The organism is Aquirufa sp. ROCK-SH2 (assembly GCF_054558315.1).
In genome coordinates, this window is the sequence record NZ_JBPXKB010000001.1 from 1 (window position 1) to 57,671 (window position 57,671).

At 35.9% G+C, this 57,671-nt stretch carries 52 protein-coding genes and 1 tRNA gene (1 of these 53 running past the window's edge); 28 read left to right on the forward strand and 25 right to left on the reverse strand.

Annotated elements, in window-relative coordinates; all coding sequences use genetic code 11:
* From V7S79_RS00005 to V7S79_RS00040, 8 genes are all read left to right on the forward strand, one after another.
* Positions 1-2,485, forward strand: a 2,485-nt coding sequence (locus tag V7S79_RS00005; protein ID WP_459488262.1) for a beta strand repeat-containing protein, incomplete at its 5' end; no start/stop codon positions are given.
* 11 nt (positions 2,486-2,496) lie between these two features.
* Complete coding sequence (locus tag V7S79_RS00010; RefSeq protein WP_459488263.1) at positions 2,497-3,513, forward strand: hypothetical protein; 1,017 nt, start codon at positions 2,497-2,499, stop codon at positions 3,511-3,513.
* Between the two features lie 195 nt (positions 3,514-3,708).
* Positions 3,709-4,689: a DUF6089 family protein gene (locus tag V7S79_RS00015; protein WP_459488265.1), complete on the forward strand. Its 981-nt coding sequence runs from the start codon at positions 3,709-3,711 to the stop codon at positions 4,687-4,689.
* Between the two features lie 9 nt (positions 4,690-4,698).
* Positions 4,699-5,406, forward strand: a complete 708-nt coding sequence (locus tag V7S79_RS00020) for a DUF6089 family protein (protein WP_459488268.1) — start codon at positions 4,699-4,701, stop codon at positions 5,404-5,406.
* 70 nt (positions 5,407-5,476) lie between these two features.
* Complete coding sequence (locus tag V7S79_RS00025) at positions 5,477-6,226, forward strand: isoprenyl transferase (RefSeq protein WP_459488269.1); 750 nt, start codon at positions 5,477-5,479, stop codon at positions 6,224-6,226.
* Positions 6,227-6,253: 27 nt separating this feature from the next.
* The gene (gene bamA / locus V7S79_RS00030; protein WP_459488271.1) at positions 6,254-8,911 is read left to right on the forward strand and encodes an outer membrane protein assembly factor BamA; all 2,658 of its coding nucleotides are present in this window, start codon (positions 6,254-6,256) and stop codon (positions 8,909-8,911) included.
* Between the two features lie 18 nt (positions 8,912-8,929).
* The gene (locus V7S79_RS00035) at positions 8,930-9,511 is read left to right on the forward strand and encodes an OmpH/Skp family outer membrane protein (protein ID WP_459488273.1); all 582 of its coding nucleotides are present in this window, start codon (positions 8,930-8,932) and stop codon (positions 9,509-9,511) included.
* Positions 9,512-9,524: 13 nt separating this feature from the next.
* Positions 9,525-10,121, forward strand: coding sequence for an OmpH/Skp family outer membrane protein (locus tag V7S79_RS00040; RefSeq protein WP_459488275.1), 597 nt, complete (start codon positions 9,525-9,527; stop codon positions 10,119-10,121).
* Positions 10,122-10,268: 147 nt separating this feature from the next.
* On the opposite strand, the gene V7S79_RS00045 is transcribed toward V7S79_RS00040, so the two are convergent.
* The 4 genes from V7S79_RS00045 to V7S79_RS00060 form a co-directional block, all read right to left on the reverse strand.
* Complete coding sequence (locus tag V7S79_RS00045; protein WP_459488276.1) at positions 10,269-11,573, reverse strand: DEAD/DEAH box helicase; 1,305 nt, start codon at positions 11,571-11,573, stop codon at positions 10,269-10,271.
* Between the two features lie 168 nt (positions 11,574-11,741).
* Positions 11,742-12,434 carry a zinc metallopeptidase gene (locus V7S79_RS00050; protein WP_459488278.1) on the reverse strand — a complete coding sequence of 231 codons (693 nt, stop codon included), beginning with the start codon at positions 12,432-12,434 and terminating at the stop codon, positions 11,742-11,744.
* Between the two features lie 4 nt (positions 12,435-12,438).
* Positions 12,439-12,927: a D-glycero-beta-D-manno-heptose 1-phosphate adenylyltransferase gene (rfaE2, locus tag V7S79_RS00055; protein ID WP_459488280.1), complete on the reverse strand. Its 489-nt coding sequence runs from the start codon at positions 12,925-12,927 to the stop codon at positions 12,439-12,441.
* The gene (locus V7S79_RS00060; protein ID WP_459488281.1) at positions 12,905-13,900 is read right to left on the reverse strand and encodes a lysylphosphatidylglycerol synthase transmembrane domain-containing protein; all 996 of its coding nucleotides are present in this window, start codon (positions 13,898-13,900) and stop codon (positions 12,905-12,907) included. The genes rfaE2 and V7S79_RS00060 overlap by 23 nt, the downstream gene beginning before the upstream one ends.
* 133 nt (positions 13,901-14,033) lie before the next feature.
* Here V7S79_RS00060 and V7S79_RS00065 point away from each other — a divergent pair, with 133 nt between their 5' ends.
* Genes V7S79_RS00065 through V7S79_RS00075 form a run of 3 tightly spaced genes read left to right on the forward strand, consistent with a single transcriptional unit; the run spans position 14,034 to position 16,944 of the window.
* Positions 14,034-14,843 carry a glycogen/starch synthase gene (locus tag V7S79_RS00065; RefSeq protein WP_459488283.1) on the forward strand — a complete coding sequence of 270 codons (810 nt, stop codon included), beginning with the start codon at positions 14,034-14,036 and terminating at the stop codon, positions 14,841-14,843.
* A gap of 4 nt (positions 14,844-14,847) precedes the next feature.
* The gene (locus tag V7S79_RS00070; RefSeq protein ID WP_459488285.1) at positions 14,848-16,164 is read left to right on the forward strand and encodes a DUF4270 family protein; all 1,317 of its coding nucleotides are present in this window, start codon (positions 14,848-14,850) and stop codon (positions 16,162-16,164) included.
* A gap of 9 nt (positions 16,165-16,173) precedes the next feature.
* A complete protein-coding gene (locus V7S79_RS00075; RefSeq protein WP_459488287.1) occupies positions 16,174-16,944 on the forward strand; it encodes an amidohydrolase in 771 nt (256 codons plus the stop codon).
* Here the strand turns inward: V7S79_RS00075 and mutS are convergent.
* A complete protein-coding gene (gene mutS / locus V7S79_RS00080) occupies positions 16,926-19,574 on the reverse strand; it encodes a DNA mismatch repair protein MutS (protein WP_459488288.1) in 2,649 nt (882 codons plus the stop codon). The two genes, V7S79_RS00075 and mutS, sit on opposite strands and share 19 nt — an antisense overlap.
* A 227-nt stretch (positions 19,575-19,801) precedes the next feature.
* Between mutS and V7S79_RS00085 the strand changes: the two genes are divergently transcribed.
* Complete coding sequence (locus V7S79_RS00085) at positions 19,802-20,011, forward strand: helix-turn-helix domain-containing protein (protein WP_459488289.1); 210 nt, start codon at positions 19,802-19,804, stop codon at positions 20,009-20,011.
* A 76-nt stretch (positions 20,012-20,087) separates the two neighbouring features.
* Here the strand turns inward: V7S79_RS00085 and V7S79_RS00090 are convergent, their stop codons facing one another.
* The 11 genes from V7S79_RS00090 to V7S79_RS00140 form a co-directional block, all read right to left on the reverse strand.
* Positions 20,088-22,058, reverse strand: a complete 1,971-nt coding sequence (locus V7S79_RS00090; RefSeq protein WP_459488291.1) for a ComEA family DNA-binding protein — start codon at positions 22,056-22,058, stop codon at positions 20,088-20,090.
* Positions 22,059-22,126: 68 nt separating this feature from the next.
* Positions 22,127-22,972 (reverse strand): hypothetical protein, encoded by an 846-nt coding sequence (locus tag V7S79_RS00095; RefSeq protein WP_459488293.1) that lies wholly within the window; start codon positions 22,970-22,972, stop codon positions 22,127-22,129.
* A 6-nt stretch (positions 22,973-22,978) separates the two neighbouring features.
* Positions 22,979-23,719, reverse strand: a complete 741-nt coding sequence (rnc, locus tag V7S79_RS00100; RefSeq protein WP_459488295.1) for a ribonuclease III — start codon at positions 23,717-23,719, stop codon at positions 22,979-22,981.
* A 3-nt stretch (positions 23,720-23,722) separates the two neighbouring features.
* Positions 23,723-24,970: a beta-ketoacyl-ACP synthase II gene (fabF, locus tag V7S79_RS00105; RefSeq protein ID WP_459488297.1), complete on the reverse strand. Its 1,248-nt coding sequence runs from the start codon at positions 24,968-24,970 to the stop codon at positions 23,723-23,725.
* Positions 24,971-25,091: 121 nt separating this feature from the next.
* A complete protein-coding gene (locus V7S79_RS00110; RefSeq protein ID WP_092019417.1) occupies positions 25,092-25,328 on the reverse strand; it encodes an acyl carrier protein in 237 nt (78 codons plus the stop codon).
* A gap of 165 nt (positions 25,329-25,493) precedes the next feature.
* Complete coding sequence (locus tag V7S79_RS00115) at positions 25,494-26,414, reverse strand: ROK family protein (RefSeq protein WP_459488299.1); 921 nt, start codon at positions 26,412-26,414, stop codon at positions 25,494-25,496.
* A gap of 201 nt (positions 26,415-26,615) precedes the next feature.
* On the reverse strand, positions 26,616-27,068 hold the full coding sequence (locus V7S79_RS00120; RefSeq protein ID WP_459488302.1) for a YkgJ family cysteine cluster protein: 453 nt from the start codon (positions 27,066-27,068) through the stop codon (positions 26,616-26,618).
* On the reverse strand, positions 27,068-27,655 hold the full coding sequence (locus tag V7S79_RS00125) for a thymidine kinase (protein WP_459488303.1): 588 nt from the start codon (positions 27,653-27,655) through the stop codon (positions 27,068-27,070). The genes V7S79_RS00120 and V7S79_RS00125 overlap by 1 nt, the downstream gene beginning before the upstream one ends.
* A gap of 42 nt (positions 27,656-27,697) precedes the next feature.
* Positions 27,698-28,456, reverse strand: coding sequence for a succinate dehydrogenase/fumarate reductase iron-sulfur subunit (locus tag V7S79_RS00130; RefSeq protein ID WP_459488304.1), 759 nt, complete (start codon positions 28,454-28,456; stop codon positions 27,698-27,700).
* A 9-nt stretch (positions 28,457-28,465) separates the two neighbouring features.
* Positions 28,466-30,445, reverse strand: coding sequence for a fumarate reductase/succinate dehydrogenase flavoprotein subunit (locus V7S79_RS00135; protein WP_459488305.1), 1,980 nt, complete (start codon positions 30,443-30,445; stop codon positions 28,466-28,468).
* A 22-nt stretch (positions 30,446-30,467) separates the two neighbouring features.
* Complete coding sequence (locus V7S79_RS00140) at positions 30,468-31,133, reverse strand: succinate dehydrogenase cytochrome b subunit (RefSeq protein WP_459488306.1); 666 nt, start codon at positions 31,131-31,133, stop codon at positions 30,468-30,470.
* Positions 31,134-31,304: 171 nt separating this feature from the next.
* Between V7S79_RS00140 and V7S79_RS00145 the strand changes: the two genes are divergently transcribed.
* The 10 genes from V7S79_RS00145 (at position 31,305) to V7S79_RS00190 (ending at position 42,379) form a co-directional block, all read left to right on the forward strand.
* The gene (locus V7S79_RS00145; RefSeq protein ID WP_459488307.1) at positions 31,305-34,253 is read left to right on the forward strand and encodes a T9SS type B sorting domain-containing protein; all 2,949 of its coding nucleotides are present in this window, start codon (positions 31,305-31,307) and stop codon (positions 34,251-34,253) included.
* Positions 34,250-34,606 carry a thiol-disulfide oxidoreductase DCC family protein gene (locus tag V7S79_RS00150; protein ID WP_459488309.1) on the forward strand — a complete coding sequence of 119 codons (357 nt, stop codon included), beginning with the start codon at positions 34,250-34,252 and terminating at the stop codon, positions 34,604-34,606. The genes V7S79_RS00145 and V7S79_RS00150 overlap by 4 nt, the downstream gene beginning before the upstream one ends.
* A gap of 57 nt (positions 34,607-34,663) precedes the next feature.
* The gene (fabD, locus tag V7S79_RS00155; protein ID WP_459488311.1) at positions 34,664-35,545 is read left to right on the forward strand and encodes an ACP S-malonyltransferase; all 882 of its coding nucleotides are present in this window, start codon (positions 34,664-34,666) and stop codon (positions 35,543-35,545) included.
* Between the two features lie 134 nt (positions 35,546-35,679).
* A tRNA-Gln gene (locus tag V7S79_RS00160) sits at positions 35,680-35,750 on the forward strand.
* Positions 35,751-36,208: 458 nt separating this feature from the next.
* On the forward strand, positions 36,209-36,532 hold the full coding sequence (locus tag V7S79_RS00165) for a hypothetical protein (protein WP_459488313.1): 324 nt from the start codon (positions 36,209-36,211) through the stop codon (positions 36,530-36,532).
* A gap of 3 nt (positions 36,533-36,535) precedes the next feature.
* Positions 36,536-37,288, forward strand: coding sequence for an amidohydrolase family protein (locus V7S79_RS00170; protein WP_459488314.1), 753 nt, complete (start codon positions 36,536-36,538; stop codon positions 37,286-37,288).
* Positions 37,278-37,535: a hypothetical protein gene (locus V7S79_RS00175; RefSeq protein ID WP_459488316.1), complete on the forward strand. Its 258-nt coding sequence runs from the start codon at positions 37,278-37,280 to the stop codon at positions 37,533-37,535. Before V7S79_RS00170 ends, V7S79_RS00175 begins: the two co-directional genes overlap by 11 nt.
* An 86-nt stretch (positions 37,536-37,621) precedes the next feature.
* Positions 37,622-38,407, forward strand: coding sequence for a hypothetical protein (locus V7S79_RS00180; protein ID WP_459488319.1), 786 nt, complete (start codon positions 37,622-37,624; stop codon positions 38,405-38,407).
* A gap of 226 nt (positions 38,408-38,633) precedes the next feature.
* Positions 38,634-41,312, forward strand: coding sequence for a polysaccharide biosynthesis/export family protein (locus V7S79_RS00185; RefSeq protein WP_459488321.1), 2,679 nt, complete (start codon positions 38,634-38,636; stop codon positions 41,310-41,312).
* 14 nt (positions 41,313-41,326) lie between these two features.
* Entirely contained in the window at positions 41,327-42,379 is a 1,053-nt protein-coding gene (locus V7S79_RS00190; RefSeq protein WP_459488324.1) for a Wzz/FepE/Etk N-terminal domain-containing protein, read from the forward strand.
* Between the two features lie 90 nt (positions 42,380-42,469).
* On the opposite strand, the gene V7S79_RS00195 is transcribed toward V7S79_RS00190, so the two are convergent.
* From V7S79_RS00195 to V7S79_RS00210, 4 genes are read right to left on the reverse strand one after another with little or no spacing between them, the layout of a single operon-like run.
* Positions 42,470-43,342 (reverse strand): TonB-dependent receptor plug domain-containing protein, encoded by an 873-nt coding sequence (locus V7S79_RS00195; protein WP_459488325.1) that lies wholly within the window; start codon positions 43,340-43,342, stop codon positions 42,470-42,472.
* Positions 43,343-43,394: 52 nt separating this feature from the next.
* Positions 43,395-44,666, reverse strand: coding sequence for an AGE family epimerase/isomerase (locus tag V7S79_RS00200; protein WP_459488327.1), 1,272 nt, complete (start codon positions 44,664-44,666; stop codon positions 43,395-43,397).
* On the reverse strand, positions 44,659-45,657 hold the full coding sequence (locus V7S79_RS00205; protein ID WP_459488329.1) for a bifunctional heptose 7-phosphate kinase/heptose 1-phosphate adenyltransferase: 999 nt from the start codon (positions 45,655-45,657) through the stop codon (positions 44,659-44,661). Before V7S79_RS00205 ends, V7S79_RS00200 begins: the two co-directional genes overlap by 8 nt.
* Before the next feature lie 2 nt (positions 45,658-45,659).
* Positions 45,660-46,283 (reverse strand): MgtC/SapB family protein, encoded by a 624-nt coding sequence (locus tag V7S79_RS00210; RefSeq protein WP_459488331.1) that lies wholly within the window; start codon positions 46,281-46,283, stop codon positions 45,660-45,662.
* 116 nt (positions 46,284-46,399) lie between these two features.
* Between V7S79_RS00210 and glmM the strand changes: the two genes are divergently transcribed.
* Together glmM and V7S79_RS00220 are read left to right on the forward strand one after the other, a co-directional pair.
* Positions 46,400-47,788: a phosphoglucosamine mutase gene (gene glmM / locus V7S79_RS00215; protein WP_459488334.1), complete on the forward strand. Its 1,389-nt coding sequence runs from the start codon at positions 46,400-46,402 to the stop codon at positions 47,786-47,788.
* A 4-nt stretch (positions 47,789-47,792) separates the two neighbouring features.
* On the forward strand, positions 47,793-48,950 hold the full coding sequence (locus V7S79_RS00220; RefSeq protein ID WP_459488336.1) for a cysteine desulfurase family protein: 1,158 nt from the start codon (positions 47,793-47,795) through the stop codon (positions 48,948-48,950).
* 94 nt (positions 48,951-49,044) lie between these two features.
* Here the strand turns inward: V7S79_RS00220 and proS are convergent, their stop codons facing one another.
* Positions 49,045-50,517, reverse strand: coding sequence for a proline--tRNA ligase (gene proS, locus V7S79_RS00225; protein ID WP_459488338.1), 1,473 nt, complete (start codon positions 50,515-50,517; stop codon positions 49,045-49,047).
* 134 nt (positions 50,518-50,651) lie between these two features.
* Between proS and V7S79_RS00230 the strand changes: the two genes are divergently transcribed.
* The gene (locus V7S79_RS00230) at positions 50,652-51,731 is read left to right on the forward strand and encodes a hypothetical protein (protein WP_459488339.1); all 1,080 of its coding nucleotides are present in this window, start codon (positions 50,652-50,654) and stop codon (positions 51,729-51,731) included.
* Positions 51,658-53,298 (forward strand): OmpP1/FadL family transporter, encoded by a 1,641-nt coding sequence (locus V7S79_RS00235; RefSeq protein ID WP_459488340.1) that lies wholly within the window; start codon positions 51,658-51,660, stop codon positions 53,296-53,298. Before V7S79_RS00230 ends, V7S79_RS00235 begins: the two co-directional genes overlap by 74 nt.
* 147 nt (positions 53,299-53,445) lie before the next feature.
* On the opposite strand, the gene V7S79_RS00240 is transcribed toward V7S79_RS00235, so the two are convergent.
* The 3 genes from V7S79_RS00240 to V7S79_RS00250 are packed head-to-tail and all read right to left on the reverse strand — an operon-like array spanning position 53,446 to position 55,656.
* Positions 53,446-53,958 carry a shikimate kinase gene (locus V7S79_RS00240; protein WP_459488343.1) on the reverse strand — a complete coding sequence of 171 codons (513 nt, stop codon included), beginning with the start codon at positions 53,956-53,958 and terminating at the stop codon, positions 53,446-53,448.
* The gene (locus V7S79_RS00245) at positions 53,955-55,067 is read right to left on the reverse strand and encodes a BT_3928 family protein (protein ID WP_459488345.1); all 1,113 of its coding nucleotides are present in this window, start codon (positions 55,065-55,067) and stop codon (positions 53,955-53,957) included. Before V7S79_RS00245 ends, V7S79_RS00240 begins: the two co-directional genes overlap by 4 nt.
* A gap of 10 nt (positions 55,068-55,077) precedes the next feature.
* Positions 55,078-55,656: a DUF1599 domain-containing protein gene (locus V7S79_RS00250; RefSeq protein ID WP_459488348.1), complete on the reverse strand. Its 579-nt coding sequence runs from the start codon at positions 55,654-55,656 to the stop codon at positions 55,078-55,080.
* 84 nt (positions 55,657-55,740) lie between these two features.
* Here V7S79_RS00250 and folP point away from each other — a divergent pair, with 84 nt between their 5' ends.
* Positions 55,741-56,607, forward strand: coding sequence for a dihydropteroate synthase (folP, locus tag V7S79_RS00255; RefSeq protein ID WP_459488350.1), 867 nt, complete (start codon positions 55,741-55,743; stop codon positions 56,605-56,607).
* Entirely contained in the window at positions 56,588-57,406 is an 819-nt protein-coding gene (locus V7S79_RS00260; RefSeq protein ID WP_459488352.1) for an aminotransferase class IV, read from the forward strand. Before folP ends, V7S79_RS00260 begins: the two co-directional genes overlap by 20 nt.
* 186 nt (positions 57,407-57,592) lie before the next feature.
* On the opposite strand, the gene V7S79_RS00265 is transcribed toward V7S79_RS00260, so the two are convergent.
* Positions 57,593-57,671 carry the 3' portion of a DUF975 family protein gene (locus V7S79_RS00265; protein WP_459488354.1) on the reverse strand. It continues 599 nt past the right edge of the window, so the window shows 79 of its 678 coding nt (coding positions 600-678); the start codon falls outside the window, past its right edge; the stop codon is at positions 57,593-57,595.

Here is a 57,671-nt window from a genome sequence, read left to right on the forward strand (position 1 = left end):
ATACAACTACTATTTTAAACAAATGAATAAATTAACCAACGCATTACTCATTTTATTTTTGATTTTCGCATGCGTCATACGCTCTTTTTCACAGTCAAAAGTAGTTAATCGTTTTGGTCAAGAAATTACGACGAATTCTGACGCTTCTACGAGTTCAAAGGGTATTATTCAGTTATCAGGTGATATTGGCGGAACAGCAGTTTCACCAACCGTTGTTGGAATACAAGGTAAACCTGTTGATTCAACTCTTCCTAGTTCAGGACAAGCCCTTTTGTATGATTCTGTTTTGGGGAAGTGGGTTCCATCTAATATATCAACAGGTAGTCCATTTTACTTGGTTGGAACAACAACAGATGCAGGTTCTAGTAAAACAGGTAACATTTATCGTTCTGGAATTATAGGTGCAACAAGTGCAGGATTTGGATCATATTCGAATTCTACCGTGTTACCTACTCAAGGATTAGCTGTTAGTGGAAAATTGGGTGTAGGAACAAATGGCCCGAACTCCAAACTTGATGTATTTTCAGATATATCAGATGTGGCTAGGTTTGCTAGTTCAACTACCTCGACTAGTTTGGCATCCATCGGTCTAGGTAATTCTACTGGTGCTTGGGCAAAATTACTTGCAGGTGATGATAAGTTTCAGTTACGAAATTTTTCCAATAATTTGCTTTCTTTTCATGTTAATTTAGTTAACGGATTCATGGGTATCGCCAATACTGCCCCTGAAGCACCTTTGCATGTAACAGGTTCCATTATTCAAGATTTCATAGGTCAAGATGCAAATTCTTCAGGATTATTTATTCGGAAAAAAGGTAATGCTTCTAGTTCTACGGGAGCAGTTACATCTGGTTCAGAAATTGGTTACCATTCATTTTTAGGATGGAATGGTTCAGCATATAATCGAGGGGCATATTTATATGTGGATGCCGCTGAGAATTTTACTTCAACAGCCGGGGGGATGAATTTTGCGATTCGACTTGCACCGACTGGCAGTACATTTCCTGTGGATCGTTTGAAAATATTATCATCAGGAAAAATTGGTATCGGAACATCCACACCTGCACAGCGTCTACACATTGCAGGTCAGGTAGAAGTTGACACTTTGGTCAGTGGAGCAGCCACAGACAGTTTGGTTACAGCTAATTCAGAAGGCTTGCTTCGTCGTCTGTCTTTTTCAAATGCTACAAAGAATTTTTCAGCAGTAAGTTCCACAGTTTCAGGAATTGTCAATAATACCGCAGGCCAAGAATTAGGAGGAGTAGACAAAAAAATCAACGGTGTAGATATAGGAAAAGGAGGAGGTTCGTTAAACTCAAATACAAGGGTCGGAAATGGAGCATTAAGTAATAATACTACGGGCTTTAATTCTGTGGGCTTGGGATTTCAATCCTTATTTAGTCAAACAACAGGTTCCAATAATGTGGGTTTAGGAACTCAAGCCCTCGCATTGAGTACGTCAGGTTATAACAACGTGGCCGTAGGTACCTTTGCTCTTAAGAATTTATCTAACTCTTCAGCAAATACAGCAGTTGGGCATAATAGTGGCTTAAACATTACAACAGGTAGTCAAAATGTGGCAATTGGAATGGAGTCTTTATCAGATAATACAACAGCTGGGAATAATGTGGCTGTGGGAGCCTATTCATTGGATTTTAACACAGGAGGAAATAATACAGCAATTGGCTTTAATTCTGGGAAAAATAATACAACAGGTGCGGGAAATACGATATTGGGTTATCGTGCAGGGGAAAATGTATCAACTGGTTCGAACAATGTGTTGATAGGTTCATCAGGTGGATTCAATATCACAACAGGTAGTGGTAATATCTCCTTGGGAAATTCCAATCTAATTTCAGGTAGCAACAACACGATTATCGGAGGTACAACAACTTCACTAAATATTGGAGCGGCATTTCGTAGCCAAATTATCGCTTTGGCCAATGGTATTGGAAGAGTTCGTGTTTTTGCCGATAGTCTTGGTTTGGTTGGAATTAATACCATCACGCCTGCCGCTGCTTTGGATATTCCAAGTACCACCAGTGGAATATTAGTTCCCAGGATGACTACTGCACAAAAAAATGCCATATCTGTCTCCTCAGGAGTAGAATCGCTGTTGGTTTATGATACGGATGTGGATATGTTTTATTTCTATAATTTAGCCACAAACTCTTGGACACCCATTAATGTTGGTACGATTAATACACAAAGTGGTACGTCCTACACTTTAACCGCTGCAGATAATGGAAGGGTATTAGACTTTACATCATCAACTGCTATAACTTTGACAGTTCCAAGTACTTTGCCTGTAGGGTTTCAAGTTAGTATTACACAGGCTGGTGCGGGTCAAGTTACTTTTATTGCAGGTGCAGGTATGACGATCAATAATCGATATTTAGCCACTAAAACATCAGGCCAATGGGCGAAGGCAGGATTGGAAGTAAGGGCTACTGGTTCAGCCGTATTAAGTGGAGATGTACTATAGTTGAAATAGCGATGAAAAAGGGGCTAAATTATTTTATTTTTATATTTTTACTGATTAATTCTACCATTGAAATATTGGCGCAATCATTGCCTATGCATAGATATAGCATTAATAAGCATCTGATTGATTTAATAGCTTTAAAGCCATCTTTTGCATTTAGTTCAAGAAAATTACGTCGTGATTATGTTGGTTCTGCACTACGAGTAAGAAGATCAATTGACAATGCTGAAGCTGATATTGCTTTTGATGCAAATAATGTGGTAACAGATAATAGTATAGTTACCATTGCTGTTTCTGGAACTTCAGGTTTAGCATTGAATTCTACGATGAATTTAGCTACATTTCGAAGCGGTAAATCTTTATTTGTATCTATTTGGTATGATCAAAGTGTTAACGGTTTCCATGGAGTTCAGACAAATACAGCTAGACAAGTTCCTTACTCTATGGGCGTAGCTGGTAGCAGTAATCAGTATCCATCCTTGGTATTTACTGGAACATCAAAGCATAATGTGACAGTGAATCAAACTATTCCAACTTTATTAGGAAGTGGATTGAGAGGTAGCGTAATAATGGTTGGAAAATTATTAACATCTTCAGGCAGCAATAATTCTTTTGGACATTCGGATGTCGCCGACAATACCAAGCGTTGGTCTGCTCATATGAATTGGCCAGACAATAATTTATATACAGACTTTGGATATGCTACAGACGTTTCACGAAGTTTTTATAATGTTAGTAATTTAGGTGTCTTCAAACAATATACCTTGTACCGCAATGCGACAAATAAAACAGTTCGAGTCAGTGGTGTTGTTATGCTCAATAATGTCGCATTAAATACATTATCTCTTACATGGTCCGCTGGTTCTACTTTTGGAGTTGGATTAACTACAGGTTCTTTGGATACTCAATTTGGGCAAAATGGCTTTACGGGTAATATTCCAGAATTTATCTTGTACCCAGAAGCTCTTACAAATGCTGAAGTTAATTTATTAGAAGAGAATCAAATCAAATTTTGGGGAGCGTTTTAGAGAAAAGAGAAAAGAGGAAAGAGGAAAGAGAAAAAACTCTTACCTCTTACCTTTTACCTTTTACCTTTTACCTTTTACCTTTTACCTTTTACCTTTTCCTCTCAAATTATTCTTAATTTCTTCCTATCTTCGTTTCTTGTTTTAAACAACATTTTTTGAATGTTAACGTTGAATAGTGCAAATCGATTTTATTTCATGAAAAAAATAAGTTCATATAGCTTTTTATTGTTATTAATCATTTCTTTTTCTGCTCATTCTCAATTTTGGTTTTTAGGACAGAAAGGGAAAAAAGCACAGGTTCTTTCCAAATTTAAAGCCTATTCTTCTGTCACTTTTGGAGCTGGATCAGCGAATTACATCGGAGAATTGGTACCTTTGGCTGCTTTTACAACGCTGGCAGTTCCGACAACTCGTTGGAATGCTGGATTTCAGTACACTAGACATTTTTCCAGGAAATTTTCTGCCAAAGGCTCGATTTCCTATATCCGAATTGCTGGTGATGATAATTACTATAATTATACTGCTCCTGGTGGATTATTTGACGCCAATTTTGCTCGAAATTTGCATTTTAGTAATGATATCAAAGAAATTTCTCTATCAGGTATATGGGAAATTTTAGGAAACGTAGAAAATCCAGAAAAAAGAGTCAGTTGGGCTCCTTATTTCACGCTGGGTGTGGCTGGAATATTGCATAATCCATTAGCTAGAGAGGCAGCCAATATTACCAATCCAGCTTCTCCTGTACAGAAAGATTGGGTAAGTTTGAGGGATCAAAATACAGAAAATTCTAATTATGGCGCTCTAGCCGTTTCTATTCCCTTTGGATTTGGTCTGAGAAAAAAAATTACTAATAACATCGATTTAGGTTTTGAGGTGACATATCGAGTTGCTTTGACTGATTATTTAGATGATGTATCTGATAAAAGGGCAGCATTGATAGGGGTTTCCTCACCCTATTTTAACAGAAGTATAAATGAAATAAAGTCAACAGTTAGTGGTATTAATTACAACGAACAATACGCAGCTAATACCATGAGAGCTCTGCCTCCTTATAACACATTTGTCCCCCAAAATAATTTATCGGAAACTCCCGGCGTCGATCAATATTTCACGACACAAATTCAGTTTATTTATCACATAAAGAATAAAATGGAATGCCCTCCATTGCCTCGTTAATTTCATACCGTGACTAAAAAGCTATTGTTACTTTTATGGATAGGTATTTCAGCGCAAAGCTCTTTTGCTCAGCGCTGGCAATGGTCATTAGGAACTGGAGCAACTTTATTCAAAGGTGATATGCAAGATTGGGCGATGTACCCAAGTTTACCACAGGTCAAGCAATTATTGCCTAGTTTGAATGTTGAAGTAGCGTATCAAGAAACCCAAGCTTTCAACTACCGAGCCCAACTATTGTTGACTGGTATTCAAGCAAATTCCATCAATAATAATTGGTCAAATGCAGGTTTAGGGGGTCAAAATGGTGCATTCCGGTCTAGCTTGGTCGAATTAGGCTTATTGGTCGATTATCATTTCATTGATTATCAAAAAAATAAAAAAGTAAGAAATTGGACTCCATATTTATATGGGGGTTTTGCTACTTTTTTTGCCAACCCTTCTAATTCAATCGCTAGCTCAAATGTCATGAATGGCTCCTTTATTTCTTTTGCGATTCCATTCGGTGTTGGTATAAAATACCAAATGAGTCCTTTGTGGGGAATCAAATGGGAAGCTGGTACTCGTAAAACTTTGACAGATCGATTGGATGGTTGGATTACGCAAGGGGCGGATCGTTCCAATTTTACTACCAGTTTGACAGATCAATATTTAAATACTTCTGTGTCGATTACTTTTAGTTTACAGAGTATTTATTGCCCGAGTGAATATCAAAATTAATTTCCTTTGAATAGGAAAGGGAAATAGTTACCTTTGCCAATTAATAGTTGAATTAAATTTTATTGCCCAAGTGAAAGAATCTATTGACCTAAACAATCTTCCTGCACACATCGCCGTTATTATGGACGGGAATGGTCGTTGGGCTAAACAAAAAGGTTTTACAGATCGAATTTTTGGTCATCGAAATGCTATCAAAGCTGTTCGTGAGACCATCGAAGGTTGTGGGGAATTAGGGGTGAAATATTTAACACTGTATGCATTTTCAACGGAAAATTGGAACAGACCCAAAGCAGAAGTAAGTGCTTTAATGGCCTTGTTGGTAAGTACCATTCAAGATGAATTGCCCACAATGATGAAAAATCAAGTTCGCTTGAATGCCATCGGAGATTTAAGTACTTTACCAGGTAAATCTGCAAGTGAATTACAGGCAGCCATCGATAAAACAGCTAATAATACGGGTCTGACGCTTGTTTTAGCCTTGTCTTATTCAGGGAAATGGGACTTAGTGAATGCAACGAAAGCAATTTCCGAAAAAGTTAAAAGTGGAATTTTGAGTGCGAATGATATTACAGATCAGCTCTTAGCCAATCATTTATCAACTGCTGGCATGCCAGATCCTGATTTAATGATACGTACCGGAGGAGATCACCGAATAAGCAATTTTATGCTTTGGCAATTAGCTTATTCAGAATTATATATTTTTGAAGAATTATTTTGGCCAGATTTTAGAAAAGAACATTTACATCAGGCAATTCTTGATTTTCAGATGCGTGAAAGACGATTTGGAAGAACAAGTGAGCAAGTAAAGAGTGAGGGCTAAGGCTAGCAAATGATAAAAAACGATTTCATGTATCAAATTAGTAAGTTAAAGAGTAAATTGACATTTCTAGTAATGCTAGTAGGTTTTTTGTTGATTCAAAAAAATCAAGTCGATGCACAAAATTTAGGTGGCCGTCTGTTTTCTACCACACCTAGTTCCTCCACTTCTGAATTTTCCTATGCCTTGCCACAAGAATATGAAATTGCAGGAATAAGTGTTTCAGGCTCTCAGTATTATGATGGAAATTCCATGATCAGTATTTCTGGTCTACAAATTGGAGATAAAATTAAAGTTCCTGGAGACGCTATTGCATCTGCCATTCGCAAAATCATGGATCAAGGGATTTTGGATGATGTGAGTGTTTTTGCGACAAAAACAGAAGGGACTAAAATTTGGTTGGAAATCGCTTTGAGAGAAAGACCTCGTTTGTTTGCTATTTCTTATGTTGGAATTAGAAAGGGAGAGCAAGAAACCATCAATGAGAAAATTAAAACCTACAAAGGTAAAATTATCACTGAAACACTTCGTAAAAACCTAGAATTAGCCATTAGGAAGTATTATCAAGAAAAGGGTCGTTTGAATGTTACGACAAAATCTGTTGTTAAAACAGATTCCATCAGAGGGAATAATGCCGTTTTACAAGTTACTGTCGTAAAAGGAGAAAAGGTTAAAGTGAAAAAAATTGTCCTAGAAGGGATAGATGAAAACCAACGCGCTTTAATTCTAAGAAAAATTAAAAATACCAAGCAACAACGTTTTGGTCGAATTTTTAAGCCTTCCAAATTTGTTCCAAAAAAATGGGATGAAGATAAAGAAAAGTTGCTAGCGGCCATGAATAAATTGGGTTACCGCGATTTTCAAATTCAAAAAGATTCCGTGAGTAAATACAATAATGAGTCGGTTAATTTATACATTAAATTGACTCAAGGTAAAAAATACTATTACCGTTCTGTCAATTTTGAAGGCAATTATATTTATCCAGATTCTGTTTTAGCTGAGGTATTAGGCGTCAAAAAAGGAGATGTTTATAATACAGAGGAATTAGAGAAAAAAATGGGGGGGAATCCGGGTGAGGATTTAAGCTCTGTTTACATGGATAATGGTTATTTATATTACAATGCTGAACCTGTTGAAACGGCCATTGTTGGAGATTCCATCGACTTAACCATTCGTATCAGTGAAGGTAAGCAAGCTACAATTAATAAGATTGTCCTAAATGGTAATACCAAAACGTCGGACCACGTTGTAATGCGTGAAATTCGAACTTTACCTGGACAAAAATTTAGTAAATCAGCCATCATTCGTACTGTTCGTGAGTTATCTCAAATCGGTTATTTTAATCCAGAAAAAATCGAACCCAAACCCAATCCTCGTCCGGATGGAACGGTGGATATTGAATACAATGTGGAAGAAAAACCTTCTGATCAAATTGAATTGTCTGGAGGTTGGGGAGGTTATATTGGTTTTGTAGGAACTTTGGGAGTTGTATTTAATAATTTCTCTGCCAAAAATTTAACGAATTTATCTGCTTGGAGACCATTGCCAGCAGGTGACGGTCAAAAATTAGCTGTTCGTTTTCAAGCGAATGGTGCAGCTTACCAAAATTATAGTTTGACTTTTACTGAGCCATGGTTAGGGGGTAAAAAACCAAATTCATTTTCAATTTCATTGAATAGAAGTATTTCATACCCATATCAATTCCAAAATAGTGGATATAGTAATTACGGAAGTGGTTATGGAGGAGGCTATGGTGGTGGATATGGAGGCTATGGAGGTTACGGCGGATACGGCGGATACGGTGGTTATGGTGGCTATGGTGGAGGCTATGGAGCATATTCAGTTCCGGATTCTTTAAAAAGCGCTCACTTTAATGTGAACAGTATTACATTTAGTTTGGGTAAAAGATTAAAATGGCCAGATGACTATTTTTCTTTGAGTAACTCGTTATCTTTTTCTTCCTATGATGTAGATAGATATTATACTTGGGCTTATCCTCAAGGTATTTCTACCTCTGTTACTTTTATGACCAATTTCTCTAGAAATAGTATTGATAATCCTACTTTTGCAAGATCAGGGTCAAGTTTTTCTTTGACAGCCTCTTTAACTCCTCCTTATTCATTATTGGGTGGAAATAAAACAGGAACATTAATTGAATACCATAAATGGATGTTTGACGCAAGTTGGTTTAGTCCATTGGTAGGTAAATTTGTCTTGCATACAAGGGCCCATTTAGGATTTTTGGGATCTTATGGAGGTAAAGAAACAACCCGTTTTGAGCGTTTTGATTTAGGGGGTTCAGGTATGGTTCAAGGATTCTCCTTTAATAGAGACATTGTTGGTTTAAGAGGTTATAAAGATCGTGTAATTGGACCATCAGGAAGTTATGGAAATGGGGGGGTAGCCTATAATAAATTTGTCATGGAATTAAGATACCCTGTGTCATTGAATCCATCAGCCACTATTTTTGTCCTTGGTTTTGCGGAAGGCGGAAATAACTTTTCAAATTTAACCGATTATAATCCATTTAATTTATACAAATCAGCTGGTTTTGGAGCTAGAATTTTCATGCCAGCCTTTGGTATGATTGGTATCGATTATGGATTTGGATTTGATAAACCTAGACCTGGAGATACGGATTTTGGACGTCAAGCCTTCACTTTTTCTATTGGTCAACAAATTCGATAATGAAAATTGCATAATAGCATGAAAAAGTCGTTTTTTTTCTTAATTTTGATGCTTATGTTCATAGGACAAAGGTCTTATGCGCAAAAATTTGGATACATTGATACCGAGTTTATTACATCTAAAATGCCTGACTATCAAAAGGTTCAGCAAAAATTAGATGGGATGACCAAGCAATGGATTGCTGAAATAGCAAGCAAAAATGATGAAGTATCCAAATTAGAAAAAGATTTGAAGCTTGAAGAAGTATTATTGACAGAAGATTTGCGTCAACAAAGGTTATTGCAAATCAAAGTCAAAGATCAGGATGCAAAAGCTTTTCAAAATAAAATCTTTGGTGTAGACGGAGAATTGTTTAAAGCAAAACAAGCAGCAATGAAACCGATTTTGGATGAAATATCCAAAGCAGTTGAAAAAGTTGTTCGTCAAAAACGCTTAGATTTCCTTTTTGACAAAGGAAGCGACGGATTAGCCATGATTTATACCAATCCAGTGCATGATTACTCGGATTATATATTAGAAGAATTAGGGATTGAATTGGATCCAAATTTGATTGATAAATCAAGTGAAAATAGTAAACCAGAAAAGAAAACAAATAATTAATTTTAACAATCGTATGAAAAACAAATTTTTATTGGCTATGAGCCTTGTATTTGGGTTGGCTGCTATGCCATTAAAGGCTCAAGTTAAAATCGGATTTATTAATGCTGATTACATTTTAAGTCAAATGCCTGAGGCAAAGCAAGTAGAGGAAGATCTTAAGAATACTCAAAAACAATATGAAACTCTTTATCAAAGTAAGGTGAAGGATTTTCAAGATAAATTAGCTGTATTTGAGAAATTGCCTGCAACAACTTCAGATGTAATCAAACAAGATAAAGAGAAGGAGTTACAAAATTTACAAACTTCGATTCAAGAGTTTCAACAAAATTCTCAATCTTCTTTGCAAAAGAAACAAGCTCAATTGTTACAACCATTGTTGAAGAAAATTGAAGAAAATATGCACTCAGTAGCTAATGAAAATGCATATACTTATGTATTTAACTACGATGCAGGTATGGGAACTGCTCCAATTTTGTTACACTATCCAACAGATGCTAATATGTCTGATTTAGTGTTGAAGAAAATGGGAATCACTCCTAAGCCAGCAGCTGCTGCTACACCAGCTACTACTGCTCCAGCTGCTCCTGCCGCTGCTCCTAAGAAGAAATAATGTCTATTTTTAGGTAATAGGTAAGAGGTAAAAGGTAAGAGGTAAAAAAAATAGTGCTGGAACAAACCGACACTATTTTTTTATGCTTTATTAAACCCTCTTACCTCTTACCTATTACCTATTACCTTTTACCTCTTACCTTTTACCTCAATAAGAATTCTTCTTCCAACTATATCTTTTAGGTTTTCCGCTATCTGATGCAGTATTTGCATTGCGTGGATTAGAATCTCTACTGCTAGCATCTCTACCACCATTCGCTCCTTGGTTTCTTGGAGGTCTCTGTGGTTTAGCGGCTTTTTTGACAACCGTATGATTCATTAATGGGTATGGATGATTGTCGATGACAGGAACCAATTTGCCAATCAATTTTTGTATATCTCTCAAATATTCTTTTTCCTCCGCATCGCAAAAGGCGATGGCAATTCCACTTGCACCTGCTCTACCTGTTCTTCCTATTCGGTGAACATAAGATTCGGGAATATTGGGTAATTCGTAATTAATAACGTGACTTAATTCATCAATATCGATTCCACGGGCTGCAATATCTGTAGCAACCAACACACGAGTTATCTTATTTTTGAAGTTATTCAAAGCTGTTTGTCTAGCATTTTGCGACTTGTTTCCATGAATCGCAAGTGCACTAATGCCCGCTTTGCTTAAATCCTTTACTACTTTGTCAGCACCGTGTTTCGTTCGCGTAAAAACTAAAACACGTTCGATGGCTGTATCTTTTAAGATATCCAATAACAATGCTTTTTTGTTCTCCTTGTCCACATAATAAACAACTTGCTTAATAGTATTGGCCGTGCTTGAAACGGGAGTAACTTCTACCTTTAAGGGATTTCTTAAAATGGTATTGGATAACTCAACAATCGCAGGTGGCATGGTGGCTGAGAAAAATAGCGACTGCCTAACAGGAGGTAATTTCATGATGACTTTTTTGACATCATGTACAAATCCCATATCTAACATTCGATCCGCTTCATCCAACACAAAATATTCGATGTGCTTTAAGCTGATAATGTTTTGCCCCATTAAATCCAATAAACGACCCGGTGTGGCAATCAATACATCTACACCATGGCGCAAAGCTTCAACTTGGCCAAATTGACTCACACCTCCAAAAATAACCTTGTATTTTAAGGGTGTAAACTTTCCGTAATTTTCAAAACTTTCAGCGATTTGAATGGCTAATTCCCGAGTAGGAGTAAGTATCAGTGCTCTGATTACCCTTTTACCTGGAATGTTATTTTTGTTTTGGCAAAGTAACTGTATAATCGGAATGGCAAAAGCCGCTGTTTTACCTGTTCCTGTTTGTGCACAACCTAATAAATCTCTTCTATCTAAAACAATCGGTATTGATTTTGCTTGAATGGGAGTTGGGGTAGTGTAACCTTCTGAATCTAGAGCCTTAAGAATAGGATCTATTAATTTTAAATTTTCAAATGACATGCAATAGCATTAAATGTAATCGGTCAAAACGACTCGACTTACAAAGGTACGTTTTATTTTAGTTATTAGTGTTTAGTTATTAGTGTTTAGTTATTAGGTATCAGTTATTAGTTATTAGGGCTTATATTTATTATGAACCTTGTCTAATAACTAATAACTAATAACGTCCTAGTCATTACTCCTTCTACCATTTAATAAATTCAAATAGTACAAAAGTTGCGCCAACATGCCCAAAGCGGCTACTACATAGGTCATAGCTGCCCACCATAAAGCGTCTTTTGACATCGCATATTCTTTACTGGTTACAATGCCATTCTCTTTGATCCAAGCCAATGCACGATTCGAAGCATCAAACTCAACAGGTAAGGTAACGAAGCTAAATAAAGTTGCCATCGCAAATAAGGCAACGCCAATCGTTAAGACAAGTGTATTTCCTGTTGAATAAAGTATCATCATACCAACCATCAATAAGATGGGCATAAATCCGTTGGCTACATTTAACATCGGAACCATCGAGCTTCTGAATTGTAAAAAAGCATAAGCCTTTGCGTGTTGTACCGCATGCCCACATTCGTGTGCAGCTACTGCTGCAGATGCAGCGTTTCTGCCGTGAAAAACATCCGCACTTAAATTAACAGTTCGGTCGGTTGGATTGTAGTGATCCGTCAATTGACCTTCCACCGAAATAACATGAACATCATAAATTCCATTGTCGCGCAGCATTTTCTCGGCAATTTCTTTACCTGAAAGATTGCTTTCCAAAGGTGTTTGTGAATACTCTTGAAATTTTGATTTTAATCGCCAAGAAATGGCCATTCCAATTACGCCAAATAGAATTGTTAATAAATAAATACCACTCATTTTGTTAATTTTTTAGTTTTTGAATAATTCCTGTTGTTGAAAAATTGGGTACAAGTTCAACGGTTTCTACTTTTCCTCCATTTTCTATGACTTCTTTAGAACCAACAATCGTAGAAATAGAATAATCATTTCCTTTAACTAATACATCTGGCATTAGGTTTTTGATTAATTCCAAAGGTGTATCCTCGTCAAAAATAATGACCATTGAGACAAATCCCAAAGCTGCTAATAACCTGGCTCTGGCATATTCTTGATTGATTGGTCTTTCAGGACCTTTCAAGGCAGAAACAGACCTGTCTGTATTGACTCCAACAATAAGATGGTCGCCTTTTCGACTCGATTTTTCTAAATAATCGATGTGTCCCAAATGAAGTATATCAAAACATCCATTGGTGAAAACCACCGATTCGCCTTTGTCTTTCCAGTTTTTACGAATGCTAAGCGCTTCTTTCAGGTCAACAATTTTATTCTCAGTTAAGGTTGCTTTTTGCATTTATTTTGGGAAGAAATAAAGTAAAAATAAAACTAATACCACCGAAAAACAAAATACTAATCATTTGAGTTCCGTGAAAAAAAGTAGCTAATGCAGCCCCATCTTTTAGGGGTATTTGATAGAACAATAAAGCTGATGCAACCAATGTATGGTAAGCACCAATTCCTCCTTGAGTCGGTGTGGCCATTCCAAAAGTTCCCATGACCAAAACAGTCAATCCTGCAGCTAATCCAATATTTTCAGTCATTGGGAATGCCAATAAAAGGGTGTAAGTGTTTGCAAAATAGGCGATCCAAATAATGATTGAAACCAATAAAAACTGCCAAGGATTTTTCACATAACGGATACTTGCAATGCCAGCTACCCAGCCTGCTAGTAATTTCCCAATGGTATTTTGAGTGGAGAATTTCTCCCAAATAGCTAAAACTCGTTTTTTGTTTTTCCAAAGAATAAAAATCACTAAAATTCCTATCAAAGCTAAACCAATCAGCAAGGTTTGGTTAGGCAATTTCCAATTCGGGAAAATAAGTTTTTTCAATGGTTCCCATTCAATCAAAAAATTCAAACCCACAATGGCAACAAGTCCAAGTAAGTCGACAATTCTTTCGGTAATAACGGTTCCAAATGATTTTTCGAAGGGGATATCAGCCGTTTTTTGAAGAGAACCACAGCGGGAAACTTCCCCCATTCTAGGAACGATAAAATTGGCGAAATATCCAATCATGACCGCAGAAAAAGTACGAATCGTTTTAGGTTGATAATTAATAGCATCGAGTAATTGTTCCCAACGAATTGCTCTTAAATAGTGAGAGAATAGGGAAATGATGATTGATAAAGCAACCCAATTGTAATTGGCCGTTTGAAAAGTGTGGTAAATGTCTTCCCATTTTAAATCACTTTTGGAAAATGCCCAATAAAGTAAGCCAACTGCAAGTAAAGAAGAGATGAGGTACTTTATGATGGATTTTAGCATGGTTCAGTAAATTTTCAAATAATCAATCAGTAAAATAAAGAGTAATATGCGAGATTTATTGCTGAAATTCCATTATTTTTTTATATTTTTGCAAAGTTTTTTTGGGATAATATTTCCCCTAAATAAATTTAGAATGTCCAAATTACGTATTCTTTACGTTTCAAGCGAGGTTGATCCCTTTCTTAACACATCCAAAATCGCAGACTTTGTTCGTAACCTGCCTACAGCCATGCAGGAGCGTGGTATGGAAATTCGTATCTTAGTTCCTCGTTTTGGTTCTATCAATGAGCGTAAAAACCGCTTGCACGAAGTCGTTCGTCTTTCAGGAATTACCATTCCAATGGGAGAAGAAGAAAAGCCTTTAACCATCAAAGTAGCAAGTATTCCTGCAGCAAAATTGCAAGTATACTTCATTGATAATGAAGATTATTTCCAAAGAAAATATATCTTGAATGATAAAGAAGGAGCTTTTTATCCTGATAATCATGATCGTGCGATATTTTTCTGTAAAGGAGCTTTAGAAACGGTTATTAAATTAGGCTGGTCTCCAGATATCATCCATTGCAATGATTGGATGTCTAGTTTAGTGCCATTGTACATTTCTACTTATTATAGAAATCACCCAATTTACAAGGATTCAAAAACTATTTTCTCTCCACACAATTCTGAGTTCGATTTTTCGTTTGATAAAGACGAATTAGTTGAAAAAGTTAAAATTGGTGAGATAGAAGACAATCAACTAGGTAGTTTAGATTCCGCCGATTATTTTGCTTTCATTAAAATTGGAGCGGAATATGCAGATAAAGTAGTATCATTACAAAATGCGGAAAATGTCCGTATCCAACCCATTATTGATGAATTTCAAAATAAAACCTTCCAAAATATTGCCGAAAATGATCTCGATTTCTTCGAAAAAGCTTACATTGAATTGGCCGGTAATTAAATGGGTGGGAATATTTTCCCTATTTTTAGTTTCTTGTGACGCTCCCAAAGAAATCGGTTCCGATTTGTTTGCTGTGGAAGTTGGATTGAATTACACTGATACGCTGACTATCAAGTCATCTACGGTGCAAATTGATTCCATTTACACAAGTGGTACAAATACCTTTACTTTAGGCTCTATCAATCATCCTGATTTCGGACAAGTACAGTCTAGTTTCTATACCCAAATAGCGAATGCGGATACTTTGTTTGCTAAAGAAACCTCTGTATTTGATTCTATTCGCATGGAATTGGTGTACAAAACCTTTCAAGGTGATTTGTCCAAAAAACATACCATATCGGTTCATCGTTTGACGGATAGTTTGAGATTATCTTCCACGTATTTCAATAACTCTTCCATCAGTTATGATCCTGTGGCAATTACCACACATACTTTTATTCCAAAACCGATCAAAGCTAAATCAGTTAATGGCGATTCGTTGAAGTATGATACTTTGACTTTCAAGATGAGTCCAGCTTTTGGTAAAGAATTATTGTCCAAATACGCCGATAAAACCATTGCAGGTGGTGGAGATGGATTTAGAAAATATTTGAAAGGTTTCTATATCAAATCAAGTACGGATGATGCTTCTTCTTTATTGGGATTTTCAACAGCCTATTCAAGAATGTCCATGTATTTCCATAATCCAGGTGATACCATCAAATATAAGACCTACTATTATTTCAGTTTGTCCAATTCATTAGTACCTGAACTACAAGCTAGATTTAACCGATTTGATGTCAACAGAACTGGGACTTTAGCTGCATTGAAAAAAGTGGGTGATGCTGTTCCAGCTTCTAGCTCAAACTTTATTACCTATGTTCAATCTGGAACGGGTATTGCAACTAAAATTGAGTTTCCGTATTTGAATAAATTAAAAGGAAACAAGAATGTTGCGATTAACAAAGCTGAATTGATTCTTGAGCCAGCGGATAATATCGATTATTCGGAGACTTTAGGTCAACTTTCTTTGATAGAAACCAATGCGACGAATAGAACTTTGAGAAATTCTTATGGACTATTGTATTATACAGCTGAAGGAGGTTCTGGCGCACAAACTGCTACTTTTGATGCGAATACAAAGAAGTTTACATTCAATGTCACGACTGTTTTACAAAATATTCTTTCTGGTAGAATTGCCAACAATGGAATGTTGATTACTCCCCAAATTTCTAGTATTAGTTCTACGGGATCAGCAGTTGTGAGTGAAAATGCTCGATTTGTTCCATTGAAAGCTTTGAAAACAAAATTGAAGATTTATTATTCATACATCGCTCAATAACATTTGAATATGAATACCCTCAATGCTCATTTGCGGGTTAGTTTAGTACAAAGCGATTTGCTGTGGGAATCTCCCGCGGCAAATTGTGCTTATTTGGAAGAGCAATTGCAAAATTGGAAGGGGAAAACAGACCTCATTATTCTTCCTGAAATGTTCACTACCGGTTTTAGTATGAATGCCAATGGTGCCGAAATCATGAACGGCCCAAGTCTTGCTTGGATGAAATTAATGGCTAATCGCCTAAACGTTTTGTTGGTTGGAAGCATTAAAATCAAAGAAAATACGAATTTTTTCAATCGAATGTTTGCGGTTTACCCAGATGGTCAATTTGTCTATTATGACAAAAAACATCTGTTTAGAATGGGAAATGAGCACGAATTCTATACCGCAGGCGATAAGCATTGTATCTTATCTTATTTAGGCTGGAAAATATCCTTGTTCGTCTGTTATGATCTACGATTTCCTATTTGGTCAAGAAATAGCCAATTACAATATGATTTAGCCATCTATTCGGCTAATTGGCCTGCTCCTAGGGCAAATGCTTGGTCCACTTTGTTGAAAGCACGTGCCATCGAAAATTTAGCTTATGTAGCAGGTGTCAATCGAATAGGAACAGATGGAAATCAATTGAATTACCAAGGTGATTCAGCATTGATATCTTACAAAGGTGAGGCCTTGCTGGACCTCGGAGATTTGGCTAGCATTCAAACTTTTACCCTTTCTAAACAAGATTTAGTCGATTTTCGTGAAAAATTCCCTGCTTATTTGGATGCGGATTGAATCTTCTTTTTCAATTCATTTAATTTTAGCAATGCTTCAATAGGAGATAGCGTGTTGACATCCAATTTTTCCAACATGTCACTTACCTCTTGTAATTCAGCGGGTATTTCTACACCAAATAAATTCAATTGATAATTGGCCTTTGTCATTTCTTTTAATTTATCAACATTGTCCTCCAACACATGGTCTTTTTCTAAGTTTTGAAGGATTTCATGGGCTCTTAAAACCAAAGAAGTTGGCATTCCTGCCATTTGTGCCACATGTATACCAAAGCTATGCGCCGAACCTCCAGGGACTAATTTTCTTAAAAAGATGATTTTATTACCCATTTCTTTCACAGAAACGTGGAAGTTTTTAATTCTAGGAAAATCTTCTGTTAATTCATTTAATTCGTGGTAGTGCGTGGCAAACAAGGTTTTTGCCTTGAACTTTGGATGATTATGTATGTGCTCCGCAATAGCCCAAGCCATAGAAACGCCATCATAAGTAGAGGTTCCTCTCCCGATTTCATCTAGCAACACCAAGGATTTATTGGACAAATTATTTAAAATAGCCGCCGTTTCGGTCATTTCCACCATGAAGGTTGACTCACCTTTGGATAGATTGTCTGAGGCGCCGACACGAGTAAATACTTTATCTACCAAACCAATTTCAGCGGATGATGCCGGGACAAATGAACCCATTTGGGCCATCAATACGATGAGGGCAGTTTGTCTCAAAAGTGCTGATTTACCGGCCATATTGGGACCCGTAATCATCATAATTTGCTGACTAACATTATCTAGGAAAACATCATTGGGTATATATTCTTCTCCGCTAGCTAATTGTTTTTCGATAACAGGATGCCTTCCAGCGATGATATTGATACTATCTTCCTCATGCAACAAAGGCTGTACATAGTTGTTTTTTTGGGCAACAAGAGCAAAACTTGCCAGTACATCCAAGGTCGCAATGCCAATGGCATTTAGTTGAATGTGTTCCACATATTCCAAAGCTTCTCGAACGAGATCTTGAAAAATTCCAAACTCAATGTTGGAAATTTTGTCTTCTGCATTCAGGATTTTTTCTTCGTAAATTTTTAGTTCTTCCGTAATGTATCTTTCTGCATTCACCAAGGTTTGTTTGCGTATCCATTCGGGGGGTACTCGGTCTTTGTGCGAATTGGTTACTTCTAAATAATAGCCAAACACTTTATTGAAAGCAACTTTTAAAGATGTGATTCCAGTACGCTCAATTTCTCTTTTTTGCAAAGCAGCCAAATAGTCTTTACCATTGGAAGAAAGTAAATGCAATTCATCCAATTCAGCTAAATAGCCTGTTTTGATAATTCCACCTTGATGCGAAAGAATAGGAGGGTCTTCTCTTAAAGCTTGATCTATTTTGTTGACCAAAACGGCACAAGGATTAAGTTGGTCGGCCCATTTTTTCAAACTAGAGGCAGTTTGAGCCAGTAATAATTCTTTGATGGCCGGGATTTGTTGCAATGCCCTTTTTAATTGAGATAATTCTCTTGGATTAATTCGGCCTGCAGCTACTTTTGAGATCAATCTTTCTAAGTCGCCAATTGGTTTTAAATGTGATATCAAAAGCTCCAAGACATCTTTGTTTTCCATGAGGCTAGCCACACCTTGTTGGCGCTCTTGAATGGTTTTTAGTTCTTTCAAAGGAAGAACCATCCATTTGCGTAATAATCGAGCCCCCATTGGAGTGATGGTATGGTCCATCAAAGAAATTAAAGGAACTCCACCATCTTGGGCCGAGTGTACCAATTCTAAATTTCGGATAGTGAATCGATCTAACCAAACGTATTTATCTTCTTCAATGCGTTGAATGGAAGAGATATGGCCCACTTGTTTATGTTCTGTTTCTGCCAAATAATGTAAAATTACGCCAGCAGTAATAATTCCTTGGGGCATTTCCTCAATTCCGAAACCCTTTAAATTTTGGGTTTTGAAGTGTTGCGTTAGAAGAGGGTAGGTGAAATCCATGGTGAATATCCATTCTTCCATGGAAAATGAATGGTATTGATCCCCAAAATATTCCAGATATTGATTCCTGAATTTTTTAGGGTATAATATTTCTGCAGGTAAAAAACTTTGGATGAGTTTTTGAATATAGGCCAATGGGCCTTGCGAGCACATGAATTCTCCCGTGGAGATATCTAAAAATGCAATTCCAAAAATATTGGATTTACTTTCCTCAAATGAAATAGCCGCTACATAATTATTTCGATTGTGGTCGAGTACTTGATCATTGAAAGAAACTCCTGGAGTAACTAATTCGGTGACTCCTCTTTTTACAATGCCTTTGGCCGCGGCAGGGTCTTCTAGTTGATCGCAGATGGCAACTCTTTGCCCCGCGCGAACTAATTTGGGTAAATAATTATCCAAAGAATGATGCGGAAAACCGGCCAATTGGTCATCTGCATTACCATTGTTTCTTCTGGTTAAAACAATACCCAAAATTTTAGAAGCTTTGACTGCATCTTCGCCAAAAGTTTCATAGAAATCGCCAACACGAAAAAGCAAAATAGCACCAGGGTATTTTGCTTTGATTTGATTGAATTGTCGTGAAAGTGGGGTTTCTCCTTTTTTCAAAGGTTCTTGCCCATCAGGTAATTTTTTGGCCAAAACAGGTATGATTAAGATGTAAAAATACGGATTTTGACAGAAAAACACTTCGCTTTTTAAAACAAAAAATAAATCTATTTATGAGAAAAATAATAATTTTTGCTTGTATCATTTGAGAATTTAGATTGAAAAAGATAGATTTGCTTTTTATTCATTTAAAAATGAAATAAAATGAACCTAACCTTTTAATAAATAAACCATACGATGAATACCTTTCTACTAAAACAATGTCTATCAAATTACCTCCAACGATTACCAATCAACAACTTAGAGTTCTAGAGCTTTCCGCCAAAGGATTAACTAACAAGCAAATCGCTGATAATTTATTCATTTCTGTATCTACGGTTAAGCGCCATCGACAGGATATTATGTCGCAAGTAGGGATCAAAGGCAAATTAGAAATGCGTATTTTTTTGAGGAGTTTTTTGCAAGAGTAATACGAATGTAAAATTAAGAATGTAGAATTAAGAATGTAGAATTTTACATCTTACATCTTACATCATACATCTTAAATCAAAGTTTAAACACCAACTGCCCTATAACATCCGTTTTATGATTGGCATTGATTAAATCATATCCTGAACCTATTTCTTCCCTGTCTAAGTACTGTGATCTGCCTAGTTTAATGGCTATGTTAATGTGTTGATTGATTTTATTTTCAATGACCAAAACGTTCCGAAATCCGATACCATTGTAAGCGGGCAAGGAAAAGGCATAGGGCACACTCATTTCATAAGCATATAATCTTGTATCATAACTTGGAGTATGGTAGTAGGCCAATCGCGTAGAAAATTCCCACTTTTTAATTTGGTACTTCACATCTTCTAACAGAAGTATTCCCAATTCGGATTGAATATTGGAATAGATATAATGGAGCATAACTCGAGTGTGTAAACTAAAATTCTTTTGAAAATAGTGGATCAAATCCCAACTACCTTGAAATTGATGCATTCGGGTAATAGGATAGAGGGGAGCAGGTCCATCTCCTTCTTTGGAAGTCCATTTTAATTGAACAAAAAATTTCTTTTTATTTCGTTTTTCCCATTGATAACGGCTCAATAATTCCCAGCCTGAGCTTTGTTCCTTACTTACTTGGTATTTGAGATTTGGGAATAGGAAAAAATCGAAGTAGGAGGAGATTTTACTTCTTCTATTTAGTTGGATTTGATTTCCCAAAAATAGTCCATATTCATTGGTGGTATTGCTGGCCTCACCAAATCCTTGTGATTTGGGACTAAAATAGGAGGGAGAATACATTCGAGTCGAATAAGAAAAGTCTACTTTTTTCGAAAGAGAAAAGGCTCCTCCTTGCAAAATTGCCAATGATTTGGGCCATGTCATAGCGAGTTCACCCATGAGTTGAATATTGTTCCAAGGGAACTGAAAACTAAAGGATGAATTGTATAATTGTTGACCACTCCATTCAGATTGTTTATAGGCCAGATTAGAGGCTATTTTAGGAAGTGAATAGGTCGTAGCGACTATATTGAATTGCATCATCAACGGCCATTTTGCCATATATTGCCAACTGCCTCCAGAACTAAATTCATCTACATTTTCTTTTTTACTTAATTCAGATTCAGTTCGATGAAAACCATCTATGTCCCAAGATTTTATGACTGATTTCGAACTGGAATCTTTTCCTAAGGTGGCATCTAATTTTCTAATGGAATAAAATGCTTGAAATTGTAGGCTTTTTGAGATTCGAAAAGTGGCATGAATACCCCGATAAAAACCATTTTCTCCCACTGAGCTATACGCTAATACTCCAATATGAAATCGCTGTGTCGCTTTGATGCTTTCATAACTTTTACCTAAAGAAAAACCACCAGATTGCATTAATCCTTGTCCCCATTGATTAAGGAAATCACCAAGAATGATTTTTTCTACAAAATGATTGAATTTAATTTCGACAAATGCACTTGTAAAATCGGTCCAACTTGTTTCTCCAGCATCTTTTTGGCTCAAAATTCCCCATCTTAAATTGGGATTGATTTTAGCCCTGTAACGGATCGTTTGGTTGAAAGGATTGCCTAAATACCTCACTTTACTTCGACTATCTGGCGGAGAAAATCCTTTTTTTTCTTCTAAGGTAAAATCTGTTTTTAGAAGTATTTGATGATTGGCTTGATTTGCCTCAAAAAGCTTTGATTGTAAAGAATTACATTGAATAAATGGGCTTAACTTTCTTAAAGTGATTAAATCGAATTGTGGAATTACTTGTAATTCATAAATGGATAAAAACTCCTTTATGCGATCTCGATGTTGCATAAAATGGTCAATCTGAGACTTTGTTAAAATCGATAAACTATTCCATTCAGCTTCCGTGACGGTATTTATATTCAGTGGATTTTGAAAATAGTAATTATAGATGGATTGTCTTTCTTCTTCCTCCTCGTAATTAGTTCGATCCTTATTTGAATCTTGAGCGAAGATGGAAGGAAGGAATAAAAGTCCTATAAAAATAAATATCAGCGATTTCAAGGTATTTTTTCTTGAAATTACTGATATCTATGGGTGTTCTTGAAAAGTTAATTGATAAAGAAAATCAACTAATTGAATTTTCGTTGGACAAGTAGATAGAGGTCTTTCCAAGCCTCTAAATTATCTTGATTTTGGTAAGAAATATAGCGTTGATTCAACTCATTTTGCCAATTAGATGCATTGGATTCTTGATCAATAAATTCAATTAATTCATTGAATTTATCAGAATCACCTGCAAATAGTTGTAAGATAAATTGGATTTTTTGATTGATGCTGATTGTTTCTGACAGTTGCTCTGTCATTTTACTTTCTACCAAATTTTTTAACGAGCTATTAGAAACTGCAATGGTCTCAAAAAACTTTTCTTCTGGAGCAGCTTGCAATTGCTCTAATATATTTTTTGGCTCATTGTTCACATTCTCTTCATTTCTTACTTCACTAATATCTTCTTTTCTCTCTTCTCTTTCCTCTCTTCTCTCTTCCATCTCTTCCATCTCTTCCAATTCATCCAATTTTTGGAAATAAACTTCTGCAGAAAGGAAAGGGTCAATATTCTCATTTTGTGTAAAATGGGCAAATTGAGGATCTTCAAATGGATTGAAGGCAATTTCATTCATGGAAATGGGCTCTTCATTTAGAAGATCATTGATCCAATTTTCCCATATTTCTTGAGGTAATTGAACTTGTAGAACCAATGTTTTTGAAAGCGCTTCCCAACGTTCAACAAAACGCTCATTTTCCCAATCGAAACAAGGAAAAATTTCAGGAAGTTTATTTGAATTTAATTGGCGTTGAATCTCTACTTGAATTTTGTCTAAAATTTCAGTTTGGATTTCTTGCCCTAAAATATCTTGGAAGGTCATTACTGAGTCTTTATTTGCCCAATAATGAAGAAAAATATTCGGAGATTTCATGTGAAATTATTTTAGATTAAGTGCTTCGCAGGCTTTCATGGCTGCGGTTTGTTCTGCTTTCTTTTTGGAATATCCTTTTCCTTCCGCAATTTTTTCATCATCTAAAGTAATAATAGCGGTAAACTCTTTATTGTGGTGAACTCCTTCCTCCTCCAAATTGAAAATCACTTTTTTGCCTTCTTTCTGCGACCATTCTATAAGAATAGACTTGAAATTAGGGTTGTTTTGAACAACGGTTTCTAAATCGAAATATTGAGTGAGAATTTTTTTAATGATGAATTTTTGGGTAAAGGCAAAACCTTTATCAAGATAAACAGCCCCAACAAAGGCTTCCAATGCATCCCCGTACATACTTGATCTAGATAAGGATGTTTTTCTTTGGTTTTCGTGTTCAATGATGGTGTCTAAGCCAATTTTTCGGCCCAATACATTCAGTGAATCTCTTGAAACCATTCTTGATCTTATTTCAGTCAAAAAACCTTCGTCTTTAAAAGGGAATTTTTTGAACAAATATGTCGCAGTAATGACTCCTAGGACAGAATCTCCTAAAAATTCTAATCGTTCATTCGATTCTTTGTATGATTTAGCAATGCTATCTTTTGATGCAGATGAATGAAGAAAGGCTAATCGATATAATTGTAGATTAGAAGGATTTTCTCCTATCAAATGCTTGACAGATTTTTTAAGAAACTTCTCTCTTGCATCTAAGCGCACAAGGCCCAATCCCTGTAAAAGAGAAGATATCATAAGCTATATTTTTCTGAAGATTACAGTTGCATTGTGTCCACCAAAACCAAATCCATTGCTCAATGCGATATCAATTTTACGAGATTTACCAACATTTAATGTTAAGTCCAATTTTGGATCAATTTCAGGGTCAAGGTTTTGACAATTGATGGTTGGAGGAACAAATTGGTGTTGAATAGCAAGGATAGAAGCGATAGCCTCTACAGCTCCTGCACCACCTAATAAATGTCCTGTCATCGATTTAGTGGAAGAAATACTTACTTGGTAAGAATGATCTCCGAAACAATCTAAGATTGCTTTTAATTCTTGAGGATCTCCAATAGGAGTAGAAGTTCCATGAGTATTGATGTAATCAACCTCTTCTGGTTTGATTTGAGCATCTTCCAATGCATCAATCATGGATAATAATGCTCCATATCCATCTGGATGTGGTGCTGTAATGTGGTGGGCATCTGATGAGAAACCACCTCCAATTAATTCTGCGTAAATTTTTGCTCCACGAGCTTTTGCATGCTCATATTCTTCTAGGACAATTGCTCCTGCACCTTCTCCTACTACAAATCCATCACGATCTGCATCGTAAGGGCGAGAAGCGGTTGCGGGATCATCGTTTCTTGTTGACATTGCGTGCATGGCAGTAAATCCACCTACGGAAGCAATTGTTACAGGTGCTTCTGAGCCTCCTGTTATACATACATTGATTCTACCTGTACGAATATAGTTAAAGGCATCAATGATGGCGTTGTTCGCAGAGGAACAAGCGGATACGGTAACGTAGTTAGGTCCTCTGAATCCATTTCTAATTGAAATTTGTCCAGAACTAGAATCGGCAATCATTTTAGGGATAAAAAATGGATTGATTTTGGGAGTACCATCTCCTTTGCCAAAATAAATCATTTCATCTTCGAAAGTCTTTAAACCTCCGATACCTGATCCCCAAATAACACCAACTTTATTTTTGTTGATTTTTTCCATGTCAAAACCAGCATCAGCAATGGCTTCATCAGATGCAACAACTGCATACTGAGTGAAAGGGTCCATTTTGCGGGCTTCTTTTGGATTGATGAAGTCTTCAACCTTGAAATTTTTAATTTCACAGGCGAATCGAGTTCTGAATTTTTCAGCATCAAATTTGGTGATAGGTCCACAACCACTTTGGCCGGTTGATAATCCATTCCAAAATTCTGACACTGTATTTCCGATGGGTGTAAGGGCTCCAAGACCCGTCACTACAACTCGTTTTAACTCCATTTTTTAAATTTTAATTTAAGCTTGATTCAATAAAAAATGTCAATTCGTAAGGTTAACATGATGAAGAATGTTCTTCCAGTTCTACCATTTACCAATTGACATTATTATTATCGTGTTTTGATTACTTTGCGTTCTCTTCCAAGTAGGTGATGGCTTGGCCTACAGTTTGGATGTTTTCAGCTTGGTCGTCAGGGATAGATACGTTGAATTCTTTTTCAAATTCCATGATCAACTCAACCGTGTCTAATGAGTCAGCTCCTAAATCGTTAGTGAAAGATGCCTCTGGAGTAACTTCAGATGCCTCTACTCCTAATTTTTCAACGATGATGCTTTTTACTTTTTCTGCAATATCTGCCATTTTATAAAAATTTTGGGGTTCAAAAACGATGCAAAGATTAGAATTAAAACTTAAATTGTCAAACAAATTTTAAATCTAATTGCACTTAAAAATTATTTTTTTGTAAAATACTTATTTATTCTTCTAAAAATTATAAATTAATCCAGTTTTTTGGATTTTTTTCTTTTAAAAACACAAAGAAGCAGCTCCTAACAAACCTGCATCATTTCCCAATAATGCTTTTTTGATGCTTAATTTTTCTAAATAAGCGGGAGTCAACCAATAGTTTAGTCTTTCAGTAATGCTTGGTAAAATAAAATCAAAGGAAGCTGATAATCCGCCACCAATAAAAATATTCTTAATATCTAGAACGCGAATTAGACTTACCAACATATCACCCAACATCTCACCAACTTCTTTCCAAACAGCTAAAGCTAATTCATCACCTTCTTCTGCCGCAACGACTAAAGCAGTAGTTGAGATGGTGCCATCAGCTGCTAAAACCGTAGATCCTTTGTATTCGGCACGCATTTTGGTAGCTAATTGAAGAAGTTCTTTTTTTCCCACATTTCTTTCTAATACTTTACCATTTCTGGAAGGAACGTGACCGGGTTCCATGGCATTGCCATCACCTCCCAAAAAGATTTTACGATCGATCACCGCAGCGCCTCCAACTCCTGTTCCCAATGTAATAAAAATAAAATCTTCAGGCATGGTCGATTTTTCTGGTGAGAAATAGAATTCTCCCAATGCTGCTGCATTAGCATCATTTTCCATGAAAAATTGATGTTCTGGAAATCTTTTTTCCAACATGTCAATCATGTTTGCACCGTCAATTTCAGGGATAGCAGTGATTTCGATTAATGTTCTACGGTTTTTGGTAAGAATGCCTGGAAGGCCGATTCCTACTTTTTTTACCGACTTATGCTGATACAGTTGTAAGGCAATTGCATCTGCTAAACGATCTAAAAAATGATGTGATTCACGCCAAGTGGCAGTATCATAACTTTGAAAATTATTTATTTGTCCTGTATCTGGATGAACAATTCCCATTTTAACTCCCGTTCCACCTACATCAATACCTAAATATTCTTCTGTTACTGCCATTTTCTTCAATTAATTTGGAATGCGAATTTCATTAAATTTAGCCTTAAATTCAAATTTTGCGATTGATTTTTATTCTAGGAAGAGAAGAGAGAAGAGAGGAGAGAGAAAAGAGAAAAGAGAAAAGAGAAAAGAGAAAACTCTTACTTCATACCTCATACCTCTTACCTCATACCTCTTACCTCTTACCTCTTACCTCTTACCTCAATACTTCCTCTCCAGCTTTTCCATGATTTTTGCTACGCCCGGGCAAATCAGCACATTTTTTGCAGTTAAGCCCATAATGCCCATCATATTTTTTCGATTCGTATGAGGATATTCTCTACATGCCTTGGGGCGATGCTCGTAAATTTGGCAAGTATTGTCGTCTGATAAAAAGGGGCAAGGACTGTTGGGATAAACCCAGTCGCCATCAGAATCTTTGATTAAATATTGATCTAGAAAGTCGGAAACCTTCATTTTTAACAACTTAGCTACCCGTTGAATATCTGTTTCATTCCACATGGGACTCGTTGTTTTACAACAATTCGCACAAGTAAGGCAATCCAAATTTTCAAAAACCTCTTCATGGGCTTGGTGAAATTGTTGATCTAAATCTTTTGGTTTTTTGGCTTTTATCCGTTGAAAAACCTTTTTATAGCTGAGATCTTTTGGCATTAAACAGCTGATTTGTTAAAACATGTTCTACATCTTGCTTCGTAGGAATCCATTTCCCCCAATAAAACAGTTTGATTTTGATTTACAGTACGATAGGAATAATTGGCAACGCCTCCGCATTGAACGCAGACAGCATGAACTTTCGTTACATATTCAGCAATTGCCATCAATGAAGGCATGGATCCAAATGGAAGTCCCTTGAAATCCATATCAAGCCCTGCAACGATGACTCTTTTTCCTTGATTGGCCAGGGTATTACAAACTTCAACTATTTGATCATCAAAAAATTGTGCTTCATCTAATCCGACCACATCACAATCGCCGGCTAAAAGTAGAATTTCACTGGCACTTAATACAGGAGTTGAGCGAATGGAATTTTGATTATGAGAGACAATGTCTTCTTCATGATAGCGAATATCAGAGGCTGGTTTGAAAATTTCTACTTGCAATTGAGCAATTTTAGCTCTTTTAAGCCTTCTGATTAATTCTTCGGTTTTTCCAGAGAACATAGATCCACAAACCACTTCTATCCAACCTTGAGAGTTGGGATGTTGAGCAGATTTGGAATGGGTGGGTTCTTGAAACAAAATGATAAGAAGGCCCCTGCGTGAGACAGGGGCCTGTTTGAATTATTTGGAAGTAAGTGTCGCAGAAAAATATTCGCGATTCATACGTGCAATGTTCTCAATAGAGATTCCTTTTGGACATTCAGCCTCGCAAGCGCCTGTGTTAGAACAAGCCCCAAAACCTTCTTCATCCATTTGAGCAACCATCGCTAATGCTCTTTTGCTTCGCTCTGCTTGACCTTGAGGAAGTAAAGCTAATTGCGATACTTTTGCGGATGTAAACAACATCGCAGAAGCGTTTTTACAAGCAGCTACACAAGCTCCACAGCCAATACATGCAGCTGCAGCAAATGCTTCGTCTGCATCATCTTTAGGTATCGGTAAATTATTGGCATCTTGTGCATTTCCTGTATTGACAGAGATAAATCCACCTGCCGCAATGATACGGTCAAAAGCAGAGCGATTCACCGTCAAATCTTTGATGACCGGGAATGCACCCGCTCTCCATGGTTCAATGGTAATCGTTTCTCCATTTGAGAAACTACGCATGTGTAATTGACAAGTTGTTACACCTTTGTTAGGTCCATGTGGGCGTCCGTTGATGTACATAGAGCACATACCACAAATTCCCTCTCTACAATCGTGATCAAAAGCTACTGGATCATCTCCTTCTTCGATTAAACGATTATTTAATACGTCAATCATTTCTAAAAATGACATATCTTCGGAAATGCCACTAACTTGGTAAGTTTCAAACTTCCCAGCTGTATTGGCATTTTTTTGTCTCCAAATTTTAAGCGTAAGGTTTAAATTTCCTTCCATTTTATCGAATTATTTATAAGATCTTTGAGCTATTTTAATATTGTCGAATTTCAATTCTTCTTTATGTAAATTGAATTTAGATTCACCTTCGTATTCCCATGCCGCCACATAAGCGTATTTTTCATCATCACGTAAAGCTTCTCCTTCTTCTGTTTGGTATTCTTCACGGAAGTGACCACCACAACTTTCATTTCTGTTCAAAGCATCGATACACATCAATTCTCCTAATTCCAAGAAATCTGCAACACGACCCGCTTTTTCCAATTCCGGATTGAAATTATCCACTTCGCCAGGTATTCTAACGTCACTCCAAAATTCTTTACGTAAAGCTTGAATTTCAGCAATCGCCTCTTTTAAGCCTTTTTCATTACGTGCCATACCACACTTATCCCACATGATTTTTCCTAATTTTTTGTGGAAATAATCAACAGGCTTAGTTCCTTTGATATTCATCAATTGATTGATTTTATCACTTACTTCTTTTTCAGCAGCAACGAAATCTGCGGAATCAGTTGGAATTGCTTTGGTACGAATTTCAGAAGCTAAATATGCTCCGATGGTGTAAGGAATTACAAAATAACCATCTGCTAATCCTTGCATCAAAGCCGATGCTCCTAATCTGTTCGCTCCGTGATCAGAGAAATTCGCTTCTCCTAAGGCATATAAACCTGGGATTGAAGTCATTAAGTTGTAATCAACCCAAAGTCCACCCATGGTGTAGTGAACAGCTGGATAAATACGCATAGGCACTTCATAAGGATCTTCTCCTGTGATTTGCTTATACATATCAAATAAGTTGCCGTATTTTTCTTTTACAACTTCTTTTCCCATCAATTGAATTTCTTCATCCGATGGATGATGAATATTTCTTTTATTGGCTTCTCCTTTACCATAACGAATAATTGCAGCAGCATAATCTAAATAAACTGCCATTTTGGATGCACCAACACCAAAGCCAGCATCACATCTTTCTTTGGCTGCTCTAGAAGCAATATCACGAGGAACTAAATTTCCAAAAGCAGGATATCTACGCTCTAAGTAATAATCGCGCTCCTCTTCAGGAATTTCATTCGCTTTTCTAGTGTCATTTTGCTTTTTAGGTACCCAAATTCGACCATCATTTCTCAATGATTCTGACATCAATGTCAATTTCGATTGGTGATCTCCTGAAACAGGAATACAAGTAGGGTGAATTTGTGTGTAACAAGGGTTAGCAAAATAGGCTCCTTTTTTGTGTGCTTTCCAAGCTGCAGTCACATTCGACCCCATGGCATTGGTCGATAAGTAAAATACGTTTCCGTATCCACCAGTACAAAGTAAAACAGCATGGCCGAAGTGACGCTCTAAATTACCGCTCACTAAATCTCTAGCAATGATACCACGTGCTTTACCGTCAATAACCACCACGTCTAACATTTCATGGCGAGTGAATAACTCGACATTACCCATACCCACTTGGCGTTGTAAGGCAGAATAAGCACCTAACAATAATTGCTGACCTGTTTGACCAGCAGCATAAAAAGTACGTTGAACTTGCGTTCCACCAAATGAACGGTTGGATAATAATCCGCCATATTCACGAGCAAAAGGAACTCCTTGTGCCACACATTGGTCTATGATTCCGCTGGAAACTTCAGCTAAACGATGTACGTTTGCTTCTCTTGCACGGTAATCGCCACCTTTAATGGTATCGTAAAATAAACGATGAACTGAGTCACCATCATTTTGATAATTTTTTGCAGCATTGATACCTCCTTGTGCAGCAATTGAGTGTGCACGGCGGGGAGAATCTTGGAAGCAAAATACTTTTACTTTATATCCTAATTCGGCTAAAGAGGCAGCTGCCGAAGCACCTGCTAATCCTGAACCAACCACGACTATCTCTAAAGAACGTTTGTTCGCAGGATTTACCAAAGAAACACTGGAACGATATTTGGTCCATTTTTCAGCTAATGAGCCTTCTGGGATTTTTGAATCTAACTTTGTCATATCAATCGTATCGGCTGAGGAATTATTTAATCAAATGAAAATGTAAAGCAATCGGCATTGCAGCAAAAACGATCGATACAATGATCGCATAAGCAGCGCCAAAAGTTTTAATTGCTGGAGTATATTTTGGGTGATTCCATCCTAAAGTTTGGAATGCACTTTGAAAACCATGTAATAAATGGTAGCCTAATGAAATACAACCTAATACATAGATGGCTACAACGATAGGGCTTTCAAATACCAATTGCATTTCTTGGTACAATGTTTTGCTCTCTAAACCATCAGTTAATCTAGAGAAATACCAAAAATGCTTTAAGTGGATGATTAAAAATAACAATAATAAAGTTCCTAATAATCCCATTGAACGAGAGTACCAAGTACTGTTCGCTTTTCCATCAATCACCGCATAAGCTACAGGACGTTTCTTTTTATTTTCCAACCATAAGCTTAAACCATCAAAAATGTGATAAATTAATCCAACGAACAAAACGATTTCCATCGTACGAATCAAAGGGTTAGTACCCATGAATTCAGCTCCTTCATTGAAAGTAACACCTCCATCATTTAAAAAGATTGTTGCATTTAGTCCGCAGTGGATAACCAAAAAGCTAATTAAAAATAGGCCTGTGATAGCCATAAGGAGCTTTTTTCCAAGGGATGAGTTAAGTGATTTTGCTAACCAAGCCATAGAGAATTGTTATTTATAAATAGTTTAAATAAATTTTTTGAGTGACAATTTTAGATTTGCCTTTGAAATTTTGGTATCAAAACTACAATCGAAACAGCTGTCAATCAAATTAATCGAATAAAAAATCTGTTTTTTTTGATTTTTTCTTTAATTCATTATTAACTTTCAGATATGCAAAATTGTTTTATGCCGCTTTTAAAGAAATTTTCCGCCTTTTTATTTATTACCCTAATTTTTAGTTTGTATTCTTTTACAAGCTTAGCTACCCACTTGAAAGGGGGAGAAATAACGGTGAAGCGTATTTCAAACAAAACCTTAACTTTTGAATTTACTTTAACTACTTACACGGAAGATAATCCTGCGAACAGAGATCAAATAGATGTGAACTTTTGTTTTGGAGATGGTTCTGGTATCGTAAAAGCTGCTCGTTGTTGTGGAACACCTATTTCCATTGGAAATGGAACCATGAAAAATTTGTATAAAGTGCAATATACATATCCCGCACCTGCACTTTCGTATAAAGTATCTGTAGCCATTCCCAATAGAAATGAAAACGTTCGAAACATCGATCGATCTGTCAATGTACCTTTTTATGTAGAAACAACTTTTTCCATTAATTCAGGTTTAGGGCAAAATTCGACGCCTTTATTATTGAATCCAGCGGTTGATTTGACCGCCGTTGTAGGCCAACCTTTTATTCACAATGCCAACGCAGTAGATGCAGAGGGTGATAGTTTAGCCTATCGTTTAACTGTTTCAAAAACAGGAGATTATCAATCGTGTACGGCATTGGGTAGGGGAGATATGGCTCCTGGATTTGTGCAACCCAATTTAGCGGTCAGTAATCCAACCTTAGTTTCTTCCTTTACCATCAATTCAAGAACAGGCGATTTAATTTGGGATTCACCACAAGAAATAGGTAAATACAATTGTGCTTTTATTGTAGAGGAATGGAGAAATGGTATCAAGATTTCAGAAACCGTTCGAGATATGCAAATTGAAGTGAAGGACCTCGATAATAAAGGTCCTAAACTGACAGTGCCAGCAGATGTCTGCGTACAAGCCGGAGCCAATATTTCTACTACGATTACTGCAATTGATCAAGCCTCCAAAACAGGTCGTTTGGATCCATTAACAATTACGAGTTCAGGCAATGTTTATCAAATTGATACTGTTTATGCGGTAAAACCGCCTTACGCAACTTTTGTATCCAGACCCGCTCAGGTAAGTCCTGCTTCTGGTGTTTTTAACTGGCAAACTTCTTGTGTACATATTCGAAAAGAGGCTTATGATGTATTTTTTAAAGTAACAGATATTCCTCCTACAGTTTATATTGACCGATTGGTTGATAGTAAAATTTGGAAAATTAAGGTCATTGCCCCAGCCATTAAAAATTTACGTTCCAGTATTTCTATTGGAAAAAGTGCGATTACACTCAAATGGGACGCATATACCTGTGCATTACCCAATGCCAAAATTGTAATTTATCGAAAGCAAGGACCATGTGCACCCATCGAACTAAAATCTTGTGAAACAGGAATGACACAATTCGGTTTTACAGAAATTGGTCGAGTAGATGTAACATCCAATCAATTTGAAGATTTAAATGGAAATATTCCATTCGCAAAAAACACCAATTATATCTATGTTGCTTTGGTAGAATTTACCAATTCCAAAGGAAGTGGAGACGTTAGTCCGCTTTCAAATTCAACTTGTATTTTTATTCCGACTTCTTCCCCTTTAATGACCAATGTCTCTGTCATGAAAACGGCAGCGATAGGCGGGGAAATTCTTGTTCGTTGGACAAGGCCAATCAAATTAGATACCTCCATTTATCGTGGACCTTATCGTTATCGAGTTTTAAGAGCGGAAGGTGTTGTTAGTGAGGATTTTGTTCAAGTGGGTGATTTTATTCCGGCTAAAATTTATCCTGCTCAAAATGATACAAGTTTTGTAGATAAAACAGCTAATACTGATAGTAAAATTTATCGATACAAAGTGGATTTTTATTATTCACAAAACAATCAATATGTTTTATTGGATACACCTAATCCAGCGAGTACGGTCTATTTAATTGGTCAAGCACAGGAAAATGCTATTTCATTATCTTGGTTGAGCGATGTTCCTTGGTCGAATGATTACCAGATACATCGTGTATATCGAGAATATCCAAGAGGTTCAGGAAAATTCAACAGAATTGCAGATGTTTCTGTCGCAGGATCGAATACCTATTTGTACAAAGACGATGGGAAAGATAATTTCGACTTGGATGGTAAATTCGATTTCACCATTAAAAAGGACACCAATTATTGTTATTATGTTGAAACATTAGGCTCTTATGGAGAAGGTTTTCCTGTCATGCAATTGATCAATGCTTCTCCGATTTTATGTTACAAATTATTGAGTAATAGTGGCGGCGGCGGCTCTGGTGGATCCGGTGGAGGAAGCGGTAGTGGTGGTGGAACACCTGGTGGAGGGGGTGTAATTTCTCCTGTATTGAATCCATGTGCACCGAAATTGACTGTTTATGCACCAGATTGTGAGGCTTTAAATGGTTCTTTAAATTGTGACTTTACAACTTATACCAATCAATTAAGTTGGGTGCCCACTATTTCAGGAGATTGTGACCCCAATTTGTTAGGTTACAAGATTTATTATGCAAAAAATTCTACTAGTTCCTTTACTTTAGTAGCTCAAACCAGTGATTTGAAAAAGGCACATATTAAATCGGATGGTTTTAGAGGTTGTTATTATGTCACGGCAATCAATAAGGCTGGTAAAGAAAGTCCGAAGAGTGAAACTATTTGTGTAGAAAATTGTCCATATTTTGATTTACCAAATATTTTCAGTCCCAATGGGGATAATAAAAATGATGTTTGGTTGCCATTGCGTTGTCCAAGATTTGTGACCTTGGTTACCTGTAAAATTGTGGATCGATATGGGCAATTGATTTATGAGTATACGGGAGATTTAAAGGGTTTTGGTTGGAATGGAAAGGATAAAGACGGCAATGAAATGGCTTCTTCCACTTATTTCTATACTTGTGAGGTTGTTTTTGACATCCTAGATACAACAAATCAAAATAAATCCATGAAAGGTTGGATTGAATTAGTACGATGAAAAACATTCAGATAGCGATTGATGGGAATTGTAATTTTTGTCGCTTTTCATCCAAGCTATTGAAGCGTATGTTATCCATTCCGGTTGAAATTCATTTTCAAGGAAGTCAAGAATGCCTTCAATGGGAAAAAAAAGTCCCCAGTGAACAATGGAAATTGGATACTTTGAAAGTGGTAGCAGAAAATCAATTGTATATTAAATCTTCGGCCATCAAGTATTTGATGCAATTTTCAAAATGGTATTTTCAGCCTTTTCGAATCATTTTTTTATTCCCCAAAAGCTTCTTGGATGTTGGATATGATTTCGTTGCAAAAAATAGGTATTTATGGGGTAAAACATGCAGTATTAGCTGAATTTGTAAGAATTAGGCTTTTTAAATTATCTTTGTGCGAAAATAAAATCAATAAAAAATGAAAGCATATATATTTCCAGGGCAAGGTTCTCAATTTTCAGGGATGGCAAAAGATCTTTATGAGAATTTTTCTTTGGCAAAAAGTATCGTTGATGAGGCAGATCAAATATTGGGATTTTCTTTGTCCAAAATTATGTTTGAAGGTTCAGACGAAGAATTGAAACAAACAAAAGTGACTCAGCCTGCTATTTATTTGCATTCTGTATTAGTTGCCAAATTGGGTAAGAATTTTCAACCAGGAATGGTAGCAGGACACTCTTTAGGAGAATTTTCAGCTTTAGTAGCAGCGGGTGGTTTAGAATGGCAAGATGGATTGAAATTGGTCTATCAAAGAGCTTTGGCAATGCAAAAAGCTTGTGAAATAGAGCCTAGTACCATGGCTGCTGTTTTAGGATTGTCAGATGCTCAAATTGAAGACATTTGTTCGAAATTTGATCAAAAGGTAGTTGCAGCAAATTATAATTGCCCTGGTCAAGTGGTGATTTCTGGAAGTATTTCAGGTATTGAGGAGGCAGGCGTCTTATTGAAAGAAGCAGGAGCTAAGCGAGTTTTGCCTTTACCAGTGGGTGGTGCTTTCCACTCTCCATTTATGGAGCCAGCTAGAATTGAATTGGCAGCTGCCATTGAGGCAACAGAAATTCATCAGCCGATTTGTCCTATTTTTCAAAATGTTAATGCGAAACCTTCTCAAGACCCAGCGACGATTAAAGCGAATTTAATAGCACAATTAACAGGTGCTGTTCGTTGGACGCAATCGGTAGAAGAGATGGTGGCTGCAGGCGCGACGGAATTTATCGAGTGTGGTCCTGGTAAAGTATTACAAGGTTTAGTGCGTAAAATCCATGCTGAGGCGCTAGTTTCCTCCATGGAGTTAGAATAATTACTCAGTCAGATTCAATTTATTAGACTGATAATGAGGACTTGAGGTCTTTGTGATCAAAATAATTCATTTTTTTTGACGCTATAATTTGATAATTTAAGTTCAAGGTCTTATTTTTGCATTCGATTTGGTACTGACCTATGGTGTAAAGGTAACACATCAGTTTTTGGTTCTGATTTTCTAGGTTCGAATCCTAGTAGGTCATCAGATTTTAAAGCGCCTCTGCAAAGGGGCGCTTTTTTTTGTCAGAAGATAGAAGATAGAAAAGAGATTTGAGGTAATAGGTAATATGTAATATGTAATAGGTAATAGGTAATAGGTAAGAGGTAAGAGGTAATAGGTAATAGGTAATATGTAATAGGTAATAGGTAATAGGTAATAGGTAATAGGTAATAGAATTAAATACTAATTACTAATTACTAATTACTAACAACTAATTACTAACAACTAATTACTAACAACTAATAACTAACAACTAATAACTAACAACTAATAACTAATTGAACTTAAAGTTTCCTTTTTTTTAACATTAAGAAATTAAGAATCATTAAGAAAAAGGAACTCTTACCTCTTACCTCTTACCTCTTACCTATTACCTCTTACCTCTTACCTCTTACCTCCTACCTTTTACCTCAAACATTTTACCTAAAAAAAACACTAATAATGAAAAAAGCCATTTACATCTTACTTGCTATCTGCATTTCCAACATTATTTACGGACAAGATCTAATCATTAAAAATCCTACAATTATTCCTATGCATGTAGCCGGTAAAATCGAAGGGAAAAGTGTAAGAATAAAAGCTGGGAAAATTATTCAAATAGCTCCATTTTCGAAAATCAAAAAAGTTCGAGGAATTAAAATAATAGATGCCAAAGGGCAATATCTAATGCCTGGTCTGGCAGATATGCACGTGCATTTAACTGTCAATAATCAACTTGATTCCCTCCTGAAGACAAGTTTGAAGGCAGGAGTGACGCAAATTTGAGTAATGAATTCAGAGGAGGACCCACAAGACCATTTAACTAAAAATCAACAGAAATACCGTAGGGGATTTCCCGGAGTTTATACAAGTTTTATTATTACTCGAGAGAACCGGTATACAGAGCAACAACTGGATAGTTTATTTACGGGCGTTAAAAAACAAGGATATCATTTTATTAAGTTGTTTAGTGTAGCGGATGAATCTACTTTTTTGAATATAATGAAAAAGGCTGATCAACATCAAATGATTGTAGCTGGTCATTTTCCAAGTAATGTAGCCATGGAAACAGTTTTGAAAACTTCCTTTAAAAGTATAGAGCATTTGGGTGGATATATTCAAACTATCAATTTGAAAAATGTAGATCATTGGGTTGGATTATCGAAAGGTGTATTTAATTGTCCAACTTTGAATTATTTCCTAAAAGTAGCCAAAGTGGATTCAAGCTATCAAACAAAGCTCGAGTTGGTTTTCAATAAATTAGTTGAAAACAAAAGTCCCTTATTAGTAGGGAGCGATTTGGGAGGTTTAACTGGAATGTTAGAGGAAATGAAAATTTGGGAAAAATGGGGAGTTACTAACGACATTATTTTGAAATCAGCAACTTATCACCCTGCTTTATTTTTTAATGAATCGGCTAACTGGGGGAGTATCCAAGTTGGTATAGAAGCAAGTTTCTTGCTTTTAGATAAAAATCCTTTAGAATCAATTGATCATTTAAAAAGTATCAGAAAGATTATCCTGAGAGGGAATGAAATGTAAGGAAAAGACAAAAGAGAAAAGAGAAAAGAGAAAAGAGAAAAGAGAAAAGAGAAAAGAGAAAAGAGAAAAGAGAAAAGAGAAAAGAGAAAAGAGAAAAGAGAAAAGAGAAAAGAGAAAAGATCCTCTTACCTCTTACCTCTTACCTCTTACCTCTTACCTTTTACCTCTTACCTTTTACCTCTTACCTCATACCTTTTACCTCTTACCTCATTCATCATTTCCGTTTAATAAATTTCTTGGAGGATAACATGTGAAAATCACTCAATAAATTCACATATATTTTTTCGTGCTCCCAAAAAATATAAAATTCGAATTCATTAATCTGTTAACGTTATGAAAAGCATGAATTTTAGATTATTACTTTTAATCGCATCTTTTACACTTTTTTTTGAATCTGGGAAAGCTAATTTCCATGTTTGGGAAGATCCAATTTTGAAGGTAAAAAAGAAAATTAATTTTGACAATGGGGATTTATTAATTGAGGCTAAGCCCAATAAGTATGTATTGGTATCAAAGATTAAGTTGCACAAAGATTTCAATAAAAATGATTTTATTGGAAACAAAGTGGTGCTTTTTAAAGATGGAAATGTTAGTTATTTTTTATTTACAGACTTGAATGTCTTGTATTTACTTGATGAGGAACATAAATTATTAAATCGATTTTATTTTTCAGATTTACCTGAAGAATCCTTGTTTAATATTCATATGAGTGATATTCAATACTTGATTTTAGTGATTTTTTTGAGTGTATTTTTTGTTTTTGTTTTTTTTGTCATTTTCAAAAAGGGAATCATATTTTATGCGGAGGTAAGAAGGCCAATCAGAAAACCGATGTATTTTGATGAATTTTTGAAATTAATATTAGACAGCGGGCCTAATTACCTGTGTTCAACACTCACACTCAATGAAATTTTGCATATCGAGAAAAAATCGTATGAAATACAGCGACAACTAAGATCTAAATTTATTCGGAATATCAATAAATTTATTTTGGATCAATATAGAATCAAAAATGCTGTAATTCGGGTATCTGCTAGCGAAGATCGTCGATTTGTTTATTATCAAATAACCCAGGCTACCTACTTTAAATTGAAATCATTCATTAACATGGGCAAATAATAAATACTATGTGAATGTCACTTAAAACACACTTTTTTTATTGTTTCTTGAGTTTAGTTTTTGTCTTTTTGAGCATTGTTTCTACTTGTTTTAAATTATAAAAATGTATGTTTCCGCAATTGATACTTTTCCTCAAAAGGAAGTATGATTCCTTTTTGGATTTTCTTGCCGATTTTTTTTGGTCAGCGATTGATTTTCTCCTCGATAAAATATTAAAGTAAATTAAATGAAGCATTTTAGAATTCTGTGTGTTATATGTGTGTTATTATTGGGGAATGTTCAAAATTTTTTTGCTCAGAATATCAGTTTTCAAAATATCAATTCGGCTAAAGTCTATCTTTCTTCAAAAGGGATTTCGGAAGAGGAATTTCTCACGGCTTTAAAGGCAAAAGGATTTGATGTTAACAACACTCAAGTGGATTATATTTTGCAGAATAAATCTTTAATTCAAAACGTAGTTCAGGAATTAGAGTTAAGCAAAGTTTCCAAGGGAATTGAACAAAAACCCGTATCAGGTTCAATTTCAAATGAAAATGGAACAGTTCAGACTGCTAAAATGCCTTCTGAAGTTCCGACCCCAACTTTGGAGAAAGATCTTAGAGTTGCCAAAACTTCTGTGAAAGATACCGCTCAAACAATAGATTTTCCTATGACTGGAATCTACGGGCATGATTTATTTGAAAAAAGTAAAATTTCTAATTATTTGAATTTAAAGGACGTAAGCCCTCCAAATTCTTATGTTTTAGGGCCGGGGGATAAAATAAATGTATTGATTTTTGGTAAATCACAGGCTGATCTTCTGTATGAAATTAATATAGATGGGTATATTCAACCCACTTCTATGCCAAAATTGTTTTTAAAAGGTTTAACACTACAACAAGCAAAGGCATATTTATTAAATCGTTTTTCTTCCTATTATCAGTTTAATTCTGATCAATTTGCATTAACTATTCAATCTGCTCGCCAAGTTACAGTTAATATTTTTGGAGAAGTAAATAATTCTGGCATTTATAGTTTGTCTGGTTTAAACACTGTTTTAAATGCAATTGCCGTTGCTGGTGGGCCTAATTCTTTAGGGAGTATTCGAAATATACAGCTGATTCGTAATGGAAAGACAACAACTTTTGATGTGTATGCTTTCTTGGAAAATCCTTCTAGCCAATTTGATTTTTTTCTGCAAAATAACGATGTCATTTATGTTCCTTTATCCAAAAAAATTATTCGACTAGAAGGGGCTGTAAATCGAAATTTGCGATTTGAATTAAATGAGAAAGAGGGAATGAATGAATTAATTAAGTATGCTGGAGGCTTACCTAGTACTACTTTTACAGAAATCGTTCAAATTGTTAGAATTGAAAATAATCAAACCATTTTAAATGAATATGCCTTAAACGATTTGATTTTAACAAAAAAGGTACATCTTCAAAATGGTGATATTGTTCGATTTAAAAAGTTAAACTCACCTATCAAAGACTTTGTTATAGCAAGTGGTGCATTTTATTATCCAGGGCAATTTGATTTTGATTCTACCAAAACGTTAAAAAATTTAATTAAAAAAGCCAGATTTCTTCCTGAGGCAAATTTGAATTATGCTTTTATCTATCGTGATAATTTTGATAATACAAAAAAGGCTATTCCCATTAATTTGAATTCCATATTAAATTCTGATCTTGATTTTCAGCTTATTAAAGGGGATGAAATATTCATATTCGATAAATCTCAAATTACGGATGCTTTTAAAATAAGTGTTTCAGGAGAAGTTAGAAGTCCATTTTCTCGAAGTTTTCGATTTGATGACACAATCTTCTTAGAAAATGCAATTGAATTAGCAGGAGGGTTAAAAAGTGGGGCTTCTAATTCTGCTTATGTATTAAGAAACAACCCTTTTTTACCTAAAAAAACAACTTATATTCCTCTTGATTTAGATAATAGTAAGCAGTTTAAAATGCTTCCAGGTGATGAGTTAATCGTACTAAATAAAGCGGATTATGAGTTTGATAAAAGCATTAGAATCATGGGTGAAGTGAATGCAGAGTATGCAACACGATTTGACACTTCAATGTCCATTAGGGATTTGTTTATTTTAGCTAAAGGAAAGAGTTTATTGGCAGATTTGAACAATGTCGATTTATTTCGAGTCGTATTTAACGGAAATCAGATTAGTCGAGTTTCTATTAAACTAGATTTAAATGATAATTATGAGGTAGAAAATTTGCCTAATTTCAGTCTGGAACCTTTTGATATCATTGTGGTTCGTAAAATCCAAAATTCAAGATTTCAAGATTTATTAACAATCACCGGTGAAGTTAAATTTCCAGGTCCTTATTTAATTAAAAAGGATAAATACTTTTTTTCTGAATTAATACAAGATGCGGGAGGTTTTACTCAATTTTCAGATATAAATAATATCGTACTATCGAGAAAAGGGGAGGGTAATATTGTGTTTTCTGCACTTGAAGCAATCAATAATTCCGGAGAATTATTTAAAGATCCAATTCTGCGGCCCAATGATGAAATAACTGTTGGGTTAATTAATAATACCGTAAAAATAAATTTAACTGGAACCAAATTGTTTAGTGATTTACAAAATAGCATTCTTATTACTTATCATGGCAAAAGTACAGCTAAATGGTACATAAATAATTTTGCTGGAGGATTTGAAGCAAATGCCGATCGGAATAGCCTATTTGTTTTATCTAAATCAGGGAAAGTTACAAAAACTTCAAAAGTATTTTTTATTAGAAAGTATCCCAAGTTGAATCCTGGAGATACAATTGGGTTAAGGTTGAAAGTTCCAAAGGAAGAAAAGTCAAATAATGATAAGCCATTTGATTGGGAAAAATTGACTTCTAAGGTAATCAGTATTTTTACGGCATTAGCCTTAATTCAAGCATACGTTAAGTAAATAGATACGCAGAGATGGAAGGAGATTTAGATTTGATGCTGGAATTGAAAAAAAGTTTCAGACTATTATCAAAATACAAATTGATAGTCTTGGCAATGGCCTGTTTATTTGGAACAGGAGGATTTTTTTATGCCAAATTCTCAGAACCAACTTTTCGATCTGAATTATTGTTTTCAATTAAATCTGATATGAATGGTACATTTGCTTCCATTTCCAACTTGTCTAATTTGTTGGGTGGAGGTTCAAATCCTTCAGGAAGTCCGTTGGAGAGAACCGTCGAAGTAATAAAATCTGAAACCTTACTCATAAATGTGCTTTTTACCACTACTGTTGTAAAGAATAAATCCGATCTGTTTATTAATCACTTCTTAGATGTTTATCATTTTCGCTCTAAGTGGGAAGCGAGCAATGATACGGCGATCAATCAATTGAAAAATATCCGATTTAAACCATATTCAAAATTTGAAAATTTGAATTTTCAAGAAAAAAAAGTTTTAAAAATTATTTTAAATAAGATTGTGGGCAAATCTGAAAGTCTATTGCAGCCCTCATTTGATAAAAAAAGTGGTATCATCACATTGGCGTTTAATTCTGTACATGAAGAATTAGCTATCAATTTTACAACGAGTCTCTATCAAGAATTAGTCAAATTTTATCAGTTTGAGAATAATGCTAATTCTTCAAAAAATTTATTTGTCCTTGAAAAAAAGGTTGATAGTTTAAGAAATTTATTATACCAAACTCAATTGAAATCGGCAGAAATTAATGATCAAGCATTGGGTTTAGTTCTACAGAAAGATCGAGTAGATGCGAAAAGTAATTCTGTAAAAGAAAATATGTTGATGATTGCGTATGGAGAGGCTCAAAAAAATCTTGAAACGCTTCGCTTTATGAATTCTTCGTCAAAAACCTTATTTACCATACTTCAATATCCTTTTTCTCCCATCAAACCCATCGTAAAAAGTAAAATTTTGTTTACCCTTGTTGGATTGATTTTAGGATTTTTAATCAGCTTTTTCCTTTTAAGAATTCGCCTTTTCTTTCATGAAAGTTATTTCTGGAAATAAGATATACAATACCTCTTACCTCTTACCTCTTACCTCTTACCTCTTACCTCTTACCTCTTACCTCTTACCTCTTACCTCTTACCTCTTACCTCATTCCACCACCTTTTGTAATTCCTTCTCCAAATTAGCTTTTTGAAAGGTTCTTGCCATTTTGCCCCAAATCCATAAAGTATATGGCAATGAAATGTCTCCGCTGATATCTTCCATGATGGACGGCTTAGTCGATCCGCCTTTTTTTGTTTTGATGACGATTACTCCATTTCCACCTCTTACACCATAAATGGCTGTGGCAGAAGCATCTTTTAAAATGTTGACAGATTCAATGTCATTTGGATTAATGGCATTAATATTATTCGCACTGACAGGTACATCATCTACCACATAGAGTGGACTATTTGAATTGATGGAACCAAATCCCCTAATTCGAACCATTGCTGTGGATCCAGGACTACCATCTCCTCCAACCGTTACTCCCGAACTTTGTCCAATCAACTTTTGACTAACATTCCCGGCATTCACGTTCGCTAAATCCTTGTCGCTTATGATATCAATCGCTGCAGTTTGATTATTTAATTTTTTGTCTAAAGGTTTTAATTGTCGCTTAATAAAAGACAGACCAAGTCCTAATTGCCCGTCTGGACTCTTACCTTTCAAAATTTCAAATCGTTCAATATCTGCGATTGGAATAATTGTTGTATCTCTATATGCTCCTTGCGAAATAAGGTCCAAAGGGTCAAAGAAGTATATGATTAAACTATCATTTTTGATACTGAAACTACGAATAGCCTCGTTTTCTCCTACTTTTTTACCTGTCATTTTTCTTGCTTCCTCACTCGATGACCTTGTTTTGTTAAAATAGGTTTGAAGTGTATTCAATAAAAAAGCTTGTTTTTCCGGTTTGTTTTGAGCCCAAATGGAAAAACTGCAAAATAAGAATGCGAATAATAGGGTAAGAGTTTTCATTGGCTATTTGATTTAATTGAGCCTTTATCAGGATAATAAAGGCTCCGATTTTTTATAATTGAGCAATAATCTGCCCTAACTTCTCATAACTCAATATCATGGAACGTAAATTATGGTAATTTATTTTCCATGAATGAGACATATGTCGCCAAATGGGTTCGCCTTCTCTTGTCATCAATGGCCACCATTCTCCTGTATTGTAATTGATCATTTTATCGAAGACAAAACGATGTACTTGTTCGTGAGCTTTTACAAATTTTTCGTCTTTTGTCAATAAATAGGCATCTAGCATACCAATAAGCATTTCTGCTTGTTGCCAAAATTCTTTCTCTTTGTCATAAACCTGCCCTTCATGTGATCCTTCAACATAAACTCCTCCATATTCCCAGTCGATCCCATTTTCCATGGAATGATAGAAGGCCTTTTTTAAGGAATCCATGTAATCATTTACATTAAAGCCACCCACTTTTAAGGCATGCATCAACAACCAACCAAATTCAGAATTATGTCCATAAGAAGTGTTGTCAATGGCAGAAGCTTTTTGACCACCTTCAGCAAAGCGGTCCCAACCCCAAACAATATCAAATTTGATTTGTGGTGCCACATCCCAATTCGCCCAAAATTGTGGAACTCCTGTTCCGTATTGTGGGTGCATTACTTTACTGATTAAAATATCAATCGACTCTTTCAATTTTCTGCGATGCACTTCTTTGCCACTAGCCTCGTACAAGGTAGTGAATGCCTCCATTAGGTGCATGTGCACATCCAATGTTTTACGATCTCCTCCTGGTGAACCTTCTCCCATCAATTCCCATTTGTCCGAAAAGAATTCCCAATAACCTCCATAATTGGTATCCACCGCATATTTTTGCAATAAATCAAAAACCTTTTCTGCATATTCTAATCCAATCGGATCTCCAGTTGCTAAGGTATATTCACTCAAAGAATAAATAGCAAAGCTATGTCCATAACCAATTTTTTGACGGTTAGTCGCTTCTCCTTTGCGATTCAACATCCAATAAAAACCACCATTTTCCTCGTCCCACATTTTTTCTAACAAAAATTTCACCCCATGTTCCGCCATTTCTTTCATGATCGGACCGCCAAATCCATGACGATATGCTTGGGAATAGCTAAAAACAGAACGTGTTTGTGCAATCAATGATTTTTCATCCTCCCCTGAATCTTCTCCAAATTCATTGAAATGGGTCAAAAAACCTCCATAGGTTTTATCAACGGTTCTTTTTGTCCAAAAGGGGATTAAATGACTTTCGGTATACGTTTTAATCTCTTGTTGTAGTGCTTGTAAATTCGCTTTATTCATTGTTTTTTAGGTTTAGATTTTTTATTTCTTCAGGACTCGCAGATCCTGTTTCTCCGATTTTATGTATGCTAATGTTGGCACAAATGCTGGCAAATTCGCAAGCGATTTCAATGGATGCTCCTGCTGCTTTAGCTGCGCAAAATGCAGCAACGACCATATCTCCAGCACCGACAGTGTCAATAGGGCCATTTAATGTTAAACTTTTTTGCCAATGGAAATTTTCTTTGTCTGCATAAATGAGTCCAAGAGCTCCTAATGTTAAAAGAACACCTTTGTTTCTTTGCTGGCACCACTTTTTAACTTCTAATTCTAATAAAGTAGGGTTGCCGAAAATGGAGGGATCTAAGGCAAATAAACTAGCAAATTCATTTTCATTGACTTTTAAAATCACATCATTGGCATTTGCTCCTAAACTCCTCAAGTCAGCAATGCCAGGTATGCTTTTGTCCTCTAAGGCATTTTGCAATTTTATGAGGGCATTTTGCGACAATAGTGGATATAAAAATTGTTCATTGATCACCACAAAATCAAAGCTTTGTATTTGTTCGATCAAAGCATCAATTAACCGATCTGTTTCCATTTCGATTTCTTTTTTTTGTGTTCCAAAGTCGATTCGATTCAATTCAACTCCTTGAAACATCGGTTTGGAATAGGTGGCAGTATCAATATGAGCCAATTGTTTCAATTGATTTGAATTAATGCCGCTTTTTTGGCACAAATGAATCATTTCTCTGCCAAATAGATCTTCTCCAATGATTCCAAATGCATGTGCTTTTATGCCTAATGTTGAGAGGTTTTTGCAAACATTTCCAGCTCCACCCAAGGCAGTTTTAGGTTCTCTTGCCCAAAAAACTTCTTTATTGGTTTCAATGGATATTTCACCTGTTGATTGTTGTTCTTGGAAATAAAAATCGACGGCAAAGTCGCCAATGACAGCAATTTTCAAATCTTTTAAGGCAATTAATAAATCTGTTAATTGAGTTGTTTTCATTTTTAAAATTGCAATTTGGATATTCTTGGGTGTTTCATGATTGCTTTCGTAAAAAGTCGATGACTTTTCTCAGAACCCTGTAAAGTTGATTTTAAGGTATAATCTGGTTTGGCAATCGTCCATTGTTGATTAATGACCTTTAATTTATTTCTCTTTATTAATGCCTCAACTTCTTCGTATTCCATTTCTTGGGTATCGAATTCAATCGAATAATCTTTTACTTGATTTAATTTCTCTATATAATTCTGTAAAAAAATGAGGCCTGTTAAAATGACGATCACCAAAAATGTACTGATAAATGCTAACTCGATATAACCAGATCCAATTGACATTCCCAAAGCAGAAACAATCCAAATGGTGGTTGCTGTGGTAATCCCATTGACCCGATTATTTTCTTTGAAAATAACTCCAGCGCCTAAAAAACCAATGCCCGTTAAAATGTTTGCTGCAATTCGGTCAGCGCTGCCAACACCAATTTTGATCGATAAAATAGTAAAAATACATGAACCTGTACAAACCAAAATCATGGTTCTTAGTCCTGCAGATTTAGATTTATATTCTCGCTCAATTCCTATAATTGCTCCAATAGCAATGGATAGCAAGACGTATAGGATTTCTTGTTGCATCGTTTCAATAGGTTTTATTATTTAAATTTGGCCAAATTGTATGAACTAAACAAAAAATAAACGCCTTTTTCGTAAATTTGCACCTTGTTAATTTTCAAAATTTAAATTTATCCCCCTTGGCTTTAATTAAATCTATTTCTGGAATTCGTGGTACTATTGGTGGTCGCCCTGGAGAGGGACTAAGTCCCATAGATGTAGTAACTTTTGCAGCGGCTTATGGTACTTGGTTGAAAAGTGCAAATCATACTTCCAATACCATTGTGTTAGGTCGTGATGCACGAATTTCTGGATCAATGGTTTCTTCCTTGGTAGCAAATACCTTAATTAGTTTAGGATGGGATGTTTTGGATATTGGTTTATCGACAACGCCAACAGTTGAATTAGCGGTGCCTTGGACAAAAGCTGCAGGAGGTATTATTATTACCGCTAGCCATAATCCAGCAAAATGGAATGCTCTTAAATTGTTGAATAGCCAAGGTGAATTTATCTCTGATGCAGACGGTAAAGCGATGTTGGAAATAGCTTCCTCCAACGATTTTGTTTTCGCGGAGGTGTTATCTTTAGGATCAATCAAGCAAGATGATTCCTTTTTAGATCAACATATCCAGCATGTATTGGATTTGCCATGGGTGGATCGCAATGCCATAGAAAAAGCTAATTTCAAGGTGTTGGTAGATGCTGTGAATTCAACAGGAGGGATTGTTGTACCAAAATTATTAAATGCCTTGGGTTTGAATCAGGTGGATGTGATTTTTGGTGAAGCAGATGGACATTTCGCACATAATCCAGAGCCTCTTCCTGAGAATTTAACGGAAATGATTTCAAAAATGAAATCGGGAAATTATGATTTAGGTATCGTCGTTGATCCTGATGTGGATCGTTTGTGTTTTATCAATGAAGATGGAACTCCTTTTGGAGAAGAATATACCCTAGTGGCTGTGGCCGATTACGTTCTTTCTAAACAAAAAGGAAATACTGTTTCCAATCTTTCATCGACAAGAGCTTTGCGGGATGTAACTAATCAGCATGGGGGAGAATATTTTGCAGCTGCTGTGGGAGAGGTGAATGTAGTGAATCAAATGAAAGCTCAAAATGCTATCATTGGAGGAGAAGGTAATGGAGGAGTGATTTTTCCTGAATCACATTATGGAAGAGATGCTTTGGTAGGAATTGGTTTATTTTTGACTCATTTGGCTAACAAGGCAATCAAAATCTCTGAATTGCGTGCTTCGTATCCCAATTATGTGATGTCTAAAAATAAAATAGAATTATCGCCCGCATTGGATGTGGATTTGATTTTGTCTACCATCGCAAAAGAATACCAGCAATTCCCGGTAAACACTATTGACGGTGTTAAAATTGATTTTCCAAACGGCTGGTTGCATTTAAGAAAATCCAACACGGAACCGATTATACGTATATATGCGGAAGCTCCAACTGAGCAAGAAGCCAATGATTACGCTCAACAAATTATACAGGCGATCAAGAAAATTGCCAATATTTAAATATATGCCTAGTTCATCAACGACCAACAAACAACCAATTTATCTCGATAATGCGGCCACAACCCCTATTGATACCCAAGTTTGGGAGGAAATGAAACCGTATTTTGAAGATTTTACAGCTAATCCTTCTTCGATTCATTCACATGGTAGAAAGGCAAAAGTAGCAGTTGAAAAAGCCAGAAAAACCATAGCTGGAATCCTAAATGCTTCTCCTTCTGAAATATTTTTTACTTCGGGTGGAACTGAGGCGGATAATACAGTTATTCAATCTGCGGTGTTGTATGGGGGTAGAAAAACAATCATTACTTCACCTTTAGAGCATCATGCGGTTCTACATACAGCAGAGGCTTGGGCCAAATTAGGATTGGTAGAGCTGAAGTTGGTAAAAGTGAATGAGATGGGCGATATTGATTTGACTCATTTAGAAGATTTATTGAAAGAAAGTCCCGATGCTTTGGTGAGTTTAATGCATGGGAATAATGAAATAGGTAATCTATTGGATTTGCATCTGGTAGGTCAATTGTGCCAACAATATGGTGCTTTATTTCATTCAGATACTGTACAAACCATGGGGCATTATGTGCATGATGTACAAACTTTGCCAGTTGATTTTTTGGTCGGAGCTGCGCATAAGTTTCATGGACCCAAAGGAATTGGATTTTTATATGCCAAAGCAGGGGTGAAATTTAGTCCTTTGTTACATGGTGGAGCTCAAGAGAGAAATCAAAGAGGAGGAACGGAAAATGTATATGGAATGATTGGTATTGCCAAGGCCTTGAGTATCGCTTATTCAGAAATGGCTGATCATCAGGCATATATAAAAGGATTGAAGTCGTATTTCATAGAAAAATTACAAGAAAATTTTCCAAGAATTGAATTCAATGGTCGCTCAGGGGAAATTGAAAATAGTTTGTATACGGTTTTGAATGTACGTTTCCCGAACATCGCAGATGGAGATATGTTGTTGTTTCAATTGGATATAGCCAAAATCTCCGTTTCCGGCGGAAGTGCATGTTCTAGCGGAACCTCCATCGGCTCACACGTATTATCAAGTTTAAATCCAGAGGCAACCGGCGCTGCCGTTCGATTCTCTTTTTCTAAATACAATACCAAAGAAGAAATTGATCGAGTGATAGAGGAGTTATTAGTTATTAGTGTTTAGTTGTTAGTTATTAGGTATTAGTGTTTAGTTATTTGAATTATGTTGAATTTTCAACTAATAACTAAACACTAATACCTAATACTTAATAACTATATCAATACGCTCTTGCAAACACAACTCGTTTGCTAGAAGGATTACCAGTTAAGATACATTTTCCAGCTTCTTCTTTCGCGTCTAAAGGAATGCATCGGATGGTTGCTTTGGTTAATTCTTTGATTTTTTCTTCAGTCTCAGAACTTCCATCCCAGTGTGCAGAAAGGAATCCACCGTTTTCGATTTTTTCTTGGAATTCTTCCCAAGTATTTACTTCATAGGTATTTTCTTTTCTGAATTGTAAGGCTTTTTGATAGATTTTTGATTGAATATCCTCTAAAGTATCTATGACAATTTGATCAATACCTTCAAAAGGTAAACTTGTTTTTTCTCTAGTATCTCTTCTCGCCATTTCAATGGTTCCATTTTCAATATCGCGATTACCGATAGCTAAACGAATAGGGACACCTTTTAATTCATATTCAGCAAATTTGAAGCCAGGACTTTGGTTATCAGCAGTATCAAATTTGACAGATACGCCATACTTTTTCAAGGTTTTTACCAAAGGATCTACTTTAGTTTTGATGTTATTCAATTGTTCTTCGCCTTTGTAGATAGGAACAATGACCACTTGAATAGGTGCTAATTTGGGAGGTAAAACCAATCCCTGATCATCTGAATGTGCCATGATTAAAGCACCCATTAAGCGAGTGGATACACCCCATGAAGTACCCCAAACAAATTCTTGTTGGTTTTCTTTGTTCAAAAATTTCACATCAAATGCTTTGGCAAAATTTTGACCTAAAAAGTGTGAGGTACCCGCTTGTAATGCTTTACCATCTTGCATCATGGCTTCGATACAATATGTATCTTCCGCTCCAGCGAAGCGCTCATTGGCTGTTTTTTTGCCTTTTAATACAGGCATTGCCATGAATTCCTCCGCAAAAGTGGCATATACTTCTAGCATTTGTTCTGTTTCAGCCACTGCTTCTTCTTTCGTTGCATGGGCTGTGTGGCCTTCTTGCCACAAAAATTCTGCTGTACGTAGAAATAAACGAGTACGCATTTCCCAACGAACCACATTGGCCCATTGATTGATTAATAAAGGTAAATTTCTGTAAGATTGAATCCAGTTTTTATAAGTGGACCAAATGACCGTCTCAGAAGTTGGACGAACAATTAATTCTTCTTCTAATTTTGCTTCCGGATCCACAATCACCCCGCCACCATTTGGGTCATTTTTTAATCGATAATGAGTGACAACCGCACATTCTTTGGCAAATCCTTCTACGTGTGATGCCTCTTTGGAAAGGTAAGATTTTGGGATAAATAAAGGGAAATAGGCATTGCTATGGCCTGTTTCTTTAAACATATCATCCAAGGCTCTTTGCATCTTTTCCCAAATAGAATAACCATAAGGTTTAATGATCATGCAGCCACGTACCGCGGAACTTTCTGCAAGGTCTGCACGTTTTACTAATTCATTGTACCATTCTGAATAATTTTCTGCTCGGGTTGGTAGGGATTTACTCATAAATATTTTGGGTATATCGTAATTTTATAGACTTTATTTCGTTTTATTTGTAGTGTTTTTTATAAAAACTGTCCTAAGGAATGCAAAGATACATGATTCAGCTTAGTAATTATTCATTTAAACCCTTAATCACTATGAAAAGTACATTTAAACTTACCCTGACCTTGTTTGTTTTATTTGTTTTGGAGGGTTGTATTACCATTCAAGTAACTCCTGATTCATCTGCAGCTAAAACTGTTTCGGATGATTTATATGATGCACCTGTTAGAAGTTCATCCGTTAATCGTAAACCGAAAAAAGAAGAATATGTCGACTTAGATGATGAGTCAACAATCATAGAAGAAGAAGAGGGTTTGGCACAACAATCTACTTTTTTGAATTCTAGAAGTGTTTATCAAAACAATTATAGTCAAGGATTTAATGATGGATTTTCAAAAGGGGTATTCACTGCTTCTCCTTGGAACAATTGGTATTCAAATCCCTATGTATCTTTTGGATTGACTTTCGGCAATCGATGGACTTCTCCATTGAATGCTTATTATGATCCTTATTACAGCAGTTTTTACAGTCCTTACTCCAATTTTGGATATATGGGAGGATTTAATTCTTATGGTTTAGCTTATAGTTCTTTTTATGACCCATTCTTAGTAAATCGAATGGTGTATTCTTCTTATTTTGGTTATGGATTTGGTGGATTTGGTTTTGGGAATATGTATAATCCATACAATTATTATAGTGCCTTTGGTGCTGGATATTATAGCAATTACAATGCTTATAATTATGGCTATAACCAAGGATACAACAATGGATCGTATAATTCACAAGTGGAACCTGTTCAAAGAAGAAATGTAGGTCCAAGAGAAGATCGCGGTTCTAATCGTTATAATGAAAATAATTATAATAGTAGCCCTCGTCAGTCGAGTAATCAATACAATTCTCAAGGGACAAATCAATCTAGATCAACGAGCAATTATAACAGCTCAACGGTGAATAATCAACCTAGAAATTCATCCAATTCCAATGAATCTTACTCTGCTCCAGCTAGAAGAAATTCCAATGTAGAATACACCAGACCAGTTGATAATTCTAGATCGAATCAACAACAGTCGAATTTCAATTATACACCATCCACTCAATCTTATGGTGGGGGAAGTAGTAGCGGAGGCAGTGTTGGGGGAAGTAGCGGGGGAGGATCATCAAGAGGACCACGATAAATCAATATATAACATGAAAAAAATCTTTATTATCCCATTTATATTAATGGGTTTTGTTCAAATGGGATTTGGACAAATCTATTCATACCCCAATTTGGTAAAAAACTTTTCTAGCACCTATGCTACCGGTACGGCAAGAATGCAGGCTTTGGGAGGTTCGCACAGTGTTTTAGGTGCAGATTTAAGTTCTATTGCTGGTAATCCAGCAGGTTTAGGTTTTTATACGCGTTCTGAGTTGGGAATAAGTTTAGGCTTACAAATGGCCAAGACATCTAGTTCTTATTTGGGACAAAACAGCTCCGCTGATGAATCACAATTTCACATTCCCACATTTGGCTTGGTCATTGCCAGTGAGCAATTCGAGGACCGGGATTGGAATGGGTCATTTGGATTAGGCTATTCTCGACAAGTTTTGTTTAATCAGCCAATGTCTATTGTAGGAACGAATAATAGAAGTTCTATTCTTGATAGTTTTATTGAAAGTGCTAATGCAAAAAATGCTACTGGTGCTAGTTTAGATGCCGAATATGATTCCTATTCGAATACAGCGGACAGTCCTGAGGCAGTTGCTTATCAGGCATATTTAATCAATCCCAGCTCAACTGGAGGGAAACCCTTTAATCGTTTTGAACCTAATTTGCCAACTAAACAAATGGGCATTGCTTCGAATGAAGGTGCTTTTACGCAGTGGGATTTTAGTTATGGTGCCAATTACCTGAATAAATTTTATATTGGTGGGGGCTTACATTTTGGTAAAATTGTTTCCACCTCTACTACCAATTGGTTGGAAGAATTTGTAGGCGCGAAATATGTCAATGGATTGAATTATCAAGAGAAACTGACCACATCTGGTTCTGGATTATCTGCTTCCATTGGTGCTATTTATAAAGTTAGTTCTTCGCTAAGAGTCGCTTTATCGTTTCAGTCACCAATGTATTTTGATATCATGAATGAAAAGTTGGAAGGTAAATTAAGTCCAGATGTGAAAGGCATTCCTTCCTATGATCAATACAATGCTCCCATTTTAATTACCAATGTAAAACCTGTTCTTTTAACGACAAATGAGTTTTCTTATCACATGAAAACACCTCTGAAACTTTCAGGTGGCGTAGCCTATTTCATCGGTAAAAAAGGATTTTTGAGTGCTGATTTTGAATTTGTAAATTATACAGGAATGGGTGTGAGTACTTCTGAATTGACTTTAGCTCAAAATCAAAATTTCAAGGATAAAAACACCAATTTGATTAATAAGTATTTCCAGTCGGCAGTGAATATTAAATTAGCAGCTGAATTTAGAGTACTTCCTCAATTGAGTGTTCGAGGTGGAGTTGCTCAATTTGGTAATGCCTATTCAAGTACCTATGATCCGATTGACAGAACCTTCACTCAATTCTCTGGTGGTATCGGTTATAAATCCGCTGAATTTTACATTGATCTAGCAGGAATTTACAGATCCGGCAATGATGCTTATACACCATATACTTTATCCAACGCTGCCGACTATGGTTCTGCTACTTTGAAATTCAGTAATATGCAATTGATGGTTTCTACGGGGATATATTTTTAGGAGAAAGGTAAGAGGTAAGAGTTAATAGGTAAGAGGTAAAAGAGAAAAGAGAAAAGAGAAAAGAGAAAAGAGAAAAATACCTCTTACCTATTACCTCTTACCTCTTACCTCTTACCTCTTACCTCTTACCTCTTACCTCTTACCTCATCAATACGCTTCCAACAACCAAAGCAATTGATTAACACTTATTTCTCCATCTACTTGAATGTCTGCTTGTTTGTAGAAGGGTAGACGTTCTTCATAGGTTTTTTTGATGGAGGCAATGACCACTTCTTCACTTTGAGATTTATCTAAAAGGGGGCGATTATTTCCTTGAACTTTATACAATCTTTTGGCTAAATCATCCAATTCAACATTCAAGAAAATGCTGATCCCATGCTGTTTGATGTAGTCCATGTTTTCATGAAAACATGGGACACCACCACCTGTTGCAATGACCATAGATTGATCTGGATGGAAGCCGCGTAATGTCTTGCGTTCTAATTCTCTAAAATGAGCTTCTCCTTGATTTGAAAATATTTCTGAAATAGTTTTTTGTTCTCTTGTTTCAATCAATTTATCCATATCAGTAAAAGTATAGCCGGGTAAATTTTTAGCTAACTCTTTTCCTAAAGTACTTTTACCAGAGGATGGCATTCCTATTAAATAAATATTTTTCATTCTTGCACTGTTGTTAAACTTTGTTGAATTTCATTCGCATCAGGTAGCTTGTAGGCAGACCATTTTCCTTTTACTGTTCCATTACTGATCAACCATAGTCCTGGATTAGAGCGAATCATTGTTTTTAATACCTTGGTGTCTGCCGATAAGGCTGGAAAACTCAATTGGTATTCATGTCTTAATTCATTGATTTCTTCTGTAGGAGCGGCACTGACTAACCAAGTGCTAATTCCTTTGTTTTCTAATGCTTTTGCTAAGATTCCGATTTCTTTCAAAGCATCTACTTTGGCATGATGCACATTCGGCATGATGACCATTAGCTTGTTGCCTTTGAAACTCTCTTTGGTATAATCTGTCGTGTCGTTATCTGCCCAAATTTTATAATCAGTAATCAATGGCCTTGCTTCTTTTTCATTAATTGCCTCCATTGATACAAATTTGGCTGTAGTGTCTGTTGGCATGGCATCAAGTTCCACCTCCTTACCATCCACGATGTAGTGATATTTGAATTTTAGTTCCTCTCTCGATTTCATGTTATTGGGAATGTTTTCCCCAATAGCATAAGCTAAACCATCGTTTATTGGTAAAAAGAAATAACTATAAATACCTAAGCCTACACTTAAAATAGTGCTCAAAATCACCCATTTAAATGCTCCGTTATTTGATTTTTGTTGAATTCCAAAACTGGTTAAAAATGTAAGAAATATCAAAACGATGTCTTTCCCAAATGAAGTCCATGGAGTAAGTTTGATGGTTTCTCCAAAACAACCACAATCCGTTACTTTGTTGTAATAGGCAGAATAAAAGGTTAGAAAACTGAAAAATATCAATAAAGCTAATATGCTCCAAAGAATTTGTTTGCTTTTGTAGTTCAGCCAGAGCGCAATGACTAAGATGATTTCCAAACTGCTCAGAATGATAGAAAGCGGTAGGGCAAATGGAATCCAAAATTTCCAAAATCCAGCCATCATTGGAAAATCCATTGAAAATACATCAAAGTATTCTTCCAATTTCAACTGCGTACCAATGGGGTCATTCAGTTTGATTAATCCTGAAAAAAGGAAAATACTGATAAGTACGAATTTCGCGATTTGGCTAATAGATTTCATTCGGCTCGATTTATTGTTGTGCGGATTGCATCTGTTCTTCTTTCAATTTAATCAAGCAAAATACTGCGTAATTTAACATGTCTTGGTAATTCGCTTCAACACCTTCAGAAACCAAAGTGACACCTTGATTGTCTTCGATTTGTTTCGTTCTAAAAATTTTCATCAAAATCAAATCCGTCATGCTTGCAATGCGCATATCACGCCACGCCTCTCCATAATCATGGTTTTTATTTCGGAGTAATTCCAATGTAATGTCTACCTGTTGGTCGTAGAATGCACTGATTTCCTCATGGCTAAATTCCATTTGATCCGAGTGCTCAAGTGATTTTTGGATCAAAGCTATGATGCAATAATTGATGATTCCAATGAACTCTCCCTCAATGCCATCCTGTATTTTCTGATGACCTTTTTCTTGAATCGATCGGATGCGTTGTGCCTTGATGAAAATCTGGTCTGTAAGGCTTGGTAATCGTAAAATTCTCCAGGAAGTACCGTAATCTTTGTTTTTTTTATCAAACAAGGCTTTGCAGTATGAAATTACTTGTCGATATTCGATTTCGGTTTGGGAAGGCTGTAAGTCCCTATTCATAAAAACTGGATTAAATTACAAAGCTTATATTTTTTCAGACTACAAAAATATTCAAATTATCCTAAAATTCTAAATTCATTTGAGTTGGATTCACTTTTTCCTACATTTTTTGCCATTCGAACTAAACTAGGCTTACTCAATTTGGAAATTCCTGCAATTATGGGGATTTTAAACGCCACTCCCGATTCTTTTTTTACACATAGTCGGGTGGATTCAGTAGAATTTGCTTTGAATCAAGCAGCGGAAATGATTCAAGAAGGAGTTAGCATCTTAGATATTGGTGGGCATTCTACTCGCCCAGATGCAGCCCCTGTTTCAGAGCAAGAAGAAATCGATCGGGTAGTTCCGATCATCGAGGCATTGTCTCTCAATTTTCCGGAAATTATATTATCCATTGATACCTATCGTTTGAATGTCGCGAAAGCATCGTTTCAAGCTGGGGCACATATTTTTAATGACATAGGTTCAGGAAATATGGATGATGGGATTTTCGATTGGATTTGTGAAAATCAAGTTCCTTACATTTTGACACATAGTGTAGGGCAGTTTGAGGAGGTGCATCAAATTCCCGATTATTCCCATTTTATGGAGGATGTGATAGCTGATTTACTGAAAAAAGTTCAATGGTTAAGAGGGAAAGGTTTGAAGGATTTAATCATTGATCCAGGATTTGGTTTTTCTAAAACCTTGGAACAAAATTATGAGATGTTGGCACAATTAGGGCAATTTAAGTTATTGGGTGCTCCAATATTGGTGGGAGTTTCAAGGAAATCCATGATAACGAAATTATTTAGAATTAGTGCCAATGATTCTTTGAATGCGACAAGCGCTTTACACATGGCTGCATTGTTAAAAGGAGGTAATATTTTGCGTGTGCATGATGTTAAGGAAGCAAAAGAAGTAGTTGATTTATTTCAAAAATTAAGAGAAAATGGTTTATCCAATTTATAAAAACAATGCTTGGTTGAAATCAGAGGAGGCATTTGTTAGCTTGCAAGATGTTGGCTTTTTGAGAGGTTTTGGTATTTTTGATTTCTTTCGAATCATGTCGGGAAAGCCTGTTTTTCTTTCTGATCATTTGGACCGATTTTTATCTTCATCAGATAAAATGGGAATTCAACATGAGTATTCCAAAGAGCAACTGGGGCAATTAATTGCTGAATTGGCTGGCATGTCGAAAGATGAATGTTTGGGGGTTAAAATGATTTTAACTGCTGGAGATAGTATGAATGGTTTTGAGCCGATAGGACAATCTAATTTATATATTTTACCCCAAGTTTTTACTTTCGCAGATCCTGAAAAAGGAATGAAATTAATGAGTTTTGAGTTTCAAAGAGAAATGGCTGATATCAAATCATTGAATTATGCCTTTGCCTTGCGAAATTGGAATCAAGTAAAAGCCAGTGGTTTTGACGATGTGATTTATCATACGCCCGAAAACGGAGTTTCTGAATCTTCTCGGAGTAATTTGTTCTTTGTGAAGGAGAGTGTTTTTCATACTCCTCAATCGAATATTTTGGAAGGGATTACAAGAAAGTATGTGATGGATTTGATCCAACAAAAATACACCTTGAAATTAGGGAATTTTAGTTTGGAGGAATTTAAACAAGCAGATGAGGTTTTTACAACTGGTAGCACCAAACGCATCGTACCAATTACCCAAATTGACAATCAGGTAATTAATTCAGGAAAAAGAGGGCCTTATACGGAGGAGTTGTTTGGGAGGTTTGAAGAATTAGGTAAGAGGTAATAGGTAAAAGGTTATAAGTTAGAAAGAGGTATGAGGAATTGAGGATAGGTCTTAATGATTCTTAATTTCTTAATGTTTAAAAATAAAAGAGAAATATAAAAATTGTGGCTTCGAGAGCCTCAGTCACCGCGATTAAAGCAACAGCCCCGCCATCGGTCTCTTACCTCTTACCTTTTACCTATTACCTCATACCTCCTCGTCTTCCAATAAACTATCATAAAACTGAGCAGTGCATATATTTGTGTAGGGGATTAACCACAAAAAG

What these genes read in the sequence shown, in the direction of transcription:
- V7S79_RS00180 (WP_459488319.1), top strand. Translation starts at nt 37,622, where the DNA reads ATGAAAAGCATGAATTTTAGATTATTACTTTTAATCGCATCTTTTACA.
- V7S79_RS00015 (WP_459488265.1), top strand. Translation starts at nt 3,709, where the DNA reads ATGAAAAAAATAAGTTCATATAGCTTTTTATTGTTATTAATCATTTCT.
- V7S79_RS00210 (WP_459488331.1), bottom strand. Translation starts at nt 46,283, where the DNA reads ATGCAACAAGAAATCCTATACGTCTTGCTATCCATTGCTATTGGAGCA.
- V7S79_RS00140 (WP_459488306.1), bottom strand. Translation starts at nt 31,133, where the DNA reads ATGGCTTGGTTAGCAAAATCACTTAACTCATCCCTTGGAAAAAAGCTC.
- V7S79_RS00040 (WP_459488275.1), top strand. Translation starts at nt 9,525, where the DNA reads ATGAAAAACAAATTTTTATTGGCTATGAGCCTTGTATTTGGGTTGGCT.
- V7S79_RS00150 (WP_459488309.1), top strand. Translation starts at nt 34,250, where the DNA reads ATGAAAAACATTCAGATAGCGATTGATGGGAATTGTAATTTTTGTCGC.
- V7S79_RS00145 (WP_459488307.1), top strand. Translation starts at nt 31,305, where the DNA reads ATGCAAAATTGTTTTATGCCGCTTTTAAAGAAATTTTCCGCCTTTTTA.
- fabF (WP_459488297.1), bottom strand. Translation starts at nt 24,970, where the DNA reads ATGGAGTTAAAACGAGTTGTAGTGACGGGTCTTGGAGCCCTTACACCC.
- V7S79_RS00200 (WP_459488327.1), bottom strand. Translation starts at nt 44,666, where the DNA reads ATGAATAAAGCGAATTTACAAGCACTACAACAAGAGATTAAAACGTAT.
- V7S79_RS00115 (WP_459488299.1), bottom strand. Translation starts at nt 26,414, where the DNA reads ATGGCAGTAACAGAAGAATATTTAGGTATTGATGTAGGTGGAACGGGA.
- V7S79_RS00250 (WP_459488348.1), bottom strand. Translation starts at nt 55,656, where the DNA reads ATGAATAGGGACTTACAGCCTTCCCAAACCGAAATCGAATATCGACAA.
- V7S79_RS00170 (WP_459488314.1), top strand. Translation starts at nt 36,536, where the DNA reads ATGAATTCAGAGGAGGACCCACAAGACCATTTAACTAAAAATCAACAG.
- V7S79_RS00050 (WP_459488278.1), bottom strand. Translation starts at nt 12,434, where the DNA reads ATGAGTGGTATTTATTTATTAACAATTCTATTTGGCGTAATTGGAATG.
- V7S79_RS00010 (WP_459488263.1), top strand. Translation starts at nt 2,497, where the DNA reads ATGAAAAAGGGGCTAAATTATTTTATTTTTATATTTTTACTGATTAAT.
- fabD (WP_459488311.1), top strand. Translation starts at nt 34,664, where the DNA reads ATGAAAGCATATATATTTCCAGGGCAAGGTTCTCAATTTTCAGGGATG.
- V7S79_RS00130 (WP_459488304.1), bottom strand. Translation starts at nt 28,456, where the DNA reads ATGGAAGGAAATTTAAACCTTACGCTTAAAATTTGGAGACAAAAAAAT.
- V7S79_RS00205 (WP_459488329.1), bottom strand. Translation starts at nt 45,657, where the DNA reads ATGAAAACAACTCAATTAACAGATTTATTAATTGCCTTAAAAGATTTG.
- V7S79_RS00190 (WP_459488324.1), top strand. Translation starts at nt 41,327, where the DNA reads ATGGAAGGAGATTTAGATTTGATGCTGGAATTGAAAAAAAGTTTCAGA.
- rfaE2 (WP_459488280.1), bottom strand. Translation starts at nt 12,927, where the DNA reads ATGCAAAAAGCAACCTTAACTGAGAATAAAATTGTTGACCTGAAAGAA.
- V7S79_RS00065 (WP_459488283.1), top strand. Translation starts at nt 14,034, where the DNA reads ATGTCCAAATTACGTATTCTTTACGTTTCAAGCGAGGTTGATCCCTTT.
- V7S79_RS00195 (WP_459488325.1), bottom strand. Translation starts at nt 43,342, where the DNA reads ATGAAAACTCTTACCCTATTATTCGCATTCTTATTTTGCAGTTTTTCC.
- rnc (WP_459488295.1), bottom strand. Translation starts at nt 23,719, where the DNA reads ATGATATCTTCTCTTTTACAGGGATTGGGCCTTGTGCGCTTAGATGCA.
- V7S79_RS00075 (WP_459488287.1), top strand. Translation starts at nt 16,174, where the DNA reads ATGAATACCCTCAATGCTCATTTGCGGGTTAGTTTAGTACAAAGCGAT.
- V7S79_RS00245 (WP_459488345.1), bottom strand. Translation starts at nt 55,067, where the DNA reads ATGAAATCTATTAGCCAAATCGCGAAATTCGTACTTATCAGTATTTTC.
- V7S79_RS00185 (WP_459488321.1), top strand. Translation starts at nt 38,634, where the DNA reads ATGAAGCATTTTAGAATTCTGTGTGTTATATGTGTGTTATTATTGGGG.
- V7S79_RS00060 (WP_459488281.1), bottom strand. Translation starts at nt 13,900, where the DNA reads ATGCTAAAATCCATCATAAAGTACCTCATCTCTTCTTTACTTGCAGTT.
- V7S79_RS00220 (WP_459488336.1), top strand. Translation starts at nt 47,793, where the DNA reads ATGCCTAGTTCATCAACGACCAACAAACAACCAATTTATCTCGATAAT.
- V7S79_RS00095 (WP_459488293.1), bottom strand. Translation starts at nt 22,972, where the DNA reads ATGAAATCTCCGAATATTTTTCTTCATTATTGGGCAAATAAAGACTCA.
- V7S79_RS00260 (WP_459488352.1), top strand. Translation starts at nt 56,588, where the DNA reads ATGGTTTATCCAATTTATAAAAACAATGCTTGGTTGAAATCAGAGGAG.
- V7S79_RS00235 (WP_459488340.1), top strand. Translation starts at nt 51,658, where the DNA reads ATGGTGGGGGAAGTAGTAGCGGAGGCAGTGTTGGGGGAAGTAGCGGGG.
- V7S79_RS00110 (WP_092019417.1), bottom strand. Translation starts at nt 25,328, where the DNA reads ATGGCAGATATTGCAGAAAAAGTAAAAAGCATCATCGTTGAAAAATTA.
- V7S79_RS00045 (WP_459488276.1), bottom strand. Translation starts at nt 11,573, where the DNA reads ATGTCATTTGAAAATTTAAAATTAATAGATCCTATTCTTAAGGCTCTA.
- bamA (WP_459488271.1), top strand. Translation starts at nt 6,254, where the DNA reads ATGTATCAAATTAGTAAGTTAAAGAGTAAATTGACATTTCTAGTAATG.
- V7S79_RS00240 (WP_459488343.1), bottom strand. Translation starts at nt 53,958, where the DNA reads ATGAAAAATATTTATTTAATAGGAATGCCATCCTCTGGTAAAAGTACT.
- V7S79_RS00135 (WP_459488305.1), bottom strand. Translation starts at nt 30,445, where the DNA reads ATGACAAAGTTAGATTCAAAAATCCCAGAAGGCTCATTAGCTGAAAAA.
- V7S79_RS00035 (WP_459488273.1), top strand. Translation starts at nt 8,930, where the DNA reads ATGAAAAAGTCGTTTTTTTTCTTAATTTTGATGCTTATGTTCATAGGA.
- proS (WP_459488338.1), bottom strand. Translation starts at nt 50,517, where the DNA reads ATGAGTAAATCCCTACCAACCCGAGCAGAAAATTATTCAGAATGGTAC.
- V7S79_RS00230 (WP_459488339.1), top strand. Translation starts at nt 50,652, where the DNA reads ATGAAAAGTACATTTAAACTTACCCTGACCTTGTTTGTTTTATTTGTT.
- V7S79_RS00085 (WP_459488289.1), top strand. Translation starts at nt 19,802, where the DNA reads ATGTCTATCAAATTACCTCCAACGATTACCAATCAACAACTTAGAGTT.
- V7S79_RS00175 (WP_459488316.1), top strand. Translation starts at nt 37,278, where the DNA reads ATGAAATGTAAGGAAAAGACAAAAGAGAAAAGAGAAAAGAGAAAAGAG.
- V7S79_RS00165 (WP_459488313.1), top strand. Translation starts at nt 36,209, where the DNA reads ATGAAAAAAGCCATTTACATCTTACTTGCTATCTGCATTTCCAACATT.
- V7S79_RS00120 (WP_459488302.1), bottom strand. Translation starts at nt 27,068, where the DNA reads ATGCCAAAAGATCTCAGCTATAAAAAGGTTTTTCAACGGATAAAAGCC.